The organism is Mycobacterium kubicae (assembly GCF_015689175.1).
Lineage (GTDB): Bacteria > Actinomycetota > Actinomycetes > Mycobacteriales > Mycobacteriaceae > Mycobacterium > Mycobacterium kubicae.
This window is the reverse complement of sequence record NZ_CP065047.1, coordinates 4589790-4647168: the sequence shown is the minus strand read 5'-3', so window position 1 is coordinate 4647168 and position 57379 is coordinate 4589790. Positions and strand designations below refer to the sequence as shown.

Genomic DNA, 57379 nt, shown 5'->3' with positions numbered 1-57379 from the left:
CACCGCGCACTTGGAAGATGTCCGAGGCGACGGGTCATCGGCGGTGTTCTTCGACTACCCGCCGCATCCGCGCACCATCGGACACACCGTGCGCGGATTCGACGAGATGGCCCGATTGGGCGCTCAGATAACGATTTTCCGGCTGGGCAACGATCCCGGTCTGGCCCGGTTCATCGATCAGGTTGCGCGGCGGGTGGAGGGCCGCGTGGTCGAGCCCGATCTCGACGGGCTGGGCGCCGCGGTCGTGGGTGACTACCTACGTTCGCGGCGGCGGTAGCGGCTCAACGCATGCGCCGCCTAGCGGGCGTACTTGCCTGCTCGAGCTATGGCGTAGGACCGCCATAGCTGGCGTTCCATCGAGTCGAACACATGATTCGTGATGTCCTTGGCCAGCTCCAACTGGCTCTCGCGCAGCGGCGCCGGGGCGCTGATGGTGATGAAGCCCGAGTCGGTGCCGGTAGCCTCCGGCGGGTCGTGCCGGCCGGCAAGATAGTCCAGGCGCCCACCGGTTTCGGCTTCCGCGGCTAGCGCGAGTGGTCGCGTTTGAGTGAAGAATTCCTCACCTGTGGACTCCAGCGCTACCAGCATCCACCAACGCAATACCGGATCGGGATGGCGCAGCGCGATTTTGGCGAACTCGATCATGTTCTCGCGATGCAGATCCATGTCGGGGTCGAAGAAAAGCCACTCCAGCGCGCCGCTGGCCGTGTGGTCGAGCACGCTATCAAGCCCAAGCGCCTCCCAATCCGACAGGAACAGCCTGCTGTGTTGGGAGAGTCGCGACGCCCAAGCGTTGACCGCCTGCTCCTCGGCGCTGGCCGGCTCGGTGAAAGTCAGTGCGTACTTCGTCAGGTCGCGGTAGCCCAGAATGTCCATCACCCACATGGGGATGAACATCCGCAATTTTTCTGCGGGGCTGTGTTCAGCGCTGCGCAACCAGTCGTAGAACGGGTGGGCGCGCAGCCTCTCCTTGCGCTCCTCGATGTGCCGAAGCAGCTGGATGTCACCGTCGTCGCGCGGCTCGATCACCAGCGAGGGCGCGGTCCAATCGTCGCGGGCCACTGCGGGAAGTTGCGGGCGACTCGGGACGGTGCCGGTGTCGAGATAGGTGTTCGCGTAGTGCAGGAATCCGTCGAAGACGTCGTCGAAGATGCCGAACATCCGCTGGCACGCCTCACTCGCGCGCTCGCGGCGCCCGGGGTCGAGCACCACCGTCTCGAAGATGCCTTCGGTGTTGCCGACGTGTCCGGTTTCCAAGTTCAGGTGGTAGGGGCCGAAATAGCGGTATTCGATTCCGGTTCGCGCGGACAACTCGGCAGCGACTCGGGCGGTGTTGCTGAGCATGACGTGACCGGTGGCCTCACCGGCCTCGGAATGTCCGAACCGCACCAGCGCGTCGTCGCCGTCGTCGACTGCCAGCCGGATGAACTCAATTCCGCTGCGGCGGAACGTCTCCTGGTCCGGTGACAGGAACAGCCACCACAGCATGTCGCTGGTGCGCCACCCCAACCGAGTGTCCAGTTCGAGCTTGTGCCAATCCTCGAGGAATATCTTGGAGTGCTTCTCGTCCTCGAGGGTGCCGAGGTTGATGACCCATTCGTACTCCGAGCGCGGCTCGGGAAACCGCAGCACCCACCGGTTCATGTCCCGAAATTGCATGATGAACAGGGCACCGGCCGGTCCAATGGCCAGCCGATCTGCTGCCGGCACACGGTCGCTGGACAGCCAGTCGAAGAAAGCGTGTTTGCTCGCCGCTTCCTGGCCCGCGTCGCGCAGACGCATGACGTGTTGCATTGAAACGTCCTCCACTTCATCCGCCATCGCCGACTTGGTACTGATGTATGAGCATTTCGAAGGTGCGATCAGTGTAGCCGCAACCGTCCTGTATAAGCCCGACGCCTGACGCCGACGTGCCACATCCTTTGTGAAATTTGGGGTGAGTTCGGTTCATTGACCGCATCTTCGCCACTGTGCATGGGTAAATTGACGAATCACTGCCGATTGCTCTGGTCGATCGGCGAAACCGAGCCGTCATCGGAATGGAGGATCGCGACGACATGGGCGGTGAAGGCGACGTCGGCGGCCTGCTCGCGGAGGCCAGTCCTGACGCGGTGGTCGACGACGGCGCGATCGAGTCGATTCTCGCCGGGGGAGCCACTGGCCGTGACGCGGCATTACTGCGCGCGGTGTTCGCGCAGGCCGGTGTCGGCGTCGGCGTCTCCGACATCACCGGCAAGATCCTGTTGGTCAACGCCGCCTTCGCCCGCATGTTCGGCTATGAGACCGAAGAATTCATCAGGACCTTCAACGTCACCGACCTCACGCATCCCGACGACACCGCCGAAGTGTGGGATCAGTACGCGGCCTTGATGCGCGGTGACGTCGAGATGGTGAGTTTGGAGAAACCTCACCTGCATCGCGACGGCCACACCATTTGGAACACGGTCAACGTCTCACTGATCCGAGACGGCAATGGCGTACCCATCTACACCCTGGCCGTGTTCGGCGACGTGACCGACCGCCGCGAGCTGGAACAACAGTTGCGCCATCAGGCACTGCACGATCCGCTGACCGGGCTGCCCAATCGCATCCAGTTCTTCGACCGCCTCGGCGCGGAATTCGACGACCCGCAAGCCCGGGTCGGCATTTGCTATATCGACCTCGATGGTTTCAAGGACGTCAACGACACCCTCGGCCACGACATCGGCGACAAGCTTCTGGTGATGGTCGCCAACCGATTGGCGTTGTGCCTGCAGCGCCCGGATCAGCTCGTCGCGCGTCTGGGTGGTGATGAGTTCGTGTTTCTGATACCGCAACCCGGTAGCCCGGATGAGGTCACCGAACTCGCTGACTCGGTTCTGCGTGTGCTGGAGTCGCCGTTCGACATTGACGGGCAACCAATTACCGTGACCGCCAGCGTCGGCGTCATCGAACAAGCGGTTGCGGAGATGTCGCAGGTTGACCTGATGAAAGGGGCCGACGTAACGCTGGCGCGCGCCAAGCAGGCGGGCCGAAACCGGTGGGCACTCTACGACCGCACTCATGAGAACTCACCGATGCACCGGGCACTGGATCGCGGCGAATTCTTTCTGGTGTACCAGCCTATCGTGCGGCTGAGCGACGACTGCATTATCGGCGCCGAAGCTTTGCTGCGGTGGGCTCACCCCACGCTGGGCACGCTGCTGCCCAACCGGTTCATCAATCTCGCTGAGCGAAACGGCATGATCGTGCCGCTGACGACGTTCGTCATCGAAGAAGCGTGCCGGCAGGTGGAAAGGTGGCGCAGAAACCAGACCGCCGAACCGTTGCCCTTCGTCAGCGTGAACGTCTCGGTGCGAAACATCTGCGATCCAGGCTTCATCTCGGTGGTCAAGACCGCCCTTGCCCACTGCGGCCTGCCGCCGCACACGCTGCAACTCGAACTCACCGAAAACGCGGTGCTGGGCAAGGACGAAACGTCGGTGACCCGGCTGCAGCAACTGTCCGCGATGGGCCTGCCGATCGCCATCGACGATTTCGGGACCGGATTCTCCAGCTTGGCCTACCTACGCGACCTGCCGGTCGACGTGGTCAAACTCGCCGGCGAGTTCATCAAGAACCTTGGTGGCAACATCCAGGATCGGCTCGCGGACGAACAGATCACCCGAGCGATGATCGACCTGGCGCACACACTTGGCCTTACCGTCACCGCTGAGCAGGTCGAGACACCGAGCCAAGCGGCCCGGTTGCGCGCTCTTGGCTGCGACGCCGCACAGGGTTGGCACTTCGCCAAACCACTGCCGGCCGAGCTCTTCACCCCGTAGCGCGGGCGACACCGTTCGGCGGTCCTATAGCGCGTCCACGCTTCTGCCACCCGGAGATTCGTACAGATACGGGTAATGCACGCTCGGGTCGTTGCCCGGTCGCAGTTCGGGTGGGGGCGGCGCGGTGCGCCACGCGGCCGGCAGGTGACAGCCGGTGTCGTAGTTGTAGTCGATCAGGTTGCCGTGGTTGACCAGAGTGACCAGCGCGCCGTCATTGAGTTGCGAGTCGTTGGCACCGGCCGGTTCGGCAGGCCGAAAGCCCGCCTCCGAGAACACCGGTGCCAACTCGGCGACGATCTGCTGCCATTGTTGGTCGGTTGGTGCGGGCTCGCCGAAGAAGTGGTCGCTGCGCTCTTGACGACCGATGCTGCGGTGGAACGGATCTTGGCACCCGTTGGTTGGGTGGGTGACCTTGGTGCTGGAAAATCTGGTTGCTGGTGCGTATTTCGCGACGGCGGCGCGAACCGAGGTATCGAGGGCGGCGAGTTGCTGTTGCACCACTTCCAGATCAGGCCGGGCATTGACGATCTTCTGCAGCCGGTCCAGTTCGGTGCGACCCGGATTGGCGTACGGGTCCAACGATTTCAGGCAACCGGTGAGTAGTACGGCGGTCCCGACGAGCAGTGCGGTGAGGGCGCGCTTCATCGTTGTTGCCGCGGTGTCGCGATGAGGTCGTCGGGCAGCCCGGCCAACACCGCGGCCAGGTTGTATCCACTCGTGCGTAGTTGTCCATTGCTGCCCATGCGGGCGTATTCGGAATGGCCGTAAGCCCGTTCGTGTAGTTGGCCGTCGCCATGAGCCCCGCCGGGGGCAACTGCGGTAGCGGTCGACAACCGCGTCATGCCGGTGACGTCCTGCGGCGCGGCGCCGAACGCGCCGAAATGCGGGAGGAGTTCTGCGACATCATCGTTGACGCCGATCATGTAGTAGGCGTGCCCAGGTGGCACACCCAACTGCGCGGCGCTGGTCAGCTCGGTGCCCGGGGAACCGTAGAAGACGACGTCGCTCACCGGCGCGCCGTGCTGCAGCGCCAGGCTGGTGACCAGCGACCCGTACGAGTGGCCGAACGCGGCGATGTGTTGATCGGAGACGTTGGTGACCGCGGCCAGCCCGCGGTAGAAGCCGGTCAACGGTGTCGCGGCATCGCGGGCCAACCAGTCATGCGTTACATCCTTCACGCTGTCGGGTGCGTCATAGCCCAGCCATGCGATGGACGCCACCGCGTCATAGTTCGGCGTTCCGGCGTAGCGGCGTAGATCGCTGGCCTTGTCTCGCTGCGCTTGAGCTTCGCGCACCATGCCGCCGACGCTCGAGCTGACCCGCGTGTTCAGCCCGCCCACCGTGACACCGACGCGTTCGGCGTTGTCGACGTCACCAACCGCGAGCGCCGCCAACACTTTTCGCGGGTTTCCGGAGGTGTCCAGCAGAACGAGGCCGGCGTCGGGGTGCGCGCTGAGCGCGTCCTGCAGTGCCCGCAAGTCGTTGAGCTTGTCGGTGTCGGTGTGCCAGATCCCGCGACGGTCGTACCAACCTTGTTGCAGCCGGGCCAATTCGCGGTGCAGGGCCGCCACGTTGAGCTCGGTACGGATGTCGGTCGGGATGCCGTCGAGGTTGCGCAGCGCGTCACCGGACCACTCTTCGGCCCGGTCCTGCTGGCCCGGTGTCAACGCGTGCCACCACCTGCTCACCTGCTCGGGGTCGCTGCCCGGTGGCGGTGGCTGCGGCATCTGCGGCGGCCGGTGCGCGAGTTGGGTTTCGACCTGCTCACCGGACAGGTCACCGTCGGCGCCGCGCAGGGCGGCCGCCAGGTCCTCGTCGGCTTGCTCGGCGTCGGCCAGCAGGCGCTTGATGCTGTCGGAAAGCCGCACGGCCGCGTCGAAGATGCGTTGTTGTTCGCCGGGGGCATATGACGCGAAGTCGGGCGGGGGCAACGCCACACCGGTCGCGTCGTTGATCACCAGGTGGTGCTCGCGGGCGGTGTCGCGGATGGCGTGCAGCCGCGATCTGATGGCGGCGACTTCGTCGGCCGCCTGCTCGGCGGCTCGACCGACGGCTTGGCAGGCGTCGGCGTGGGCGTCGAGCACCAGCGTGGTGCGCTGTGCCGCCTCGTGCGCCGCGTCGGCGGTGTCGCCGCCGAAGTTGAGCAGCCGCATGGTCTCGGTCAGTGCCGCCGACGCGGTGCGGGTGCCGTGGGCACGTTGGATGGCGACGTCGAACACCGTCCTGATCGCTGCCGGATCCCAGCGTTCGATGTCGGCAAGCGTCACCGTCATCGCGTCGGCCCGGCGGAAGGCGACATCAGCGATGCGGCGTTGCGCTGATCCATTTCGGTGAGGCCGGTCGCCGCCAGATGCATGCCGCAGGCGTGTTCACCGAAGCGCCCGATGTGGGCGATGGCGGTCGCGCCCCACCGCTCCAGCAGTCCGGCTAAGGCGCCGGCCGACGAGCCGACCCAGCCGGGCCGCGCCGCATCGGCGGCCTCGCGGCAAAACCGCTGTAACGCCAGCAAGGTCTCACCGTGGTTGGCCAGTTGAACACCCACCTGGGACAGCACGTCCGGGGCCGCCCGCAACTCTTCTGCCATAGCGCTCGCCTTCGCGCCGAGGAGGAACTTGCCGCGGAGCCTGGCACAACCCGCAGCGGCGGGCCACTCACACCGGTGCGCAGTTGTGGATTAAGGGCGGGATTTGCGCGCTTTGCGTTTGACCCCGACGCCCCCGAACAGTGAGAAGCCGCGGATCTTCACCTTGGGCGCACCTTGGGTGCCTTCGCCCACGACCTCGCGGTCGAACCCGCCCATCACGGCGCGACCGTTGATCTCCACGTTGACTTCGGGGGGCAACAGGATGGTCTGCGCGCCCATGATCGAGTAGGCGCGGATATCCACTTCGGTCGAGGTGAAGTCGGCGTAGCGCAGGTCCACCACGCCGTTGCCCCACAGGGTGAAGGTGGTGAGTTTCTTGGGCACGTTCCACCGGCCCCGGCGCTCGAAGCCGCTCATCAGCGCGAGCAGCAGTGTCGACGGCGCCGGGTTGCAGGTGCCGCCGCGGCGGGGGCTGACCGCGGTCCCGGGCAGGTCGGCCCGCAAGTCGTCCAGCTCCTGGTAGGTGGTGGCCGCGTAGGCCTTGGTCAGCCGGTCCTCGTACTCGTTGAGCTGCAGGCGACCCTGCTCCGCGGCGTAAGCCAGCAATTGCGCAATCTGGATGCGATCGGTGTCGGCCGCACGTGACGATGCGTCGCGTGTGTCCTTCGCGTCACGTTGCGCTGAATTGCTCATCACACACGAGCGTACGACTTAACAATTTTGCTGCAAGGGGCATTGTCTAAACTGCAACCTTCACGGTCGGCCCGCCGGTCCCGGTGCCCCGTATCAGGTCGACTAAACCCAGTTCGGCGGCCGTTTTTGTAAGAACGCCAGCATGCCTTCGCGGGCTTCGTCGGAGACGAACAGCCGCGCGGACTCCTCGGTCAGCCGCTCGGCGTCGCGGTCGAACTCGCGCAGCACGGCGGCGGTGGTCAGTGCTTTGGACGCGGCCAGGCCTTGCGGGGAGCCGCGACCCACGTCGGCGACGAGCCCGGCCACCGCGGCGTCGACGTCCTCGGCGGCCATGGTGATCAAACCGATCTCGGCGGCTTCGCTGGCGCCGAACGTCTCGCCGGTGAGGTAGTAGCGCGCCGCGGCGCGTGCCGAGAGCTTCGGCAGCAACGTCAGCGAGATGATCGCCGGCGCGACGCCGATCCGGGCCTCGGTCAGCGCGAAGGTGCTGCGCGGGCCGGCCACCACGATGTCGCAGGCGCCGACGAGGCCGAATCCGCCGGCGCGCACGTGACCGTTGATGGCACCGACCACCGGTCGCGGCGAGGAGACGATGGCGCGCAGCAGCGCGGTCATCTCCCGGGCCCGGGCCACCGCTAGGTCATATTGCGATGGTGGCGACCCGCTTCGCCCGGCTGCGCCGCCCTCGCGATCGCCACGGTCATATGGCGATGCTGGCGACCCGCTGCCGGCTTCGCTCAGGTCCGCGCCGGCACAGAAGGTGCCACCGGTATGGCCGAGAACCACCACCCGCACGGCCGGGTCGGTCGCGGCGTCGCGCAAGCCCTGGTGCAATTGCTCGACGAGCGCGGTGGACAGGGCGTTGCGGTTGTGCGGGGAGTTGAGGGTGAGGCGCGCCACCGGCCCGCCGGTCGCATCGGGGCCGGCGTACTCGACGAGTTTCTCCATCAGGATCAGTAACTGCGCGGCAGGCCGAGTGAGGTCTGCGCCACGAAGTTCAGCACCATCTCGCGGCTGACCGGTGCGATGCGCGCCAGTCGGGCCGAGGTCATCATCGCGGCCACGCCGTACTCCTTGGTCAGTCCGTTGCCGCCCATGGATTGCACGGCCTGGTCGACCGCGCGGGTGGACGCCTCGGCGGCCGCGTACTTGGCCATGTTCGCGGCCTCGGCGGCGCCCATGTCGTCGCCGTGGTCGTACAGGGTGGCGGCCTTCTGGGTCATCAGCTTGGCCAGCTCGACTTCGATGTGGCACTGCGCCAGCGGGTGCGACAGGCCTTGGTGCGCGCCGATCGGGGTGCCCCACACCTGGCGGGTCTTGGTGTAGTCGACGGCCTTGCGCAGCGCGAACCGGCCCATGCCGACCGCGCTGGCCGCGCCCATGATGCGCTCGGGATTCAGGCCCGCGAACAGCTGGGCGATCGCGGCGTCCTGCGCGCCGACGAGCGCGTCTGACGGCAGCCGGACGTCGTCGAGGAAGACCTGGAATTGGCGCTCGGGACTGATCAGCTCCATCTCGATCGCGGTGTAGTTGAAGCCGGGAGCGTCGGTAGGCACCACGAACAACGCCGGGCGCAGCTTGCCGGTTTTGGCCTCTTCGGTGCGGGCCACCACCAGCACTGCCTGCGCCTGGTCGACGCCGGAGATGTAGACCTTCTGGCCCTTGAGGATCCAGTCGTCACCGTCGCGGCGGGCGGTCGTGGTGATCTTGTGCGAATTCGATCCCGCGTCCGGTTCGGTGATGGCGAAGGCCATGGTCAAGGTGCCGTCCGCGATGCCGGGCAGCCAGCGCTTCTTCTGTTCTTCGGTGCCGAACTTGCTGATGATGGTGCCGTTGATGGCGGGGGAGACCACCATGAGCAGCAGCGCCGAACCCGCGGCCGCCATCTCCTCCATGACCAACGCCAGCTCGTACATGCCCGCGCCGCCGCCGCCGTACTCCTCGGGCAGGTTCACCCCGAGGAAGCCGAGCTTGCCTGCCTCCGACCACAATTCGGTGGTGTGCTCTTGGGCGCGAGCCTTTTTCAGGTAGTACTCGTGGCCGTAGCTGGACACCCACTCGGACACCGCTTTACGCAGCGCCTGGCGGTCCTCGCTTTCGATGAAGCTGGTGTCGGTCATGTCATTCTCCTTCTGGGGCTTCGACTCGGGCCAGGACAGCGCCGACTTCGACTTGCTGGCCGGCTTTGACGTTGAGCTGGGTCAGCACGCCGTCGTCCGGCGCGGTGATGGTGTGTTCCATCTTCATCGCCTCCAGCCAGATCAGCGGTTGACCGGCGGTCACGGTGTCGCCGACGTCGGCGCCGAGGCGAATGACGTTGCCCGGCATGGGGGCCACCAACGATCCCTGCTCGACGGCCGATCCGGGCTCGGGGAAGCGGGGCAGTGCAACCAGGTGCACGGGCCCGCGCGCGGAGTCGACGTAGATGTCGTGGCCGTAGCGGGCGACGGTGAAGCTGTGATCCACGCCGTCACCGTCGGCCAGCACCACCTGCTCGGCCGTCGCCGAGACCAACTGCACGGTTTCGTCGCCAGGAAGCGCCAATCCCGTTCTGGTGAAGCGATATTCGATGCGGTGTTCGGTGTCTGCGTCGTCGCGGTAGGTCTTGACCTGGTAGCCGGACGCCAAATTGCGCCAGCCGCTGGGCAGCGAGCCGAGCACCGTGGCGTGCGCCCGGTTGTGGGCGGCGTCGGCCAGCGCGGCGGCCAGCGCCGACAGGCGGACGGTCGCCGAGTCGGCCAGCGGCGCCGAGAGTTCCGTCAGGCCATGGGTGTCGAAGAACGCGGTGTCGGTGGCGCCGTCGAGGAACGCCGGATGCCGCAGCACGCGGACCAGCAGTTCGCGGTTGGTGCGCAGGCCGTGCAGGTGGGCGCGGGCCAGCGCGTCGGCGAGCACCAGCGCCGATTGCCGGCGGCTGGGCGCATACGAGATGACCTTGGCGAGCATCGGGTCGTAGTGGATCGACACCGTCGAGCCGTCTTGTATGCCGGAGTCCAAGCGGATACCGGTTCGGCGTTGCAGCGTCTCGAATTGCGCGCGCACCAACGGCACGTCGATGCGGTGCACGGTACCGGCTTGCGGCTGCCAACCCTGTGCCGGATCCTCGGCGTACAGGCGTGCCTCGATCGAATGTCCTTGAGCGGCGGGGGGTTCAGCGTCGAGGCGGCCACCGTCGGCGACCTCGAGTTGCAGTTCCACCAGGTCGAGTCCGGTGGTTTCCTCGGTGACCGGGTGCTCGACCTGCAGTCGGGTATTCATCTCCAGAAAGTAGAACTCGCCGTCGTCGTCGGCGAGGAATTCCACGGTGCCCGCACCGGTGTATCCGATGGCGCCGGCGGCCAGCCGGGCCGCGTCGAACAATCGATCGCGCATGCCCGGGATGCGTTCCACCAACGGCGAGGGAGCCTCTTCGATGATCTTCTGGTGGCGGCGCTGGATGCTGCACTCCCGCTCGCCGACCGCCCAGACGGTGCCATGGGTGTCGGCCATGACCTGCACCTCGACGTGGTGGCCGGTCGGCAGGTAGCGCTCGCAGAACACGGTGGGATCACCGAACGCAGACTGTGCTTCGCGGCGCGCGGCTTCGACTTCGCCTGCCAGCGCGGACAATTCGCGGACCACGCGCATGCCCCGGCCGCCGCCGCCGGCGGATGCTTTCACCAGCACCGGCAGTTGGGCTTCGGTGACGCTGTCGGGATCGAGTTCGTCCAGCACCGGCACTCCGGCGGCGGCCATCATCTTCTTGGCTTCGATCTTCGAACCCATCGCCCGGACCGCGTCCACCGGCGGGCCGACCCAGGTCAGTCCGGCGGACTGTACCGCGGCGGCGAATTCGGCGTTCTCGGATAGGAATCCGTAGCCGGGGTGGACGGCGTCGGCGCCGGCGGCGCGGGCGGCGGCGATGACGGCGTCGGCGTTGAGGTAGCCGTTGGTCTCGGCCAGCCGGACCCGGGCGTCGGCTTCGGCGACGTGCGGCGCGCCGGCGTCGGGGTCGGTGTAGACGGCGACGGTGCCCAAGCCCATCCGGCGACAGGTGGCGAAGACTCGCCGGGCGATCTCGCCGCGGTTGGCGACCAGGACTCGACTGATTCCCATGGGGCTCACATCCGGAAGACGCCGAAGTTCGACGTCCCCTTGATCGGGCCATTGGCGATGGCGGACAGACACATTCCCAGCACGGTGCGGGTGTCGCGCGGGTCGATCACCCCGTCGTCATAGAGCATTCCCGACAACACCAGCGGCAGCGATTCGGCTTCGATCTGGCCTTCGACGGCGGCGCGCATGGCGGCGTCGGCTTCCTCGTCGACTTGCTGACCGCGGGCTTGGGCGGCGGCACGAGCCACGATCGACAGCACACCGGAGAGCTGGGCGCCGCCCATCACCGCGGACTTGGCGCTGGGCCAAGCGAACAGGAAGCGGGGGTCGTAGGCGCGTCCACACATGCCGTAATGGCCGGCGCCGTAGGAGGCGCCGATCAGCAACGAGATGTGCGGCACGGTCGAGTTGGACACGGCGTTGATCATCATCGAGCCGTGCTTGATCATCCCGCCTTCTTCGTAGTCCTTACCCACCATGTAGCCGGTGGTGTTGTGCAAGAACAACAGTGGCGTGTTGGAGCGGTTGGCCAGCTGAATGAATTGGGTGGCTTTCTGCGACTCCTCGCTGAACAACACGCCGCGGGCATTGGCCAAGATGCCGATCGGGTAGCCATGCAGCTGCGCCCAACCGGTCACCAGGGACGAGCCGTACATCGGCTTGAACTCGTCGAAGTCGGAGCCGTCGACGATGCGGGCGATTACCTCGCGGGGGTCGAACGGGACCCGCAGATCCGACGGGACGATGCCGATCAGTTCCTCGGTGTCGAACAACGGCTCGGTCACCGGTCGTGGCGGTGGTCCCTGCTTGTGCCAGTTGAGCCGGGCGACAATGCGCCGCCCGATGCGGATGGCGTCGAGTTCGTCGACGGCGAAGTAGTCGGCCAAACCGCTGATGCGGGCGTGCATTTCGGCACCGCCCAGCGACTCGTCGTCGGATTCCTCACCGGTGGCCATCTTCACCAGCGGCGGACCGGCCAGGAACACCTTGGAGCGTTCCTTGATCATCACCACGTGATCGGACATGCCGGGCACGTAGGCCCCGCCGGCGGTGGAGTTGCCGAAGACCAACGCGATGGTGGGAATTCCGGCCGCCGAGAGGCGGGTCAGGTCGCGGAACATCCGCCCGCCGGGGATGAAGACTTCCTTCTGGGTGGGCAGATCGGCGCCGCCCGACTCCACCAGGGAGATCACCGGCAGCCGGTTTTCAAAGGCGATCTGGTTGGCCCGCAGAATCTTTCGCAGCGTCCACGGGTTGCTGGTCCCGCCTTTGACCGTGGGGTCATTGGCCACCACCATGCATTCCACCCCGGCCACCGAGCCGATACCGGTCACCAGGCTGGCGCCGACTTGAAAGCTGCTGCCCCAGGCGGCCAAGGGGCACAGTTCGAGGAACGGGGAGTCAGGGTCGACCAGCAACTCGATCCGTTCGCGGGGAGTCAGCTTGCCGCGGGCGTGATGACGGTCCACATATTTGGGTCCGCCGCCGGCCAGGGCTTTGGCGAGTTCGGCGTTGATCTCGTCGAGCCGCGAGGTCGCCACCGCCGCGGCGTCGGAGAAGGCGTCGGCATCGGGGTCAAGGGTGGACTGCAGGACGGTCATGATTGGAATCCCAGGAGTTTGGCGGCCAGCGCGGTCAGGATCTCGGTCGTCCCGCCGCCGATGCCGATGATCCTCATATCCCGGTATTGGCGTTCGATTTCCGATTCGGCCATATAGCCCATGCCGCCGAACAATTGGACACCCTGGTTGGCCACCCATTCGCCGGCCTCGACAGCGGTGTTCTTGGCGAAACAGACCTCGGCGATCAGGTTGGTCTCGCCGGCCAGTTGACGTTCCACCACGTGCCGGGAGTAGACGCGGGCCACGTCGATGCGTCGGGCCATCTCGGCCAGCGTGTTCTGCACCGCCTGCCGCGAGATCAGTGGGCGTCCGAACGTCTCCCGGTCGCGACACCACTGGACGGTGATGTCCAGGCACCGTTGCGCGCTCGAATACGCTTGCGCGGCAAGGCCGATCCGCTCGGAGACGAAAGCCTGTGCGATCTGGGCGAAGCCGCTGTTCTCCGCGCCTACCAGATTCGCCACGGGAACGCGTACGTCGGTGTAGGACAACTCGGCGGTGTCGGAGGACCGCCAGCCCATCTTGTCGAGTTTGCGGGTGACCTCGAAGCCCGGTGTGCCCTTCTCGACCACCACCAGCGAAACACCCGCGGCCCCAGGCCCGCCGGTGCGCACGGCGGTGACCACATAGTCGGCGCGCACCCCGGAGGTGATGTAGGTCTTGGCGCCGTTGATCACGTAGTGGTCGCCGTCTCGGACCGCGCTGGTCCGCAGATGCCCGACGTCCGAACCGCCGCCGGGTTCGGTGATGGCCAGCGAGCCGATCTTCTCGCCGGCCAGCGTCGGACGTACGAACTCCTCGATCAGCCGTTCGTCGCCCGATGCGATCATGTGCGGCACCGCAATACCGCAGGTGAACAGCGACGCGAACACCCCACCGGGCGCACCGGCCTGGTGCATCTCCTCGCAGATGATCACCGCGTCGGCGCCGTCGCCGCCGCCACCACCGACCGACTCAGGGAAGTTCGCGCCCAGCAGGCCCGCGTCACCGGCACGGCGGTGCAGGTCGCGGGGCAGCTCGCCGCTGCGTTCCCACTCGTCGATGTGCGGCAGAATCTCACGTTCGGCGAAGGAACGCACCGTCTTTCGCAGCTGTTCGCGCTCCGGTGTATCCCAGAGGTTCATAGCAGCCTTTCCGGAATGTCGACGTGGCGGCTGCGCAACCATTCGCCCAGCCCCTTGGCTTGCGGGTCGAAACGCGCCTGATAGGCGACGCCTTGACCGAGGATGCCCTCGATGACGAAGTTCACCGCCCGCAGGTTGGGCAGCACGTGGCGGGTGACTTCCAACCCGGCTGCCTCCGGCAGCAGTTCCTTGAGCAGCTCGACGGTCAAAGTGTTGGCCAGCCAACGCCACTGCTCGTCGGTGCGCACCCAGAGCCCCACGTTGGCGGCTCCGCCTTTGTCTCCGCTGCGCGCGCCCGCGATGAGGCCCAGCGGCGCACGCTGGGTAGGGCCGGCGGGCAGCGGTTCGGGCAGCGCCGTCGAGTCAGCGGGCGCGAGTTCCAATGTGTCTGTGGCGCATGGGATATCGGTGCGGGTGCCGTCGGCGTGTACAGCGATGTGCGGGACTTCACGGGCGTCGACGTAGCCCGGCGTGAAGACGCCGTACACCTGCCCCTCACCGGGTGGGGCGGTGACGGTGAAACCCGGGTAGCTTGCCAGCGCTAATTCGACTACGGCCGAAGAAAACTGACGTCCCACGTTGGCCGGGTCGGGATCGCGCACCACGCAGCGCAGCAGGGCGCTGGCGGCCTCTTCGGTGTCGGCGTCGACGTGGTCGGTGCGGGCCAGCGTCCACTCCAGTTCGGCGGGCTTGACGGTCAGGCTGGATTCCAGTTGCCGGCGCACCAAGTCGGCTTTGGCCTCGATGTCCAATCCGGTCAGCACGAAGGTCATGGTGTTGCGGAATCCGCCGATGCTGTTCAGCGACACCTTCAGGGTGGGCGGGGGCGGCTCGCCACGCACACCGCTGATGCGTACCCGGTCGGGTCCGTCGCTGGACAACTCGATGGTGTCCATCCGGGCCGTCACATCCGGGTTGGCGTACCGGGCGCCGGTGATCTCATAAAGCAACTGCGCGGTGACGGTGTCGACGCTGACCAGACCGCCGGTGCCGGGATGCTTGGTGATCACCGAGGAGCCGTCGGCGTGGACTTCGGCCAGCGGGAAACCGGCATAGGTCAGGTCAGGCACTTCGGTGAAGAAGGAGTAGTTGCCGCCGGTGGCTTGAACGCCACATTCGATGACGTGCCCGGCCACCACCGCCCCGGCGAGTTGGTCGTAGTCGGTGCGGCCCCAGCCGAAATGCGCGGCAGCCGACCCGACGATCACCGAGGCGTCGGTGACCCGCCCGGTGACGACCACGTCGGCGCCGGCGTTGAGGCACTCGGCGATACCCCAGCCGCCCAGATAGGCGTTGGCGGTCAGGGGCGAGCCCAAGCCCAACTCCGCCGCTCGGGGCTGCAGGTCGTCGCCTTCCACATGGGCGACGCGTGCTGGGATGCCCAGCTTCTCGGCCAGGGCGCGGACCGCGTCGGCCAGCCCGGCGGGGTTGAGTCCACCGGCGTTGGCGACGATGCGCACCCCACGGTCGTGTGCCTCACCCAGGCAGTCCTCGAGCTGGGTCAAGAAGGTCTTGGCATAGCCGCGGTCCGGGTTCTTCATCCGGTCGCGGCCCAGAATCAGCATGGTCAGTTCGGCGAGATAGTCACCGGTGAGGTAGTCGACGTCACCGCCGGTGAGCATCTCGCGCATGGCTGAGAGCCGGTCACCATAAAAACCGGAGCAGTTGGCGATACGCACGGCACCAGAAGCAGGAGCCAATGCGTCCTCCCTTCATTGGGATCACCGGTGGCCGGCAACCGACCAACCAACCGGTAGGTCAGCATAGCCGCAGCAGTGCAGTGGCGTGATACCAGCCTGCATCGGACGGGCCCAGGAGGTCGAGCGTTGAGCCGGTCATTTTGGCGACCAGCAGGTCACCGACTATCGTTGAAGCCATTCGTCGCCGTTCGGCCTCCCGGCCACGCCGCGCGACACGCCCGAACGAAACCCCAACTGAGGAGTAGGCCCGACCATGGCCGTACCAAAGCGCAGGATGTCGCGCGCGAACACCCGGAAGCGACGCTCGCAGTGGAAGGCCACCGAGACCGGCCTCGTGGGCGTCAACGTGGCGGGCCAGAAGCACAAAGTGCCGCGTCGGCTGCTGAAAGCCGCCCGCCTCGGCCTCATCGATCTCGACAAGCGCTAGGTCGCACCACACAATTTGCCCGCCTCACAGCGACAACACCGTCTGTCGCTCGGAGGCGGGCAAAAACAGCACCCGATCCCGGCGGGGCCGGTGAGGCGGATGTGGCAGACAACGGCGCGTCTCTCAGGCCTGTCTCAGGCGTTCATACGACACTGGTCTGCGTGCGCATACTTGTCGTCGACGATGATCGCGCCGTGCGCGAATCGCTGCGCCGGTCGCTTTCCTTCAATGGCTACTCCGTCGATCTGGCCCACGACGGGCTCGAGGCGCTCGACATGATCGCCAGCGACCGGCCGGACGCCCTGGTGCTGGACGTCATGATGCCGCGACTGGACGGCCTCGAGGTTTGCCGCCAGCTTCGTAGCACGGGCGACGACCTGCCGATCCTGGTCCTGACCGCCCGAGACTCGGTCTCCGAACGGGTCGCCGGCCTGGACGCCGGAGCCGACGATTACCTGCCCAAGCCGTTCGCCCTGGAAGAGTTGCTGGCCCGGATGCGGGCGTTACTGCGCCGCACCAAACCCGACGACACCGCCGAGTCGGTCGCGATGAACTTCTCCGACCTGAGCCTGGACCCGGTCACCCGCGAAGTGACCCGCGGACAACGTCGGATCAGCCTGACCCGCACCGAGTTCGCGTTGTTGGAAATGCTGATCGCCAACCCGCGACGGGTGTTGACCCGCAGCCGCATCCTGGAAGAGGTGTGGGGATTCGACTTTCCCACCTCCGGCAACGCGCTGGAGGTCTACGTCGGGTACCTGCGCCGCAAGACCGAGGCCGACGGCGAGCCGCGGCTGATCCACACCGTGCGCGGGGTGGGTTACGTGCTACGCGAAACACCGCCCTGATGATTCGGCTCCACCGACGACATCGCGCGCCGCTGCGGGCCACGAGCTCGTTGTCGCTGCGGTGGCGGGTGATGCTGCTGGCGATGTCCATGGTGGCGATGGTCGTCGTCCTGATGTCGGTGGCCGTCTACGCGGTGATTTCGGCCGCCTTGTACAGCGACATCGACAACCAGCTGCAAAGCCGCGCCCAATTGCTCATCGCCAGCGGCTCGTTGGCCGCCGACCCGGGCAAAGCCATTGAGGGCACGGCATATTCGGACGTCAACGCGATGCTGGTGAATCCGGGCCACTCGATCTACACGGCCAACCAGCCCGGCCAGCACCTGCCGGTGGGCACACCGGAGAAGGACGTGATTCGCGGCGAGCTGTTCATGTCGCGGCGCACCGTGTCCGATCAGCGGGTGCTGGCGATCCACTTGCCCAACGGCAGTTCCCTGCTGATCTCCAAGAGTCTGCGGCCCACCGAAGCGGTGATGAGCAAGTTGCGCTTCGTGCTGCTGATGGTTGGTGGCATCGGTGTGGCGGTCGCCGCGGTGGCCGGCGGAATGGTCACGCGGGCGGGACTGCGCCCGGTCGCTCGGCTGACCGCCGCGGCCGAGCGGGTGGCCCGAACCGATGACCTGAGACCCATTCCCGTCTTCGGTAGCGACGAGTTGGCAAGGCTGACAGAGTCTTTCAACCTGATGTTGCGGGCGCTGGCGGAGTCGCGGGAGCGTCAGGCCCGGCTGGTCACCGACGCCGGACACGAATTGCGGACCCCGCTGACCTCGCTGCGCACCAATGTCGAGTTGCTGATGGCGTCGATGGCGCCGGGGGCGCCGCGATTGCCCGAGCAGGAGATGGTCGACCTGCGCGCCGACGTCCTGGCCCAGATCGAGGAATTGTCCACTCTGGTAGGCGACCTGGTGGACCTCACTCGCGGTGATGCGGGGGCGGTGGTGCACGAGCCGGTCGACATGGCCGAGGTCGTTGACCGCAGCCTGGAGCGAGTTCGTCGGCGCCGCAACGACATTCGCTTTGATGTCGAGGTGATTCCTTGGCAGGTCTACGGCGATCCGGCGATGTTGACGCGCGCCACGCTGAACTTGATGGACAACGCGGCGAAATGGAGCCCGCCGGGCGGCCACGTGGGTGTGCGGTTGACCCAGCTCGACCATTCACATGCGGAGTTGGTCGTGTCCGACCACGGACCGGGCATACCCGCGCAGGAACGCCGCCTGGTTTTCGAGCGGTTCTACCGCTCGACGTCGGCACGGGCGATGCCCGGTTCGGGCCTGGGCTTGGCCATCGTCAAACAGGTGGTCCTCAACCACGGTGGCTCGCTGCGCGTCGACGACACGGTCCCGGGTGGCCAACCGCCGGGCACATCGATCTATGTGCTGCTGCCCGGCCGGCGACTGCCGACGGCCGACTACCCGTCGACCCCGTCGGAAACCGGCGGTGCACAGCCCGGTGCTGCACCCGCAGATCGCACCAGCGAGAATGCTGACTCACGGGGTTCGGAGAACGTTATCTCAGTGGATTCTTAGTCCGCGCGCGCAAGGTGGTTGTGCAGTTAGTGTTGAAAACCAAGCCATGCAAGCCGCCGCGCATGCCACGTCAAGTAGAGAAGAGCGACTAGCGACATGACGAATCACCCGAGGTATTCGCCACCGCCGCAGCAGCCGGGATATTCCGCGTCCAATCAGCCCGTGCCCCCTGCTTACTCCCAGGGGCACCAGAACTACAACCAGCAGTTCGATTGGCGCTACCAACAGCCGCCAACCCAGCAGTACCGCCAGCCCTTCGAGTCGTTCAGTGGTACCGGGGCCGGGCCGATACCCGGTAGCACCGGGGCCGGTCCGATTCCCGGTGGAACCGGTGCACACCCGATCCCCGGCGCAACCGGACCAGGCCCCATTCCCGGCATGCTGCCGCCGATGGGACCGCCCCCGCAGGTTCGTCAAAGGCGGTCGCGGGCAGGCTTGTTGACGGTGGGCGCGCTGGCCATCGCGGTGGTGTCCGCGGGCATCGGTGGCGCGGCGGCGACGGTGATCGAGATGGGTCATCAGGGTGGCGTCGGTCATGGCACGAGCGTCGCGTCGGGCGGCGCGCCGAGCGTTCCGGCGGCCAACATGCCGCCCGGCTCCGTCGAGCAGGTCGCGGCCAAGGTGGTGCCCAGTGTGGTGATGCTGGAAACCGACCTCGGCCGCCAGTCCGAAGAAGGCTCGGGCGTCATCCTCTCGGCCGACGGGCTGATTCTGAGCAACAACCACGTCGTCGCCGCGGCGGCCAAACCGCCGGCCGGCGCGCCGCCGCCCAAGACGACAGTGACCTTCTTCGACGGCCGTACCGCGCCGTTCACCGTCGTTGCGGCCGACCCGACCAGCGATATCGCGGTGGTGAAGGTGCAAGGCGTCTCCGGGCTCACCCCGATCGCGTTGGGCTCGTCATCGGACTTGCGTGTGGGGCAACCGGTGTTGGCGATCGGCTCACCGCTGGGTTTGGCGGGCACCGTGACCACCGGGATCGTCAGCGCGCTCAACCGACCGGTCTCCACGACCGGGGAGGCGGGCAATCAGAACACCGTGCTCGACGCGATCCAGACCGACGCCGCCATCAACCCGGGTAATTCGGGCGGAGCGCTGGTGAACATGAATGGCCAACTGATCGGGATCAACTCGGCCATCGCGACGCTGGGCGCTGACTCCGGGGACGCGCAGAGCGGCTCGATCGGCCTGGGCTTCGCCATTCCGGTCGACCAGGCCAAACGCATCGCCGACGAACTGATCAGCACCGGCAAGGCAAGCCACGCCTCGCTGGGTGTGCAGGTAACGACCGACAAGGGCATCCCGGGTGCCAAGGTGGTCGAACTGGTCCCGAACGGCGCGGCGGCCAACGCCGGTGTGCCCAAGGGTGTTGTGGTCACCAAGGTCGACGAACGGCCAATCAACAGTGCCGACGCCCTGGTCGCAGCCGTGCGATCCAAGGCGCCGGGCGACAAGGTAGCGCTGACCTTCCTGGATCCGGCGGGCGGTAGCCGGACGGTGCAGGTCACGCTAGGTAAGGCGGAGCAGTGAACAAGGCCGACGCACAACTGTCGGAGCTCGGATATACGGTGGCACCCATGGATCAGGGTGCGGAGTTGGTAGTCGGCCGGGCACTGGTCGTCGTCGTCGATGACCGCACCGCGCACGGGGACGAGGACCACAGTGGACCGTTGGTCACCGAGTTGCTCACCGAGGCGGGTTTCGTCGTCGACGGTGTGGTCGCGGTCGAGGCCGACGAGGTCGAGATCCGAAACGCGTTGAACACCGCGGTGATTGGCGGGGTCGACTTGGTGGTCTCGGTCGGCGGCACCGGGGTGACTCCCCGCGACGTCACCCCCGAAGCCACCCGCGACATCCTCGACCGGGAGATCCTGGGTATTGCCGAAGCCATCCGCGCCTCGGGGCTATCCGCCGGAATCACCGACGCCGGATTGTCGCGCGGGCTGGCGGGAGTGTCCGGAAGCACGCTGGTGGTGAACCTGGCCGGTTCCCGCTACGCCGTGCGCGACGGCATGGCGACGCTGAACCCGTTGGCCGCCCACATCATCGGGCAGCTGTCCAGCCTCGAGATCTAGGCGACTTAGGTCTCCGCGCGGGGACCGTAGTTGGGCGGCGGGCTGACCGGAACAGTTTCCGCGGCCTCGTGCTTACCGGACGAGTCGCCGTTGGTCTGCGCCAGCAGGTCGCGGATTTCGGTGAGCAGCACGGTCTGCGCGTCGTCGGCCTGCTCCACCTCACCCTTCTTGCGCAGCCTGCTGTAGGGCATGACGACCAGGAAGTACACCACCGCCGCGATGAGGATGAAGTTGATCGCGGCGGACAAGACGTTGTTCAGGTCGATGGTCTGACCGCCGCCGATGCCGATCTTCAAGATGCCGACATTGGAATGCTGGTTGACGCCGACCCGGTTGACCAACGGCTTGATGATGCTGTCAGTGAATTGCGTGACCAGTGCGGTGAAGGCCGTACCGATGACCACGGCGACCGACAGGTCGACGATATTGCCCCGCGAGAGAAACTCTTTGAACCCTTTGAGCATGGAATGCCCTTTCCTGGACGGAACAGCGTTCGCTGTCGATCGCGCAGAAAGGGCGGCCAGGGACTCAGTGCAAGGTGAGGGTCACCGCCTGACCCAGCGCCGAACCCGCCACCGTGTTCGCCACGCGGGCCGGCAGCGCAACCAAGATTACGCGCTCGGCGTCGGCGGCCGAGGCCTTCTGTTTGGCCGACACCAGGATCACGACGGCGTCGGTCGCGATGACCTTCGCGACCGCCTGGCCGCCCGGTTGCGCGTCGCTGCTCGGGGCGGCCAGCACGTCGACGACATCACCGACCCGAACCAGGTCGATCAGCGCGTCATCGGCCAGATGCAGCGGCACGATCCGGGCTCCGGCTCCGACCGCTGCCTCGGCCAGCCGACTGCTCAACAACCGGACATCGGTCAGGACCTCACCGCGGCGCGTCGGGCTGGCCAACGTCGCGCCGACGACCATGCCTACGTCGGTCCGTGACCCGTCGGGAAGCGTTGCAGGCAAACGCTTTTCCAGTTTCACATCCTCGGCGCTCAACGCCGTGCCGGGGCTGAGGTCCCGCGCGGCCACCACCACGTCGGCGCGGTCGTCGTCGGGATCCGAGCGCAGCCCCGCCACGCCGGCCAGCACGACCAGCCCGCCCGCGGCTATCCGCCGGGCCAGCACGGTACGCGTCCAGTCCGGGCGCAGTGCCGTAGCTAGCCGGCTGAGCAGTGTCGGGTTGAGCGATTCGCCCACGCGGCAACCGTAGGCGCGCGGCGGCGCCGGTGCCGTCCGGTAGCGAGCGGGTTGTGGATAACCGCTAGCTGGCGGCGGGCGTCTTGGACGGTGTGGAAGACGGGGTGGAGGAGGTGGCGCTGGATTTTTCGCTCGACGTCGACTTCTTGTCGGACTTCTCGCTCGACCCGTTGCTGGACCCGGAGTCGCTGCTCGCCGAACCGTTGGCCGGCGTCGTCTCTTTCTTGGCTGCCTCGCGGCTGTCGGTGCGGTAGAAGCCGCTGCCCTTAAACACGACGCCGACCGAGTTGAACAGCTTGCGCAGCCGACCGGAGCACTTCTCGCACGTGGTCAACGCATCGTCGGTGAAGGCCTGCACAATGTCGAAGCGGTCGCCGCACTCCGTGCACTGGTAGCTGTAAGTCGGCACAAAAACCTCCGGATGGTCTCAACCTGAATTAGCACTCTACCGTCTCAAGTGCTAGAACCGCCACGACTAGATGTAGTGCCCAGGGTCGTTGGTTGAGATGTGACGACACGCTGTAGCGGTCGTTGATGGGTGAAGGTCTCCTGTCGTGGAGTGGAGCTGCTACCACTGCACCCACAACGAACAGGAGACCTTCGTGGTCCACGCTAACGCTGTTTTGACGCCTCGGGGTCGGTTGATGCTGGCTCGTCGTGTCGTTGATGAGGGATGGCCGATCGTGCGGGCCGCTGAACATTTCCATGTGTCGTGGCCGACCGCTAAACGTTGGGCGGTGCGGTATGCGGCGATGGGCGAGGCCGGGATGACCGATCGCTCTAGCCGACCCCATCACAGCCCTAACCGCACACCGCCGCCGGTCGTGCGCCGCATCGTGGAGCTGCGGTGGCGACATCGCCTCTCACCGCTGGCGATCGCGTCGCGGTTGTCGATGCCGGCCTCCACAGTGCACGCCGTTCTGGTGCGGTGCCGACTGAATCGCCTGTCGTACATCGATCTTCGCACTGGAGAGGTCATTCGTCGCTATGAACACGATCGCCCCGGTGCGCTCCTCCACGTCGATGTGAAGAAATTGGGCAACATCCCCGACGGCGGCGGCTGGCGATTTGTGGGACGAGCGCAAGGATGGCAGAACCGACGTTCGATGCCCGACACCAAACGCAGTCGTTACCGCAACGAATTGATGGGGCATGGCTTCGTGCACACCGTAATCGATGACCACTCGCGGGTGGCCTACGCCGAAATCCACGACGACGAAACTGCGGCCACCGCGATCGCGGTGTTGCGCCGCGCTGTGGGCTGGTTCGCCGTGCGCGGAGTGACGGTGCAACGTGTGCTCTCCGACAATGGCTCGTGCTACCGCTCCCATGCCTGGCGCCACGCCTGTGCTGAGCTGCACATCGTGCCTAAACGGACCCGCCCCTACCGGCCTCAGACCAACGGCAAAATCGAGCGCTTTCACCGCACCATGACCGCCGAATGGGCCTTCGCCCGTCACTACCCCAACGAACGCACCCGCCGCTCAGCTCTACCGGCGTGGCTACACACCTACAATCACCACCGGCAACACTCCGCAATCGGCAAGACCCCACCCATCACACGGTTGACCAACCTGCCTGAGCAGTACAACTGATATGTAGGCACTGTTTGTCAATAGGCAGGTGAAAGCCGCCCCGGTATGGGCCGGGGCGGCTTTCGTTTGATCGGGGTCAGTCGGGCGTCGCGGCGGTCGTTGGTCAACGACGGTGGTGTCAGACTGATATACGCGGGTTGGGTACCGCAAGACGATGGTTCGGCGCGAACGGTGGCTGCTTTCTAGGGGCGGGCGTCACATCAGCATTGGTCGAATGCTGTTGTTGCTCATAGCTGTAACGCAGGTCCAGTTCGCCTACCTCACCGCCGACCGGCTGACTCCGATCAAGCTTCGGGCGGCTGCGCTTATGTCAGCGTGGCCAGCGACCAACACCAACCGGCCAGTTGACGAGCGACCGCGACGTTGGCCACGACGTGGGGCTTCTTGCGCTCATTGAACCGGCACCACTGCTGATGTAAACGGCGGTTTCCGGCGTGCCCGCGGTCCTTGAGCGCTGGGTCGACCTTGGCCCATCGGGCCCGCATCGTCGGACCGGGGGTGCGGTAGCCGGCGCGGTGGTGCCAGGCCGATTCGATCAGCAGTCTGCGGACGTGGGCGTTGCCAGCCTTGGTGATCGAACCCTGGACCCGTGAAGTCCCCGAGGAGTACTCGGTGGGCACCAGACCGACGTAGGCGCCGATCGAGGCACCGGTGAATCGGGTCCAGTCCCCGATTTCTACGGCTAAGGCCAGACCAGTCAACGCCGAGATCCCGCGTAGGCAGCCCAGCCGGTTGACCGGATCGGCCCAGCGCGGTGAGGCCGCGACCATGACGATCTGCTCGTCGAGACGGTTCCTGGCCGCGGTAGCGGTGAGCACCGCGTCAAAGTGATGATCAAACGCCGCCGCGGTGTGGACATCGTCGAATCGTTGGCGCCTAAGCCACGTTTCGTGCACTCCGGTCCAGGCCTGACCACCTGAGTAGACCCGGCCTTGGCGCAGCAACAGCTTCGACAACCGGTGCCGAACACGCATCAGATCCGCACGGGCGTCCTCGCGAGCACGAACCAAATCTCGCACCGCCTCGACCTCAACGTCGGGCACCGTAACCGCAGTGATCTCATCCAACCGCAGCAACCTGGTCAGATGCGCAGCATCACGAGCATCGGTCTTGACCCGATCCCCGGCCGGGCGGATCAGCTTCGATGGCGCGGCGACCACGCAGTCGATCTGGGCATCCGCTAGAGCTCGTGCCAGACCAAACCCCGTTGGCCCGGCCTCATAGGCCACTCGCACCGGGCCTCGCAACCGGTGCAACCAATCCAAGATCTCACCGTGATCAGGACACAACCGCGCCCGTTCGACTCGACCCGTCTGTCGACGGCATGAGCAACCACCGAAAGCGCGTGCACGTCCAACCCGACACTCGTACCGTTGAAACTCACCGGAGGCCTCCTGATCTGCAACTGTGGCTCTACCCGTGCGAGTGTTCACCCGACACCGGCAACCCACGTCCGATTGCAGCCCGAGGCCTTCGGCCTCGAGTCAGCCTCCATACCGTCTAGACGGTCATTCCCCGCTCAGCAGCCCAATAAGTCCACGGTTCGGTGTGAGCGCATGGGATACCAGTACATCGTGCGGTTCCGACGGCAGTTCGTCCACCACTTCCTCATCGCGCACGATCGCCACCAGAGGCGCGTCCGGATTGCGGTGCGTCAGAGAGCGGTCGTAGAAGCCGCGGCCTCGGCCCAGGCGCACGCCGCGGCGGTCGACCGCGAGCGCGGGCAGCAGCACCAGGTTCGCCTCGGCAAGGGCCGACTCCGGCAGCCAGGGCTGCGCCGGCTCCAGGAGTCCCCAGCGCGCGGTGACCAGCCGGCCGCTTTGGTACTCGCCCCACCGCAACGGCAACGCGGTGTTGTCCGCTCCGGTGCGGGCTACCGGCAACAGCACCCGTCCCGCACGCTGCAGCAACACGTCGAGCATGTCCAGCGATCCGGGCTCGGCTCCCACCGGCACGTAGGCGCAGACGGTGTCGCCGCTGTTGGCCAGCCGATCCAAGTGACCGCAGAGCAGCGACGCCTCGGCGGCCCGCACGTCGTCAGCAACGCGACGGCGGGCCGCTTGCAGCGTCTCGCGCAATGCGGACTTGCTCGTCGTTGCCACGCCCTCAACCATGACAGCCCCGGCTTTCCCGCCGCCACCGCAACTCAAGTGATTCCTAAGGCTATGGTGTGAACGATGTCGCGGCCCCTAGTTCCCATCCCTCGCACGGCGATCGTCCCCGCCGCGGGGCTGGGTACGCGCTTCCTGCCCGCGACCAAAACGGTGCCCAAAGAGCTGCTGCCCGTCGTTGACACTCCGGGCATTGAACTGGTCGCCGCCGAAGCGGCCAGCGCCGGCGCCGAACGCCTGGTGATCGTCACCTCCGAAGGCAAGGACGGCGTCGTCGCGCACTTCGTCGAAGACCTGGTCCTCGAGGGCACGCTGGAGGCGCGGGGCAAGAAGGCGATGCTGGCCAAGGTGCGCCGCGCCCCGGAGCTGATCAAGGTCGAGTCGGTGGTGCAGGCCGAGCCGCTGGGCCTCGGACATGCGATCGGCTGTGTCGAGCCCACCCTGTCCGACGACGAGGACGCCGTGTCGGTGTTGCTGCCCGACGACCTGGTCCTGCCGACCGGAGTACTGGAGACGATGTCGCGGGTGCGGGCGAGCCTGGGTGGGTCGGTGCTGTGCGCCATCGAGGTCACGCCGGAAGAGATCAGCGCTTACGGCGTCTTCGACGTCGAGCCGGTCCCCGACACTGACATTCCCGACGTGCTGAAGGTCAACGGCATGGTCGAGAAACCCAAGCCCGAAGACGCCCCGTCGCTGTTCGCGGCGGCCGGTCGCTACGTCCTGGACCGGGCCATATTCAACGCGTTGCGCCGCATCGACCGCGGCGCCGGCGGGGAAGTGCAGCTGACCGATGCCATCGCGCTGCTGATCTCCGAGGGCCACCCGGTGCATGTCGTCGTACATCGCGGATCCCGACACGACTTGGGAAATCCCGGCGGCTACCTCAAGGCTGCGGTTGACTTTGCATTGGATCGTGACGACTACGGCCCGGAATTGCGGCGGTGGTTGGTGGCGCGATTGGGCCTGACCGAGCGGTAGCCGGAGGTACGACCGGCCCAGTTCGCTCCACATGGCTCGACGGAAAGGCGCGCTGTGCGTTCTGTGGAGGAACAGCAAGCCCGGATATCGGCAGCCGCGGTAGCCCCGAGGCCGATACGTGTTGCCATCGCCGAGGCGCAGGGATTGCTGTGCGCCGAAGAGGTGGTGACCGAGCGTCCGCTGCCCGGTTTCGACCAGGCCGCCATCGACGGCTACGCGGTGCGCAGCGTCGATGTCCTCGGGGTCGGTGACCACAACGGCGCCGAGGTGTTCGGTGACGAGAGCGCCTTCGAGGGCCGTGACGTGGTCACCCTTCCGGTCATGGGCACCATCGACGCCGGTGCCCGCACCCCCAGCAGGCTGCAGCCACGCCAGGCCGCCCGCGTCCAGACCGGCGCCCCGCTGCCGACGCTGGCCGATGCAGTGCTGCCGTTGCGCTGGACCGACGGCGGCATGAACCGGGTGCGGATTCTGCGCGGCGCGCCCTCGGGCGCCTATGTGCGGCGCGTCGGTGACGACGTGCAGCCCGGTGACGTCGCGGTGCGCGCCGGCACCATCATCGGCGCCGCCCAGGTCGGGCTGCTGGCGGCGGTGGGCCGGGAACGGGTTTTGGTGCATCCGCGGCCGCGGCTGTCGGTGATGGCCGTCGGCGGTGAACTGGTCGACATCTCGCGCACCCCCGGCAACGGGCAGGTCTACGACGTCAACTCCTACGCCCTGGCCGCCGCGGGCCGCGATGCGGGCGCCGAGGTGAACCGGGTCGGCATCGTGCCGAACAACCCCACGGAGCTCGGCGAGATCGTGGAAGGTCAGCTGAACCGGGCCGAGGTGGTGGTGATCGCCGGTGGGGTCGGCGGGGCCGCGGCCGAGGCGGTGCGGTCGGTGCTCTCCGAGCTGGGCGACATGGAGGTGGTGCGCGTCGCCATGCACCCCGGGTCCGTGCAGGGGTTCGGGCAGCTGGGCCGCGACCGGGTTCCGACGTTTCTGTTGCCCGCCAATCCGGTGAGCGCGCTGGTGGTGTTCGAGGTCATGGTGCGGCCGTTGATCCGGCTGGCGCTGGGTAAGCGACAGCCGATGCGCCGAATCGTGCAGGCCCGCACGCTGTCGCCGATCACCTCGGTGGCCGGGCGCAAGGGCTATCTGCGCGGTCAGCTGATGCGCGATCAGGAAAGCGGCGAGTACCTGGTGCAGGCGCTCGGGGGAGCGCCCGGGGCGTCGTCGCATCTGCTGGCCACCCTCGCCGAGGCGAACTGTCTGGTGGTCATTCCCAGTGGAGCCGAGCAGATCCGCACCGGTGAAATCGTCGACGTGGCCTTCCTGGCTCAGCACGGTTGAGCGCGACGACAGTTGAACCTGCTGCGCTCCAATGCCCGCCATCCGGGCTGGCCGATGAGTGTCGGGTCGCTGCGAGTGGCGGCCGGGGTGGTGCGCCTGCGTGCGGTGCGGATGCGCGACGGCACGCAGTGGAGCCGGATCCGGCTGGCCGACCGCAAGCACCTGGAGCCCTGGGAGCCCAGCACCGACGGTGACTGGACGATGCGCCACTCGGTGGCCGCCTGGCCGGCGCTGTGTTCGGGGTTGCGGTCCGAAGCGCGCAAGGGCCGCATGCTGCCGTATGTCATCGAGCTCAACGGACAGTTCTGCGGCCAGTTGACCATCGGCAACGTCGTGCACGGGGCGCTGCGCTCGGCATGGATCGGCTATTGGGTGCCCAGTTCGGCCACCGGCCGCGGGGTGGCGACCGCGGCCTTGGCGTTGGGGCTGGACCACTGCTTCGGTCCGGTCATGCTGCATCGCGTCGAGGCGACCGTGCGACCGGAGAACAAGGCCAGCCGCGCGGTGCTGGCAAAGGTCGGCTTCCGCGAAGAGGGGCTGCTGCGCCGCTACCTCGAGGTCGACAAGGCCTGGCGCGACCACCTGTTGGTGGCCCTGACGGTCGAAGAGGTCTACGGGTCGGTGGCCTCGACGCTGGTCCGCGCGGGGCGCGCGCGCTGGCCGTGAGTTCGCGGGTTCGTTTGGCCGGCGAGATTGCCGCTGGGGCTGTGCGGGGCGCCCCAACCGCGACCATGACGGCAATTTCGGCGTTTTGGCGGGGCTTTGGTGGGTCCGTTGGCGGGTCCCTGCGGGCCACCACCACGCCCGGTCGTGAGAAAACCGCAATAAAAGTGTGGCTACCGTGACATATGTGGCGTGTGATGCTTGAACTAGGCAAATTACAGGTGTGTAATTGCGCTGGTCAATATGACCCGGCCGCGCTGGCCCAGGGTGTGCCTCGCGGGGAAAGGAGCAGGTCATGCCAAGCATCCCGCAGTCATTGTTATGGATCTCGCTCGTGGTGCTCTGGCTGTTCGTGCTGGTGCCCATGCTGATCAGCAAACGAGAAGCGGTCCGGCGCACCAGCGATGTGGCGTTGGCGACCCGGGTTCTCAACGGGGAAGCCGGGGCCCGCCTGCTCAAGCGCAGTCGTCCCGCGGCCGGTCATCGCAGCGACCCGGACTGGCAGCCCGACGAGGAGTGGGAGCGCGACGAACCGGTCGACGGTGCCTACGCCGACGCGGACGAAGACCACGAGAACGCCGAGGCGGACACCGACGCGGTGCCGGCCGCCCGTCCCGTGGTCATGGCAATGGCCAAGGTGGACAAGGCGACTGAAGCTGACGAACCCGATTATCTGGACGTCGACGTCATCGAAGACGCCGGTGCGCTGCCTGCTGGGGCCAGTGCCCGGGCCGCCGAGCCCGCGCTGCTCGCCGTCCAGGACACAGAGGCCGACGGCGAGACCGACGCCGAGCCCGTCACCGAGGTTGAGCCCGAGCTCGCCGACGACGAATATGAGTACGTCGAGGACGACTCCGGGCTGGAGCCCGGCGAAGACGAAGACGACGAGCCCGTGCGCTACGCCACCGGGGTCAACCGGCGCAAACGTTTCGACAGCAAGAAGGCGGCGGCAATCAGCGCCCGCAAATACGCCTACCGCAAGAAGGTGCTGTTGGCGATGGCGGTCGTCCTGATCGGCTCGGCTGTCACCGCGTTCGAAGTGACGCCGCTGGCCTGGTGGCTGTGCGGGGCCGCCACCACGGTGACGGTGCTCTACCTGGCGTACCTGCGCCGGCAGACCCGGATCGAGGAGAAGGTGCGTCGGCGCCGGATGCATCGCATGGCGCGGGCGCAGCTGGGCGTGGAGAACGCCCACGACCACGAGTACGACGTGGTGCCGTCGCGGTTGCGGCGGCCGGGCGCGGTGGTGCTGGAGATCGACGACGAGGACCCCATCTTCGAGCACCTCGACGACGCGGCGTCGATGCGCAACTACGGGTGGTCACGCGACTTGGCGCGCGCTGTGGGTCAGTAGGGCGCGCAGTTCGGCCATCGGTGCCGCGACTGGTAGCCTGCTAGCGGTCAGGGGCTATGGCGCAGTTGGTAGCGCGACTCGTTCGCATCGAGTAGGTCAGGGGTTCGAATCCCCTTAGCTCCACAGAGTTTGAGCAGGCCAGGATGTTTATTTGTTCCTACTCTCCGCTATACGTCAAGACTCGCGTCAAGACCGCGGGTAATGTGTGGCTGTGGCAAGCATTCGAGTCCGGCAGCGTAGAGACGGCAGTACCTACACCGCGGTGCTTTATGTGCTTAACGGCAAGCAGACTTCCTCGTCGTTCAACGATCACTCGGAGGCTCTGAGGTTTCAAGAATTGGCCAATCGGACCAGTCCCGCCAAGGCGCTCGAAGTCTGGGCCATCCAGGCGGAAGGTGCCTGCGGGTTCACTGTGGCTACCTGGTGTACGCACTACGTGGACCACCTGACGGGAGTCAACGATGCCACCAGATTGCGGTACCGGCGGTACATAGTTAACGACGTTGCCATCAGCGAGATCGGCTCGCTTCCGCTGTCGGCCTTGACCAACATGGACGTCGCCCGGTGGCTTAATAGCCTCACTGGGGCGGCCAAGACGAAAGCAAATAAGCACGGCTTCCTTGCCGGTGCCCTTAATGCTGCAGTGAGGGCTCGGCACCTGACCGCCAATCCCTGTGATGGCAACAGACTCCCCCGCGAGGAGCCTGCCGAAATGACTTTTCTCACGCACGACGAGTTCAGTCTCTTGAACTCTTGTGTCGGACGGCATTGGCAGCCTCTTGTCGAGTTTCTGGTGGCCAGCGGTGCCCGCTTCGGTGAAGCCACAGCGCTTAAGCCGGGTGATATCGATACGGCCGAAAGTACGGTCCGAATTCAGCGTGCCTGGCGCTATGTGCCCGGCCAGGGTTACCAGCTGGGTCCGCCGAAAACGAGGCGCAGCGTCCGCACAATTGACGTCGCACCCAGTACCCTTTCTAAGCTCAATCTCGACGGAGAATGGCTGTTCACCAATTCAGGAAGGGGCTGGCGCGGGTCGCCTGCTGACCCGGTGCGACCGCAGAACTTCCACACCAACTGCTGGACCCCCGCGTTGGTCAGGGCCGGGAACGCAGGTCTGACGAAGCGTCCCAGACCCCATGACCTGAGGCACACCAACGCCTCCTGGCTGATTCAGGCTGGGGTTCCCCTGACAACCATTCAGCGGCACCTAGGGCACGAATCAATCCAGACTACTTCCGATCGATACGGGCACCTAGATCGTAGTTCATCAAGGGTCGTGGCGGACGTGATTGGCAACGCACTCAAACCGAGGGAATCAAATGAGGCAGAAGAGAAGGGTGCCACGGGCTAACCCCCGTTCAGTCTTCATCTTCGCCCTCGATATATAAGCATTACGCCATTGAGCCGGTAACCTCGCGTTGCTCATTGACTGATGGGTCGCGGGCCCATGTTCCTCTGGCGGGCCCTGGTCAGTGGTGGCGCGGCGCAAAAACCCACTTACGCGAGGAGTGCCATTTCGCGGTGGGCGAACAAGAATTTTTCTGATTAGTTCGAACGGTGCTGACCAGGTCCTTTACTATTCGCGTCAATTTTCTGCCTAATCGGTGAAAAGTCTGTGTCAAGTAACTTTCAAGTGTGTGTCAAATGCTCCCACGTTCTTTCAAGAAATTGGGTTTACCATTTGATCATCTACGAAATTTTTGAACCCAGAGGACTGAGTAATGGAGCCCATGCTGAAAAACCTCCAACAGGCAGCCGCGGAAATACCATGCAGCCCGCGGTGGTTGGCTGATGGTTTGCGGTCTGGCCGGTTCCCTGGTCATAAGATCGGGCGGCGCTGGATGCTATCCGAAGTCGATATATCGACAATAATCGAAGCCTGTTCGGTAAGGCCCGCGGCAATCGTCAAAACCGACGCCACGGTTCGCGCTCCTTCATCTTTGTCGTCTATGACCCAAACCACGCGCCGCCACCTTAAAAAAACATACCACAGGTAAATCCAGTCTCTTGAAAGGGGGCAACACATGGCGACAACTGCAAATGGTTTCGGCAAAATTACTGGATAGATGGTCTCTATGAGGATGATAGAGGTTATTACCGATTCGATCGCCCAATCGATGCGGAAACATTCAGCGCCGCGATTTCAACCCTGGGGCGCAACAAAGGACCAGCGCTGCTATTGGATCTGCATTACGGCCGGACGCTCGATCTTAAAGCCTACCCGGGCGTAGTAGCGGAAGCCTGGTCGTCAGCTGAGTACCCCGAACGAGCTTTAATCCCCCGTAACATCTGGGTACACCTTTTCCGCACCGCGGGATATACCCACGATGGCAAACCGGCTATCCCGCCGGCGATCCAGACCCCCCGTACCAAGCGCAAGGCGCGTGGGGACCTTCTAGAAGAACCTTCACCATGCAGACTCCAAGCGAGTACGTCACCTTAAACTCCATCACAGATAACCCCGACATGGGTGATGAACGAAACTTTTTCCGTTTCAAGGCCGCTGATGACCCGAATGCGTATTTTTCCAATCGAATTAGAATTGCACCTGACCACCGCTACACGGCTGAAGTCTTTTTTGAGAATTCAGCTTCTCCGGGACTGGCTTCGGCGATCGACACACGGGTTCAAGTCCTTCTGCCGTCCACGGTGAAGGGTTCCGCTGCCGGGTCGGCATTCGTGCGAGCATCCAATGCTTCTCCACCGGCGGTCTGGCAGTCTTCGATACTGACACTCCCGGGACCCGACGACGCGGTTGCCATTCGTTTTGTACCTGGCACAGCAATCCTGCATTCCCAGGGAAAATCGAATGGTCGGCAAATCGACATAGGCGAACTGGTCAGTGATTCGGGCGCTCTGGTGGGATGCGATGAATTAGACGGGGTGGTGCCAAGCGAAAGTCGGTGCGAGGGGTGGTTGACTGTGGACTTTGTTACCGATCAACCGCGTTTCACGGTCGGGGCTTGGTTAGCCGCTGCGGGAAGCAGTGAATACGGAGGCAATCGAGACATCAAGCCGGGTGAAACAGTTACCGTAAAAATGACGTATGAAAACACCGGCACGGTCGAACAGGACAATGTGTTGATGACGTTGCTTTCACTTCCACGCTGCGCAACGGTGGTTCCAGGGACGACCTGGTTTGCTGCCGACACCACAGACGGAAAATGGCAGAGGAGCTCGGAAGATATTGGCCCAAATCATCCGCTGAATGTAGGAAATTATAATCCACACGCGAATGTCTATATTAAGTTTGACGTTCAGTTCTGCGACAAAGATCAACTGAGTCAGGAGTATAACCACGACTGGGCCAAAGGAGCCTTATGGACCGAGCCGTATCTCACCGTAGGTGTAAGCACCGAAAACGGATGGAAGACCGCGACCCCATTCGAATTGACTATCCTGGGTCCGAATCAGAAGTGAAAAGCTCATGAGGGAGTGTCGTGGTGATGTTGTTATGGAGTCTCCTCATCGCAAGCGGTGTAGGCGGAATCGTCCTGGTGGGAATCTGGTTGGTTTTCCGCCTCAGCGTGTCGCGGCTTCGCGGACGTACTGCTAAAACCACGACAGAAGAGAAATTGCAAGTCTATACTTTCTTATTGAGCGCAGCCCAATCAGTAATCGCAATCGCTGGAATTGTTATTGGCACATTCTTTGGGGTTTACATTCCTACAAAACTCGATCAAGATAATAGCAGGCGTCAAATGAGAGCAACATGTTTTGCGGCTATTATATCGCTACGCAAAACCATCACTATCGTGAAGCAGGGGTATACAATAGCGCCGCTTGATCGAGATCAACGCTTAGCAGACTGGGAGTCGCTACGAACCGAATTAGACAACGTGTCATTTGGGTGTCATGAAATCTCGTTGGGAGCGCCATCGGCGAACACGAGCCTTCAACAGCTTCGAAAAAGATTTACTGAAGCGGAAAAGGCATCCGAGAGCCCGAATCCTGACATGAGTTACATCAACGGTGTTGCTGATTGGTCACTCAATGCGCTGTCCGAGCTACAGGCAGACCGGTAGCATACAGCACTTCACACGCCAACACTCCGGCAAGGACCGATCGACGCATGGCATTGGCTAAGGTCATCGAATGAAAGACAGAAGCCGGTTAGACGTCGTCGAAGATTCCTTAGTGACCCATTTAGTTCCGCGGCAATAGTGCTTGGTTAGCGGCCACGAAGTGTGCGTCGAACAGCGCTTTGCGCCATGCCCATCAAATATCGGGCCATGCATCCAGAGACGGCGTCTCCAATCCGTCATCGACATCACTGAGCGCCAGCATAAAGCGCCATCCCTGACGCGTTCGAGAGCCCAAACTCGTTCGGCGCATCGAGTGGGGCCAGCATGAAGTCGATCCCGCCCTCGCGCGCTGACCGGCAGTTTTGAGTCGCTGCCTCGGTAGTAAACGGCCCAGGCCGGTCGCTCACCGTAGGTGACAGCGTCGTCGACCTCGTCGAGTTGGAATCCCACGCTGGTAAGCGTGGGGCCCATGACACGGTTCAGGTCGTCAATGGCAGCCACTACCGACCACCCTGATAGACCCACGCGTTTCCGATTCGGGTATATCCACACTTTGCGGCGTTCTCATTTAGATAGTTAATCTCAAGCGCCGAGAAAGATTCCCTTCGCACCCGGGCGACCTCGTCAACACTGCCGAATCTCTCCGGCAAGACGTACTCGATACGAGGAAAATGGTTCTCCATCTGGACGCGAAGGAATTGTTCATTGACTTGCCCACCAAGGTTCTTAATCATTCAGGCCATCAAAGACGAGGAGCCGAATATTCAACTGCCGCCTCTAATCAGCGGTCGGTACCAGGAGCCAATGCCGGAACCGACAGACGGGCAAGTGGAGGCTGACGATAACGCCAAGCACCGGATGCGGGGCACTGAGTCTCATTCGAGACACGCCCGAACCGAATTATTCCATCGACACTCGGACAAGGATGGAGAAGTACATCGCGTTGGCTAGTCCGCCACGGACGTTGCCGTCACGCAGAGGCTGACCGACGAGTTGTCCCGGTTCAGCAAGAAAGTCGGTGCCGACAACGCGGTCACCGTCGCCGTGTAATGTGAAGTTGCCTTCCAACCTCGCGCTATCGACAACATAACTCACTCGAAAAGGGCTGTCGGCTGTCATGTTCACGCCACCCCAGACCTGAATGGGAAACGCGTCGGGCGAGTAAATGAAGCCGTTAAAGGCGACTCTCCTACCCTTGCAGGATGGCAGCGAAATGCGTACGCGGGTGCCCGTCGCGACAGTTTGAGCGCTGTCCGCAGCGTTGTTGTGTATGTAGATCCGCACGACGTACGTCTTATTCGCCTCGACGCGAAGGTTGTTACTCCACAGCTGACTACTGTTGACTTCCCGGCCTCCGAACATATTTCGCTCGTCGCCGCCTAGTTCGGGGCTGAAGCGATTGGAGTTGAACCCCGCCCACGGCAGGAATGTGTCGCGGCCGACCATGGGTCTATCTGGTCCCCACCCAGCGATGTTGCTGGGGGAGTCCGAGCACTGGTCGGCTATGTCTGAGACGGGCTGACCTGGGGACCCGTTTACGGAAGGAAGCTTGGTGGCTGCTAGGGCACGTTCGTTGTCACTGTGATTGATCAGTAGGGCCGTGACAGCGACAACAACACTGATGATTGTGACCAGTGGGCCGAGGACAACACTCAGCCACCAGTGCCATTGCCGCGGTTCGAACTTGTCACGTTTCCCGCGCCCCTCTGATGGTGAAGTTTTGGATTCCCCAGGTGGTACGGAAGTCAAGGGGAATATCACCGGCGGATGACCGGAGGCCGACGCCTGCGGCACTTCATCTTGCAAATGCTCGCGCGCGTTCGACGGCGGTTCGCCGGTGACTAACTGGACTGTGTCCGGTCGGTCAGCGTCGCTTTGGTTGAGCATCCCCGGCTCGTCTTGGGAAGATTTCCACAGCTCTGACTGCGCGTCGCTCCTGTGGGTTTCGGATGGCTCGCTAACCGGCAGTTGGTCAGGATACTCAGCTGGCTTTTCATCACTGGGAGGCGGCTCCGTCATAGCAGAAACTTAACTGAACAGCGCGCTGTTACTGCACGACGAATCGCAGCGGTTACATCGAGTCGTTCAACTCGCACGCGCTCCCGACCGGCATAAATCGACCGTTCGAAACAGCGGGTGTTTTCGTGGGTACGTACATAGCCAATCACCGGCAGCGCCAGATGCCCGGCGGTCGAGGTCGACCCAGACGCTCCTAGATCACCGTCAACGACAGGTTCTCGGTCGTGGCTTCTCAAACGGGGGTAGGGCCTCAGCGGCGGCCGCGAGTTCGAGTTCGGGATCGCAGCTGCTGGTCGCGACTCGCGGCTACCGCCGTCTTGGACTGGTGAACCACACAGACATGGCAATACCAAGCGATCTCCGCGGTTTGATGCCACACGTCTGGCACGCTGCTATGGCCTTCGCCCAAGCCTCGCCGATCCCGGGCTCCCGCGTTTTCGAGCGTCCTCCAAAGAAAAGTGGTTGAACACCCCCACGAAGACCCGTCGGTCCAGGCGGCGATTACGGCACAATTTCTGAGACTCTCGAATGTCGTACCTGCCCATTGCGATTGATCGCTATAGTCCTGGGTTTCCTTCGGCGTCCGGATTCCCTTGGATTGCATGGTCGGCGTCGGCGTCCTCATCCGCCGATTCACCGTCCGGCCGGACGCTTCCTGTGTTCTGCGCCTTAAGGATCTCGCTCATCACGTTAGGGCCGTTGTATTGGGCGGCAATCCTTGTCATGAGGTCTGAGTTCTGCGCCTTAAGGATCTCGCTCATCACGTTAGGGCCGTTGTATTGGGCGGCAATCCTTGTCATGAGGTCTGAGTTCTGTGACTTAAGGATCTCGCTCATCACGTTAGGGCCGTTGTATTGGGCGGCAATCCTTGTCATGAGGTCTGAGTTCTGTGACTTAAGGATCTCGCTCATCACGTTAGGGCCGTTGTATTGGGCGGCAATCCTTGTCATGAGGTCTGCATTGAGCGCCTCAGCAGCGGCCGAGCCAAAACCAACATCCAGTTCTCTGCGTCTGGCGCGTCGCGCCCGCTCTGGATCGTCGGGAAGTGCTTCTGCGCCGTCCACAGTCATGTCCAGAATGGCACCCTCGGGTGATACCGCTACTCGCCCGATCATACGTAGGATTTTTGTGTGTTCGCCACCGAGCCAAGGCGCTCCGGCAATCTCGATGTCGACCTCGGTGTCTACCGCAAATTGTGCTGTCCATCCTTCGTCGCCCCTGCGGGCACCTTCGCTGAACGTCCATCCGTCCTGTTGTTCGTGGGCACCGATGATTTCACCGGCTAGCACCCCGGCAGGTAGCGCAGCTGCGAGAGGATCCAGATAGCGTCCAAGCGACAGGTACATCAGCTTGCCCGCCAATGTGGTCATGTCGATTGCCGCCACCAGTTGGTCGAGATCGGAATCGGCTATAGGGGCGAACTGCGATGCCAGATGTTGTTCCATAAGTTCAGCGCTAACGACGTAATGGACCCTATCGTCGAGTCCCTCGGCGTCGAGTTCGTCCATGAGGTCGTCGGCGAAGTGAATCGGACAGTCCTCTCTTCCTCCGGTGTTCGGTCCGGTCCAGTCGCCAGGCTTGGGCCCGAAGTCGGTGTGATTTTCGCTGATCAGCCAGACCGTGTCCCCTGGGTTTTCTTTGGCCACAGCCAGGACGGTCAACCAGATCAAGGTATCTCGGTATCCATCTTTAGTCTTCCCCTCTTTGTTTCTTGTGAATGGTGTGCGCCCGGCTGAAGCTCGACGTGCGATCTCCATGTGGTGGACGGCGGGCACCGGCTGTATCTCAATGCCTAACTCTTCCAAACGCGCCAGCAACCATTCCTCGTAGCCGTCCGATTCTTGGTTGATGACGGCCACCATCGCGGCTTGTGCATCGGCCAGTCCAAATTGTCCGAGTGGGAGACGGACGAGCCGGTCAATCTCTGCGTGCCAACGTCGCCGAACCACATTTACGGTTTCCATCACGACGACTTCTGGCACGACGATTCGGGTTGCCCAGTCTCCCGCGTTTCTGATCATCGACGACCAGGCGACGCTGTTCAGTCTCGGGGAACTAGCGATGATGTTCGTATCGACGATAAGTATTGTCGTCACAACCGGTATTTTCCTCGCCTGCGCAAGTAATTTTGGTCGATGCAAAGGTGGCGTTGGTGGGCCCGTGCAGGAAGAAGTTTGGCGAACTCCGTGGAGAGGGACGACCCCCGCATCGAGTCAAAGCTGCATCCAGCCGGATCCTTTCGGGGAGAGCACAAACGCCCGCCCTTGCGGGTCTTTACATGCGGTGGTTCGGGCGTCGTCGACGCCGCAGATCACCCCGTCGACGGTGATGGAGTGAAAAGGCGGCAACGTCTTGAATGGGGGTCCATTTGCAGATGCGATTGGTGTGTTGGTCTGTCTCAAGCCGATATCGGTCCTGATCGAGTTGACACCGTTAATTCCGGCGGATGGGTTTGTGGTCGCCGGTGAGATCCCGGGGAAGTTGTTGCCCGTGCAGCCTGCGGCGGGTGGGTCACTGCTGAATTTGCAGGAAATAGCGTCGGGGGTGAGGAAGTAGAACATCGGAATCGGATCGTGCCCTGGCGTCGTGAAGGGAATCTCGTAGTCCTGGATGTTTACTGGCGTGTATGCGCTGAGGTCAGGAAAGTTGAGTGAGTTCGCATGAGAGGCCGGTCGGCATCCTCCAGCGAATAGGCCTGCAAATGCAGCGATGACGCCTACTGTCTCCCGCAAAGCGGTCATTGTCCCCTTCGCCCCTTCCCGATCGCCCGGCGATAATGAACCAAGCACGCCTTGGGTTACCGATTGGCGTTAACCGCGAATTCCTGAACGTTGTACGTCCCGGGCCCAGTCGGAAGTCCGTCAGGGCCCGTAGGGACGTACCATTGGCTGACCAAGACGCGCATGTCGTCGAGAGTGGATCCGGGCACGATGTAGCCACCATAGTTCTGGGGCAAGAAGTTTGGGGCATTCGAGATTCCCGCCTGTGCAACAACTGTCTTCGGAACGCCTGCATCGAAGATCTTCGTCGGGTCGTTCGCGACCCGTATCTCCACGGCCCCGTCTGGGCCGTGGTTGGCGTTGAATCCGGACAATACTGCTCTGCCGTCCACTTCGCGGAAGCTTAGCTCGCCGAACGGGGTGTCGCTAAGAACGGTGCCAGTTTGTCCGGGTGCGCCCCAACTTCCGCTCCCGCTGGGGTTTTGCACATATGGTTGCCAAGTCGAGCGGTCGGTGAAGGTGTCGGGGTCGGCGCGGTAGAGGGTGACGCCGTGGGTGCGGTCGAAGGAGTCGGCCGCGATGTAGACCTTGCCGTCTTTGCCTTGGTAGCCGCTGATTTGGGATTGTCCGCCGTTGGCATAGTTGCCGGGTTGGTATGAGTGGGGGATTTCCGTCCAGCCGATTTCGCCGGGTTTGGCTTCGACGAACCACGTACCGCCAGTCGGTTTGAGGGCGGTGGTGCCAGCGACCATCACATAGGTCTTGCCGTTGACCTGGATGGTGCCTGCGGGCAATGTGTCACCCCTTCCTGGGTATTGGGCGAATAGTTCCTTTCCGCTACCCTCACCGAGGCCGAGTAACTGGGAAAGCTGAACAGGACCCAGCTGCCCCAGCGATTCTGGGCTAGGAACCATCCCCACCGACGGGTAATGATCGGGAACGCCCAGATCTCCCAGCCAGCCTCCTTTCCACCCATCACCACCGATCGCGACCGCTGTGCCGTCTGGAAGCACGATGATCTCTCCTAGATCGACCGCACCGACACCGATCCGGCCGGTGCCTGAGCCGGTACCGGCGATCGGGCCGAGGTTGCGTACCTCCCCGGGTTTCAGGGCGAATGCTCTTCTGACGTTGTAGAGCGCTGCCCCGAAGTTGAGGTCTTTACTGACTGCACTTTCTGCGTCCCGAATCTGGGCGGCGACGTCGTTTTCAGCGGCCCACCATTTGTTCGCTTCGGCTTTGAGTTCGGCCTCGGCCGCTGCGACGGTCTTGGCGTTGGCATCGGCGGTTTCCTTGCTAGTACCTTCGGGTGCGGTGTAGGTGATTGACAAGTCTGCGTTGACTGTGACGCCTGGGTGCGACTCGGCATTGGTGATGATCTGCTTGGCGTTGGCTAACGGCGGCATCAAGTTCGATGCGACCGCCTGACGAATTTGGGCGGCACGGGCATCAACGGTGTCACGGGTGGCCGTGATCGCTCGAAAATCCTGGGCGGCTCGGTTTCGTGCGGCGTCGGCGGTTGCCCCGTCCCATAAGGAACCACCGGGACGATCGACGAGTCGGGTGTAGGTCTCGGCCTGCTGTTCGAGCACGTCTCCAGTGCGGGTCCATCCGTCGATCAGTTCGAGCACCTTGTTCGGATCGGTGTTGAGGACCAACTGCTTAGTTGGTGTCACCGCTGCCCACTACCTGCCAGGTGGTAGAGGCTGCAAAGTGGGGACCTTATTCAGTACCTCTAGCAGCTGGTTGTCGGCGGTGAGGAATCCCGAGCGTGCATAGTCGATCATCTCGGCCATCTTCATGAAACGACCCGCGACCGCCAGTCTCACGATCGGTAATGCCCGGGTCGACATCTCCTGGGCGGCGGCCAGCGACGGCACTGCCCCGGCGTCCACCACTCCGCCAGCCGGAATCTCCTCGGCCACACCGGCCTTGACTTCACCGGCCAACTCGTCGAGTTGCGGCTTCAAGCGACCCAAGGCATCCAGATCGGCTTGCAGGATCTGATCCGTCACACCGATTCCTTCACGAACAGAGTCCTCATAACCTAGCCAGTTTACCGGTCGATATCGCACAAAAATACGGAAACATGCTGGCCGGCCGCCCACAGACGCCGTTAGCCACAGTTACTCTTACCGGGCGGGAATTTTTGGTCGTAAGGCGGCGCGTCAGCGCTTACAGAGAGCGACTGAAGAACCTTTTATGGTGCCTACTTTCAGCGCCCCGCGAGATTGCACACCCTGGGTTATCGGCGGTCTCCGGCCCGCCGAAATGTCACGCAGCAATGCCGAAACCAAAACGCTCGCAACAGTCTTCGGGAAGATCTGCAAACGGATAGCCGCGTCAGCGAACGATGACCTGAGGGCTATCGGCCGCACCGGAATGGTCTATTCGGCGCGTCGCAGGGCCGAAGCCAAGATCATTGACAAAAGCCCACGCGCTGGCGGTGCGCCGCGTCCAATCACGTTGCGTCACTTGCATCGGACGACATACCTGTGGCCGTGGGTTCGATCCCTAGCTTCACCAAGCAGGTCAGCCTCGCCTAGACCGCGGCGTCGAAGCACGCGCACTCCCGCCCGGCCCTATCCGCACGCCAATTCCAGGCGTTCGAGCCGGCGCACGAGCAGGCTCGGTAACCACCGCCCGACGTCGACGGCCTCGATCTGCGAAGTGCGCTCGAGCAGTTGACCGATCACGACCTGCGCCTCCAACCGGGCCAGCGCGGCTCCGACGCAAAAGTGGGCGCCCTTGCCGAAGGTGATATGCCCCTTGCCGCCACGACGGTTCAGTCGAAACTCGTCGGGATCGTCGAAGTGCGACGGATCGCGATTGGCCGCGCCCCACAACAGCAACAGCCGCGAGCCTGCTTCCAGGTCCACCCCGAACAGTGTGGTGTCGCTGACGACGTGCCGGTAATGTCCCCGAAAGGGCGGCTCGAAGCGCAGCACCTCCTCGAGGAATGCCCCGAACAGCTCCGGCTGGTTGCGGACCTGCTGCTGAACCTCGGGCCGGGACGCCAAAAGGTAAGCGGCAGAACCGATCAATGATGCGGTGGACTCGCCACCCGCGCTGAACAGGATGATCATCATCGCCTGAGCGGTTTGTTCGTCCAGCTCGCCCGACGCGCAGGCAGTGGCCAGGTCGCCGAGCAAGTTGTCCTGCGGGTCGCGCGCCGCTTGTTGAAACTGATCGGTGATGTAGGCGGCCAGTTCCATGACGGCCATGCCCGCCGCGTTGAGTTGGTCTTGGCTGACCAGTCCCTCGACCACTTGGGTCGCTGCGTACCCCCATTGCACGAGCCTGTCGATGTCCCTATCCGGGACGCCGATGATCCGCCCGACGATCATCATCGGCAATCGGTTCGCCATGCCGCTCATCCATTCGATGCGCCCGTGCTTCAGCTGCTCGTTCCACAGGCGATCGGCGGTGTCAGCGATGAACGGCTCGAACGCCCGGATCCGCTTGGCTGCCAATTGCGGGAGTATGGCTTTGCGGTGCACCGCATGGGCGGGATCGTCGGCGGTGGCCAGCACGTGGCTCTTTCCACCGAGCCCTTCCATCTCGAATGCGCCCACGGTGCCGCCGGGCTGATACGTCATGGTCGCGGTCAGGTTCGAGGAGAAGTCATGCGGTCGAGCTATGGCATCGCTTACCGCGTCCCAGCTGCACACCGCATAAAACCCCGAATCAGCAATCTGATGCACCGGTGCGGTGTCCAACATCCGCCGGTACAGGGGATAGGGGTCTTGTATGTGCGCATCGTCGAATAACTCGCTGCCAAGGTGCCCAGTGCGCGACGTCACGGGTCCACGCTGAGCGGCGCTGACACGCGCGTCAACCGGTTCGGAAGAAGTTGAAACGCGCACCCTGCCCGTACACCGCCGGCCATCTCATTCCCGCCACGCCCACGTGCAATATCCCTGAAATTTGTTAGTGCTTTTGTCTCACAACTGAGACAAGATGAGCCGTAGATTTGAGAGGAATCGATGGCTCGAGACGATTGGCTGCTGGGTGGCGAGCGGCGGACCGCGGCCGCCGAACGCATCTACGAGGCCGCAACCGATCTCGTCGTGCGCGACGGTCTAGACGCCCTCGACATGGACGCCTTGGCGGCACGAGTGCACTGTTCGCGCGCGACTGTCTACCGTTACGCCGGGGGCAAAGCCCAGATCCGTGACGCGGTTCTGCTGCGCCTGGCGGCGCGCATCGTTGCCTCGGTTCGACGCGCGGTGAGCGACCTCAGCGGCGCGGACCGAGTGGTCAAGGCGATAACGGTGGCGCTGGAGCACATCCGATCGGACCCCATCCGCCGGATGATGATGGGGTTGAGCGCCGGTCGTGATCTGAGTCTGCTTCCGTCGTCCCCGGTACTGGGTCGTCTCGCCGCAGACCTCACCGGCATAACGGAGGACGATGCAGAGGCGGCCGAGTGGATCGTCCGCGTCGTCATGGCACTGGCCTTGTGGCCAATCGGCGACAGCCATAGTGAATACGAGCTGGTGCAGCGCTTTGTTGCACCGGCATTCACCTGACCCACGCCAGGATTCAAGGATGGGTGACCAGATACGTCTCGTTGTCCAACCCTGCGGTCAGTTCCTCGACGTCGAAGGGCCGGTCGAGGCGTGCGTGCAACGCCTTCGGGTCCACCAAGAGACTGATCTCGACCGTCTGACGAGCGAACAGCCGTCCGATGAGCGGATAGATGCGGCGCATGATCGCCCGTTCTGGCGACGTACAACGGGACGCGCAGTAGCCCACATGGCCGATCTCGTCGGTGAGTATTTCGCTGTAGAGCAGTGCGATGCGTGCGGCGACCTCGGGCTCGTCGGCGAACAATTCGCTACCGACCCGACGTAACTCGTCGAACATGATGCAGCCGGCCATCTCCGCGGCTCCGACGAACATGAAACTGAGCCGTTCGGGCAGGAACACGCCCGTCTTGACGAACTGGCGCATCACAAACGGTGGCGGAACCACTTGGAAGGTCAGGTCGAAGATGTCGAGCGCGTACGCCAAAAGCCTTGTGTGATAATGCTCTTCGAGTTCCAGGTACACGTTCTCCGGCGGCAGGTTCTCGTCGCTGTTGCGCCCGTAGGTCTCGCCCAGTCCGACACCGAACCGTTCGGCCTGATTGAGCTTGGCGGTGGCCAGCAGGAACAGCATCTTCTTGTCCAGCCAGGGTTCGGGCTTGCGGCGGCGCAGGTTCCGCAGGAACACCACCCGGTCGGCCGGATGAGCAGAGCGAACCGGGCTGGCTTCCAACTCGGAGAAAAACCGCTCACGGTTGGCCAGCCGGCGGTTGAGCAGATCGGCTTCACCGTCGCGCTGGGCCAGAAAGTCCCGGTAGCCCTCGATACCCGTGCGACTCATCGGATCTCCATTCCCTTGACAATTGTTGTCACATAACGGCTTAACAGCTCGGAATCGTGGGCCCCGGTGGCCAGCAACGCGAACAGGCCGGTCAGGAAGAAGACCGCAAGCTCGGCGGGGTCAGCGTGCGAGGGCACTTGCCCCGCGTCCTGCGCCCGGCTGATCACTCCCACTAAGAACCCGGCGAGCGGGTGCTGGGCCAGTTCGTCCTCGACCGGACGGGTCGAGGAGAAGTGCAATCCGAGCATGTCGCGGAACACCACTGCGCCCAGCCGACGTTCGGCGTCGAGCACGTGCTGTACCACTCGGGACAACACCGACGCCAAGTCGCCCGTGCTGTCGGCGATTTCGCTGATGATCCGGTTCTCTTCGTCCCGCTCCACCTCGACGAGCACGTGCTCCTTGGTCGGGAAGTGGAAGTAGAACGTCCCGCGCACCACGCCCGCCGCGGCAGCGATGGCGCTGACATCCGCGGCGCCGACGCCCCGCCGCGAGATTTCGGCCAGCGCGGCGTCCAACAAGCGTGCCCGCGTTTCCAGTCGCCGCGCCTCCCGCACGCCCCCGGTGGGCGCTGCGACGTGGGCTGACTCCATGCACGCACGGTACGCGCATTCATTGACGGTCGTCAATGACAGTCGTCAGCGACTTCTGCGACGGTTGGCGGACTACCCTGGAGTAGGCGCAACAAGAAAGGCACGCCATGCTCGCAGCTTTCGGATTCGAATCGCTCGGTGTGGTCGTCGGGGACATGTTCTTCGTCGACCCGAGCCCGCTGACCGGTCAGGAAACCCCGGAAAGGGGAGTCCGCCTGGAACTTCGGCTCGTCGATCGGGCCGCGCCCCAGGGGTCGATCTACGCCGGCATTCCGATCACCTTCGCCCGTCCCTGTGGCGGGTCGACCTGTTCGGCAACACGCAAAGCCCACCCGGGACGCTGGACCGCGCCCATCACCACCCCCGGTTCAACGGCTGGGAACCCGGGCCACGCCACTTCGTCGAGGAACTGTCCGCCGATCCGGTGGGCTGGCTGGCGCAGCAACTGGCCGACCCGGCCGCGGTACTGGCCCGAGCGGGCGTCGGTGCCGATGAGGTCACCAAAGCCGACGAGGCCGGACTCGCCGCCGCAGCCCCGGAAATCGTCGCCGCGGTCAAACGGATGCTCGACGGCGTGCGTGACGGCGAATTGGCGCCGGCACCCGCCGAGCCGGTCGCCGCCGCCCGCACCGGCTGGCTTTAATCCAAACCGCTACAGACGCGCGGCCAACGTCGGCTGGCCCGGCCCGGAAAGTTCGCCAAGCGCGGCCGGTCTTCCCGTTATCGCCATCATCAGCGCTTCCCCGGTGCCCTGAACTTCCGGGCCGTCGCCGTGCTGCCAGTCGAGGTCAGTCGCAACAAGCCGTAAGCCTTTGATGCGTCGGCCAGCCCCGAGCCGGGGGTTGCCCGGTAAGGACGGCAGTATTCGTCGCAGGCGTTCGACGGGAATCGTGCGCGGACGGCCGAGCGCGCGCCGGATGTCCTGGTGGTGGATGGTCCCGTCGACCAGGCCGATCATCCCGCCGAAGCCAGCGGTCAGTCCTTGCGGGCGAAGGTGCGCTCGCAGGAACGCGAGCAGGTCGTCAGGCGACAACGAGGCGAACTCCTTGACGCCAACCTCGTTGGCGCGCACCACCCGCCCCTTGGCGAACCGTTTGGCCAAGCCGAACACCCCGAGTTCGTCGTAGCTGACCACATGTGCCACAACGTCTTTCACCGTCCACCCCCGGCACAGGCTGGCGGCGTGCCAGTCCTGCGGCGAAAGTGCGGCAAGGAACTCCGCAAGGTCAGCCCGCTCGTCCTGTGCCAAGTCCAGCAACTCCGCGGTCATCACGACGCCTCCAACAATTCGACGTACCGACGCAGATACAACGGCCAACCCGCATCCCCGTCAACGCCTTTCGCAACGTTCTCCCAACCGCTGCCGTGTCGGTCGATGTGTCGGTGCTCCAACTCGACGCGGGTGGTCGTCTCGGATTCCGCGACGAAACGCACCTCAACCTCGCTCGTCTTGGCCGGATCGGGCTCCAACTGCCACGTCGGACCGATGTCCCAGGAGAACACCACCCGCACGGGTGGCTCGTAAAGCAGCACACGCGACCAGTCGCACCGACTGCCGTCCACACCTTGGTCGTAGATGTGCCCTCCGACGTACGGTTCGAAGACGGTCTTGGCGATCGGCGCCGGCAGCAGGTTGTGCTCGCGAGGCTTGATCGCGTCGAACCTGTCGATGAAGAGTTCGAACGCTCGCTCAACGGGAACGTTGACGGTAATCGTCTTCCGTATTGGTTCGACTCGTGGTGGCACTACCCTTCTCCCTCCTGATCGGCAATCGCCTGAAACGCGCCTAAAGCTCTGTCCCAGAACACATCCAGTTCCGCCCGCAAAGCCGCCAAGCCGTCCGGATCCACTTGGTAGACGCGGCGCGTGCCGGCCGCACGGTCTTGCACCAGGCCCGCGCACTTGAGGACTTTGAGGTGTTGAGAAACAGCGGGCCTACTCACCGGAAGCCCCTCGGCGAGTTCGCCGACCGCCATGGGCCCACCGGCGAGACGCTTGAAGATCGTTCGCCGCGTGCCGTCCGCCAGGGCGGCCCAGGGGTCCGCCGTTTCGTAAGTAGCCACTAACCGTAAGTCTAGACTTACAAAACTCGTCGGTCTAGGGCTCTTCAGTGGTTCGTCGACGGCTCACTGTCGAAGCGGTCAGCTGCCTGGGCGCCGATCGAGAACAACGACGGTGCCAGCGGTTTCGTGGCGTACGTTTTGCTACCGCACGACACCGTCAGCACAATGTCGGGTGCCTGGCCTTCGGCGCGTTCGATTCCATTGGCGAATCGGTGTGCATCCTGCAGCTTCGTGAGGAAGATGGCACTGCCGCCGGGCGGTATGTCGTAGGGAACCTCGTTGCCCTCGATGGGGTCGTCGACGGGCACCAGCGACGTCTTGCCGGGGTCAGCCCGCACCGCCCACCCGGCGATGTGCAACGGCGCTCGCGAGGGATTGACGACCTTGACGCCGACGATGAATTGACCTGGCGGCACCTCCTGCGCCGTCCCGAACAGCGCCTCATGGGTGTCGGTGCCGGCGTCGTTGGTCACCAGACCGTCGGGCGTCAGGAAACCGGCAACGGGTGTCAATCTCGGTCGCGGGCGCTGCCGCCAGAACGTGGCGACTTGCCACGTGAGCGACACCACGGCGAGGACGGTGCCGATGATGCCGAGGACCAAACCCGCGACACTCACCGCGGAACTGCCATGCGTTCGATCATGACCGAGACGGTACTGGTGAAATACTTCTCGAGTCGAAAATCCCTGGCAGGCAGGCACGCAGCTCGAGACGAGGTAGCCGGTGAGTGTTTGGATCGTCAGCAATGTGCCCGCGTGGCTGCTGCTGCTCGCGCTGATCGTCGTCATCGCCGGTGGTGCGGTGCTCATCCAACGGGCGGTCCGGCGCAGATTCCCCAAACTCGCCGACAGCACACACAACGACGTCACCCGTTTCGCCTACGGCGTGGTCGGGTTCGTGTACGCGTTCTTCATCGGGTTCGTCGTCTCGGCGATGTGGAGTCAGATCAACACCGAGGACGGCCAGGCGCGCAACGAGGCCGCCGCGGCGGTGCAACTGGCCAACGACGCCACCGTCTTCGACAAGGCAGACAACCAGCGGGTCCGGCAGGCCCTGCTCGACTACGAGCGCGCAGCCCTCGCGGAGTGGCCCGTCGCCGCCAATGGGCGCTCCTATCCCGACGCGGACAAAGCCATGCAACGTCTTTACGCCACCTACGAATCCATCCAGCCGCAGACCGAGACGCAGAAGACGTTCCTGAATAGGTCGTTCACCAACCTCGACAAGGTGAGTCAGGCGCGTACCGAACGGGTTCTGCAGGCGCAGACCGCCGTCGGTCCGTCCTGGTCGCTGTGGATGGTCATCATGCTCACCAGCGGGCTGGTGCTGGCCTGCTCGGTCATCTACGGCGTCGAGGAACCCCGCATGCACTACGCGATGGTCACCACCGTCGGCGTATTGGTCGCGGCCAACCTGTTTCTGGTCATGGAACTCTCGCATCCCTTCGTCGGTGAGTTGGCGACGACTCCCGAGCCGCTGCGCGACGTCGTCGAAGTTCTCTCCGCGCCCGCGACCTAGCCGGAACACGCTGCCAGCAAAGCCAATCCGGCGCGCAGGCTGATGAAGCGCCAAAAATCACCTGAACATTCGCTAAGACCTGCGCGGCGATGGCGAAACCGTTACCGGCGGCTCTTACTGTGCAGCACATGAGCACCAAGTACTACTTGCAGAAGTTCCCCGCCGAAGCCGTCCAACCGGGCTTCTCGCTGGCCATCCCGCACGACGGTGAATACCAACTCTTCCGGGTCGACTCCACGCAGATGTCGCAGCGCAGTGGCCGGCCGGTGATCATCACGCTCACCGAGGAATCCGCCGACGACGGCCGGGCGCGGGTGGTGGAGTACGAAGCGGGCACGCCGGTGGTGCGGCTGCTCGGCGTTTACCAGGCGGCCTCCTAACCGGTCATGGCTTGGCCGCGGTGACGAACTGCAGCGCGCGCTGGGTCTGCTGATCGATCTCGACCAAGCCTTGCGCAGCGAACAAGTCGACGAAGGCGTGCCGGTCGAACATGGTGAGCCCGATCGCGCGAGCCGTCAGGTTCAGCGCCGTTCGCACGGGCGGGGTTTGCCCGGAGTAACTGGTCAGGATTGCTATCCGGCCACCCGGTCGCAGCACGCGCAGCATTTCCCGGGCCACCCCGAACGGCTCGGGCATCAGATAGAGGGCGCCGAAGCAGCACACGGCATCGAAGGTCTGGTCTCCGAACGGCAACGCGCGCGCGTCGCCGCGGACATAGCAGGTACGTGGTGCACTGTTGTCCGCCACGGCGCGCACCAGCATCGGTTCGGAGATGTCGAACCCCACCGCCAACCCGTCGGCCGACAGCTGCGCGGCCAGCGGCTTGGTGAAATTGCCCGGCCCGCAGGCCACGTCGAGCAACCGGTGCGCGCCGTCCAGACGCAGCGCCGCGGCGGCACGGCGCTGTTCTGCGCCGGTGGTGACGCCGCTGGCCACATAAAAGGATGTCGGCCGCCACAACCGTTCGTAGACCGTCGCGACGAACGGACTGTTCATCGCGCGCTGCGCGAATGTCGGCACCGGCGCACTCGTCGACTCGCCCAACACGTCGAGAAAGCCGTGCCGCAGCACCGCGGGCTGGTTCAGCAGCGCGCGGGTCAGCTCGATCGGATCCGGTTCGGTAGCCATTGCGGCAGGTTAATGCCTGTCCTTGCCGGGGCAGCGGCCGACGCCATACCCTGAGGCGAATCAGACCGCGAACACATAACGGGGGCGGCGGGTCCATGCGAATGCCGGCAACGCGACTCCCAGCAAGGCCGCAGTGGCCGAACTGACCGGCGCACGAGTCGAAGAACTCGCGCGAATGGACATCTTCGCCGGCTGCCCCGTCGAAGACCTGCTGCCGCTGGCGGCCAGCGTCGCGCCGCTGCGGTCCACCGCGGGCCAGGTGCTCATGCAACAGGGTGAGCAGGCGGTGTCGTTCCTGCTCATCTCCTCGGGTCGCGCCGAGATCACGCACGTCGGCGAGGACGGCGTGGTGATCGTCGAGCAAGCCCTACCGGGCACGATCGTCGGAGAGATCGCGCTGCTGCGCAACATCCCGCGCACGGCGACGGTCACCACGATCGAGCCGCTGACCGGGTGGATCGGCGACAACGACGCTCTGGCCCGGATGGTGCACATCCCCGGCATCATGCATCGGCTGCTGCTCACGGTCCGTCAGCGGTTGGCCGCCTTCGTCACGCCGATTCCGGTTCGCCTGCGCGACGGCACCGAATTGACGCTGCGCCCGGTGCTGCCCGGCGACCGCGAACGCACCGTGCACGGGCACGTGCACTTCTCCAGCGAGACCCTCTACCGGCGGTTCATGTCGGCGCGGGTGCCCACCGAGCGGCTCATGCACTACCTCGCCGAGGTCGATTACGTCGACCACTTCGTGTGGGTGATGACCGACCGGGGAGACCCGGTGGCCGACGCGCGCTTCGTCCGCGACGAGGCCGACCCGACGGTGGCCGAGATCGCCTTCACCGTCGCCGACGCCTACCAGCACCGCGGCATCGGAACCTTCCTCATCGACGCCCTGGCCGTGGCCGCGCGCGTCGACGGCGTCGAACGGTTCTCCGCGCGGATGCTTTCGGACAACGCGCCGATGCGCGCCATCATGGATCGGCACGGCGCGGTCTGGCAGCGTGAGGACATCGGCGTGATCACCACCGTCATCGACGTGCCTCGGCAACTGAGCCTCAGTCGTCAGATGACCGACCAGATCCGGCATGCCGCGCGGCAGGTGATGGAGGCGGTCGGCTGACGCGCGGCCAGGGTCCCCGGCCCCGCGCCGGTGCCGTGTTATCAACACTGGGTGCGGCCGTTCTGGATGGCCTTGGTGGCCTTGCCGATCGCCGCATGCGCTCACCCACCCGCACCCGCCCCGGTGCCCACCACGACGTCGACCTCGGTTCGCACCACCACGGTCAGACCCGACAACATCAAACGGGTGTCGCGCGACCTGCCGCCCGGCTATGAGGTGACCAGGGGCATCCCCAGCGGCCTGACACCGCGGGCGGTGTGGAACCTGGACGCCGGCGCGGCGGTGGTCGGCGACAAGCCGCCGCAGTGCGCCACCCTGGCCGACCCGGGCGGCGGACGCGACCAGTCGGCGCAAGGCATCTCCGGCTCCGGCTCAGGCGGAATCGTCGACGCCGTGGTGGTCGCCGTGCCCTCTGGTCCGGTGACCTTGGACCACAAGGTGGTGGCCGACTGCGGCGAGTGGACCATGTCCGACGGACACACGACGGCCAAAGTGAGCCTTCTCGATGCCCCGCACATCGACGACGCGGACACCGTGGGCATGATCGCCGAGATTCGCACCAGCGTCGAATCCGGCGCCCAAATCGATTCGCGCACAGTCACCTTCGTGGCGTACCTGGGCGGCTACTACGCGTTCACCACGGTGACCACCGATCCGGGGTCCATGCTGCCGCCGCTGCCCCCGCAGTTCGCCGCCGACCTGCTGGTCAAAACGGTTGCCACGTTACGCAGCTGAGCACAGGTAGGGTTGCCACGGTGTTGAAGGCGGTGCTCGCGGTCGGATCTGTGTGCCTACTCCTCGGCTGCTCGTCGGGCGCCAAAAGTGCCTCCACCAACGCAGACATCGCCAAGGTCGTCGAGGTGAAGAACAGCTTCGGGCCGGAGTTCAAGGTTACCGACGTCGCGCCCCGGGCCATCGACCCGCAGTTCTTCGCCGCCCGCAAGCTGCCCGAGGGGCTGACCTTCGACCCACCGAACTGCGCCAAGACGGCGGTAGGGCCGGATATGCCCCCGGGCTTGCAGGGCAACATGTCCGCTGTCTCGGCCGAGGGCAACGGCAATCGGTTCGTCGTGATCGCGGTGGAGACTTCACAAGCGTTGCCGTTCAACGAGCCGGGCAAGGACTGCGAGAAGGTGGCGTTCGTCGGCGCCCAACTGCGCGGCGGTCTCGAGGTGATCGACGCCCCGCACATCGACGGCACCCAAACCCAGGGCGTGCACCGGGTGCTGCAGGCGCTCATGGACGGCTCGGCGCGCACCGGGGAGTTGTACGACTACTCCGCGCAATTCGGCGATTTCCAGGTGATCGTCATCGCCAATCCGCTGGTGGTCCCCAATCAGCCTCTGGCCAAAGTCGACACCCAACGCGCCCGCGACCTCCTGGTCAAGGCCGTCGCGGCAATCCGCACCTAACGCACGTCGCGCGGCCGGAACTGAATGCTGATGCGCGGTCCCGCGGATGTAGACGTCTTAGGCACCGAATGCTCCCAGGTGCGCTGGCACGAGCCGCCCATCACCAGCAGATCGCCGTGTGCCATCGGGAAACGCAACGACCGCCCGCCGCCGCGACGCCGCATGGCGAAGGTGCGAGTGGCGCCGAGGCTGACGATGGCCACCATGGTGTCGTGCGAGCTGCTGCGGCCGATGGTGTCGCCGTGCCAGGCGACGCTGTCGGAGCCGTCGCGATAACAGCACAGCCCGACGGTGGTGAACGGCTCGCCCAGCTCGCCGCCGTAGATGTCGTTGAGCCGGCGGCGCAGCCGCGCGATCTTCGGGTGCGGCGGTTCTTCGACGCTGAGGTCGTGGAAACTCACCAGCCGGGGCACGTCGACGACGCGGTCGTACATGTGCCGGCGTTCGGCCCGCCACGGCACGCAGGTCAACAGCTCGTCGAACAGGGTGTCGCAATCGGTCAGCCAGCCCGATCGGATGTCGATGAAGGCGCCGTCACCGAGCTCTCTGCGCTCGTTGTGCTCGAATAGCGAGCCCTGAACCGCTGTCGCCACGACACCCAGTTTATCGCACACCCGTTCGATGAAGCGGGTGCGTTTCAGGCAGCCGCTACGGTTTGAGCTGTGAGTCCTATCCGGTTGAGCACCGATTCCGAGGTGGGCACCTTACGGGTTGCCATCCTGCACCGCCCGGGTGCCGAGCTGCGCCGACTCACCCCTCGCAACAACGACCAGCTGCTGTTCGACGGGTTGCCGTGGGTCTCGCGCGCGCAGGACGAGCACGACCAGTTCGTCGAGCTGCTGCGGTTGCGCGGTGTGGAAGTGTTGCTGCTTTCTGATTTGCTCACCGAGGCGTTGCATCACAGTGGGGCGGCCCGCATGCAGGGCGTCGCGGCGGCGGTGGACGCTCGACGGCTGGGATTGCCGTTGGCGCAAGAGCTTTCGGCGTACCTGCGCGGGTTGGATCCGGTTCGGCTGGCGCAGGTGCTGACCGCGGGTATGACGTTCAACGAACTGCCGCCCGATATTCGCTCAGCGGTGTCGTTGGTGCTGCGCATGCATCACGGGGCCGACTTCGTCATCGAGCCGCTGCCCAACCTGGTGTTCACCCGGGACTCGTCGATCTGGATCGGGCCGCGGGTGGTGATTCCCTCGCTGGCGATGCGGGCGCGGGTGCGTGAGGCGTCGCTGAGTGACCTCATCTACGCCCATCACCCGCGGTTCACCGGAGTGCGGCGGGCCTACGAATCTCGTACGGCCCCGGTCGAGGGTGGTGATGTGTTGCTGCTGGCGCCCGGTGTGCTCGCGGTCGGGGTGGGGGAGCGGACCAGCCCAGCTGGCGCGGAAGCGTTGGCGCGCAGCCTCTTCGACGACAACCTGGCCCAGACCGTGCTGGCCGTGCCGATAGCGCAGCGCCGCGCGCAGATGCATCTGGACACGGTGTGCACGATGGTCGACACCGACACCGTGGTGATGTACGCCAACGTGGTGGAGACGTTGTCCGCGTTCACCATTGCGCGCACCCCGGACGGGGTGACCATCAGTGAAGAGACGCCGTTCCTGGAGGCGGCCGCGCAGGCGATGGGAATCGACAAGCTGCGCGTCATCCATACCGGGCTGGATCCCGTTGTGGCAGAACGCGAACAGTGGGACGACGGGAACAATACGTTGGCCTTGGCGCCCGGTGTGGTCGTGGCGTATGAACGCAACACCCAGACCAATGCGCGACTGCAGGATGCGGGCATCGAAGTACTCACCATCTCCGGGTCTGAGTTGGGGACGGGTCGCGGCGGCCCGCGCTGCATGTCGTGCCCGGTGGCGCGTGATCCGCTGCCCTGACGCCGAGATCGCCGTGGGGGTTGTGCGCCGGAGCTGGTTTACGGCCGTGGCGGCAATCTCGGCGCGCTGCGGCGAGCCAGTGCAGCGCGGGCGCGTTGGATGACGAACATCGGATGGTCTTCTTTGATCACTCTGATGACGTGCCAACCCTGCTGGGCAACCATGTCGCCGCGGCGCAGATCTTTGACATACTGCCGACGGTCGCTGCGATGCTGATCGCCGTCGTATTCCAGCGCCACCTTCGGTCCCTCCCACCCCATATCGAGGAACGCCACGAGATACCCGTCGGTGACTCTGATCTGGGTGACCGGACGCGGCAACCCGGCGTCGATGACGAGAAGCCGCAGCCAGGTCTCTTTCGGCGATTGGGCCCCGCCGTCCATCAGCGACAAGGCACGCCGACATCGCCGTACATTGCGGGCACCCCGGTGGCGCGCGACCACCCCTGCCACATCGCCGGCTGTCAGGCCGGTCGCGGCGGACAGCGCGTCGAGAGTGGCGACGGCCGAGCCGCGGGGAAGGTGACGTGCCAAGTCGAACGCCGTGCGGACCGGATTGGTGACGGGCAGTCCCCCCGAGGTCGACGATTTCTTGCTCGCTGATCCGCTCCCGTCGCACGATGACGCCTGGCGGTGGGTGATGGAACTGGCCGATCAACTCGATGGGGGTGAAGTCATCGACCCACTTCGCGCCGTGCAGTGCGGCGGCCGCGCGGCCCGCGATGACACCGCGCCGGCCCGACCACAACCATGCGGCGCAGACGTTGATCCATAGCGTCCGTGCGGCGTCCTTGGGTAGGTACACGTCGCGGTGGATGCGCCGGTAGTTCCAGCGCAATTGGCCGCGGGTCAGCGCGCCACTTGTCAGTGCTTCGCTCCCGAGGAACACCGTCACGCGCCGATGATGCTGCTAGTGGCGGCCGCTGTGCGTCCAGATTGCCGTGTGGGTTGTGGATAGCGCATCAGGCACAGCCATAGCGGCAATCTCGGCGCAAACGCCGACTCGTCAACGCCAGCTGGGCAACCAGATCTCCATGTTCCAGGTCTGCTGCGAGATCGGCAGCCCGGTGAGCACCGGGAACAACCACGCGAAATTGGTCACCACCAACGCCACGTAGCAGCTCACCAAAATCAGCCCCAGCGTGCGTCGCTCCCGGCCCTGCCGGGGCTGGTGCAAGATGTCGCCCAGGATCAGCGCGATGCCCATCACCAGGAAGGGCGCCATGGTCGCCGCGTAGAAGAAGTACATCTGCCGGTCGATCTCGGCGAACCACGGCAGCCAGCCGGCGCAGTACCCGACCAGCACCACCGCATAGCGCCAGTCGCGTCGCACGAACGCGCGCCATAGCGCATAGATCAACACGGGCACCGCGATCCACCACATCGCCGGGGTGCCCACCAGCATCTCGGCCTTGACGCACGACTGCGCGCCGCAGCCCGACACATTGTTCTGGTCGATCGCGTACAGCACCGGCCGCAACGACATCGGCCAACTCCACGGCTTGGACTCCCACGGGTGGTAGTTGCCGGCCGAGTTGGTCAGGCTCGCATGGAAGTGGAAGGCCTTGGCGGTGTAGTACCACAGCGAGCGGATGGCGTCGGGCAGCGGCACCACCGACTGCGGGCCGATGGTCTGGCCTACCTGGTGGCGGTCGATCGCCGTCTCGGACGCGAACCAGCCCGCATAGCTGGCCAGGTAAACGCCGAACGGGATCAGCATCAGCGCATACGCGGTGGGACCCAGGTCGCGGCGCACCACCCCCAGCCACGGTCGCGGCACCTGATACGCGCGGCGCGCCGCCACGTCGAAGGCCAACGACATGGCGCCGAAGAACACCACGAAATACAGTCCGGACCACTTGGTGCCGCAGGCCAGCCCGAGCAGCACTCCCGCGCCGAACCGCCACCACCGCACTCCCAGTCGCGGCCCCCACACCGTCTCGGCGATGCGGTTCTCCACCGCCGCGATGTGCATCCGCCGGCGAACCTGGTCACGGTCGACGATCAGCGCCCCGAACGCCGCAACGATGAAGAAGGTCAGGAACCCGTCCAACAGGGCCGTCCGCGCGGCCACGAAACTGACGCCGTCACAGATGATCAGCAGCCCGGCGATCGTGCCGACCAAGGTCGAGCGGCTGATCCGCCGCACAATCCGCATCACCAGGGCCACCAGGACCATGCCCAGCAGCGCCCCGGTGAATCGCCAGCCGATCCCGGTGTAGCCGAACAGCGCCTCGCCGGTGGCGATCAGTTGCTTGCCGATGGGTGGGTGCACCACCAGGCCGAACCCCGGGTTGTCTTCGATGCCGTGGTTGTTCAGGACCTGCCAGGCCTGCGGCGCGTAGTGCTTCTCGTCGAAAATCGGGGTGCCGTTGTCGGTCGGTGAGCCCAGATTCAAGAACCGGGTCACCGCGGCCAGCACCGTGATGACCGCTGTCGCGATCCAGCCGCGCAGCCGGTCGGTCGGCCCGAAGTCGGCGACGGGCAGCAGCGGTCCGGGGCTGACGACGGGTACCTCGCGCTGCTCGCCGAGTACGGCGGCTTCTCGAGGCGGGGCGGTCATCTCGTCGATCGTAGGCTGTCCCTCATGACTTCTGGGCGCCTGTTGCTCGCCGCGACCCCTTTGGGTCAGCCGTCGGACGCCTCGCCGCGCCTGCTCGACGCGCTCGCCCGCGCCGACGTGGTGGCCGCCGAGGACACCCGCCGGATCCGGAACCTGGCCAAGACGCTCGACGTCCCGATCGGGGGCCGGGTGGTCAGCCTTTTCGACCGGGTGGAGGCGCTGCGGGTGGGTTCGCTGGTCGAGGCGATATCAGCCGGTGCGACGGTGCTGGTGGTCAGCGATGCCGGCATGCCGGTGATCAGTGACCCGGGCTATCGGCTGGTGGCGGCGTGCGTAGAGGCCGGGCTGGCGGTGACGTGTCTACCCGGGCCCTCGGCAGTGACGACCGCGCTGGTGCTCTCTGGGTTGCCGTCGGAGAAGTTCTGCTTCGAAGGGTTCGCGCCGCGCCGCGGATCGGCGCGCCGAAGCTGGCTGGCTTCGCTGGCCGACGAGCAGCGCACCTGCGTGTTCTTCGAATCGCCGCGTCGCTTGGCGGCATGCCTGCGCGACGCCGTGGCGGAACTCGGCGGCCAACGCCGGGCCGCCGTCTGCCGCGAGTTGACCAAGGTCCACGAAGAAGTGCGGCGCGGGTCGCTCGAGGAACTGTCGGACTGGGCGTCCGGCGGGGTGCTCGGGGAGATCACCGTGGTGCTGGCCGGGGCCATCCCACAAGCCGACGTGCCCTCGCTGGTCGGCGAGGTGGAGAAGCTGGTCGCCGCCGGGATCCGCGTCAAGGACGCCTGCAGCGAGGTGGCGGCGGCCAACGACGGGGTGCGCTCGCGCCAGCTCTACGACGCGGTGTTGCTGGCCCGCCGAGAGGCGGAACTCCCCGCTCCCTGACGGATCAGGTCAGGGGGTGCAGATGGGGATGACCGATCCCGGCAGGCACAGGTGCGGCGCCGGCGGCAGCGGCGGGGGAGCCGGCAGCGCCGGCAACGGCGGCAGACCCGCCGGTAGCGGCGGCAGACCCGCCGGCAGGCTTGTCGGTATGCCGGCTGCGGCCGCCATCGCGGCCACCGTGGCGGGATCGATCCCGGGCAGCGGCGGCAGCCCCGCCGGAACACCGCCGGGCAGCGGCGGCAGCCCCGCCGGAACTCCGCCGGCCAGTGCGGGCAGCACCGCGGCGACGGCGGCGGGATCAACCCCCGGCAGCGCCGGCAGGCCTCCCGGTACACCGCCGGCCAACGCGGGCAGCAACGCCGC

54 protein-coding genes, 1 tRNA gene and 5 pseudogenes (2 of these 60 only partly in view) are annotated in these 57379 nt (G+C 65.0%); 26 read left to right on the top strand and 34 right to left on the bottom strand.

Going from position 1 to position 57379, the window contains the following annotated elements; all coding sequences use genetic code 11:
• Window positions 1-277: the 3' portion of a vWA domain-containing protein gene (locus I2456_RS21650; RefSeq protein WP_085073054.1), read on the top strand. 1706 nt of this gene lie to the left of the window's left edge; 277 of the gene's 1983 nt are visible here — the last part of the coding sequence; its start codon lies beyond the left edge, outside the window; its stop codon occupies window positions 275-277.
• A 20-nt stretch (window positions 278-297) separates the two neighbouring features.
• Here the strand turns inward: I2456_RS21650 and I2456_RS21645 are convergent, their stop codons facing one another.
• Window positions 298-1821, bottom strand: a complete 1524-nt coding sequence (locus I2456_RS21645; protein ID WP_085073055.1) for a hypothetical protein — start codon at window positions 1819-1821, stop codon at window positions 298-300.
• A gap of 218 nt (window positions 1822-2039) precedes the next feature.
• Here I2456_RS21645 and I2456_RS29225 point away from each other — a divergent pair.
• Window positions 2040-2966 (top strand): annotated as a pseudogene (locus tag I2456_RS29225) (diguanylate cyclase domain-containing protein); the annotation flags it as partial.
• A complete protein-coding gene (locus I2456_RS21640) occupies window positions 2949-3803 on the top strand; it encodes a putative bifunctional diguanylate cyclase/phosphodiesterase (protein ID WP_390639633.1) in 855 nt (284 codons plus the stop codon). The pseudogene I2456_RS29225 and the gene I2456_RS21640, both read left to right, overlap by 18 nt.
• Before the next feature lie 24 nt (window positions 3804-3827).
• On the opposite strand, the gene I2456_RS21635 is transcribed toward I2456_RS21640, so the two are convergent.
• The 10 genes from I2456_RS21635 to I2456_RS21590 form a co-directional block, all read right to left on the bottom strand.
• Window positions 3828-4448, bottom strand: coding sequence for an LppA family lipoprotein (locus I2456_RS21635; RefSeq protein ID WP_085073056.1), 621 nt, complete (start codon window positions 4446-4448; stop codon window positions 3828-3830).
• On the bottom strand, window positions 4445-6076 hold the full coding sequence (locus I2456_RS21630) for an alpha/beta hydrolase (protein ID WP_186246573.1): 1632 nt from the start codon (window positions 6074-6076) through the stop codon (window positions 4445-4447). The genes I2456_RS21635 and I2456_RS21630 overlap by 4 nt, the downstream gene beginning before the upstream one ends.
• Entirely contained in the window at window positions 6073-6387 is a 315-nt protein-coding gene (locus tag I2456_RS21625; RefSeq protein WP_241007784.1) for a hypothetical protein, read from the bottom strand. Before I2456_RS21625 ends, I2456_RS21630 begins: the two co-directional genes overlap by 4 nt.
• 90 nt (window positions 6388-6477) lie before the next feature.
• Window positions 6478-7080, bottom strand: coding sequence for a DUF1707 SHOCT-like domain-containing protein (locus I2456_RS21620; RefSeq protein WP_085073058.1), 603 nt, complete (start codon window positions 7078-7080; stop codon window positions 6478-6480).
• Between the two features lie 102 nt (window positions 7081-7182).
• Window positions 7183-8028 (bottom strand): enoyl-CoA hydratase family protein, encoded by an 846-nt coding sequence (locus tag I2456_RS21615; protein WP_085073059.1) that lies wholly within the window; start codon window positions 8026-8028, stop codon window positions 7183-7185.
• A gap of 5 nt (window positions 8029-8033) precedes the next feature.
• Entirely contained in the window at window positions 8034-9200 is a 1167-nt protein-coding gene (locus I2456_RS21610; RefSeq protein ID WP_068028679.1) for an acyl-CoA dehydrogenase family protein, read from the bottom strand.
• Window position 9201: 1 nt separating this feature from the next.
• The gene (locus I2456_RS21605; RefSeq protein ID WP_085073060.1) at window positions 9202-11175 is read right to left on the bottom strand and encodes an acetyl/propionyl/methylcrotonyl-CoA carboxylase subunit alpha; all 1974 of its coding nucleotides are present in this window, start codon (window positions 11173-11175) and stop codon (window positions 9202-9204) included.
• A gap of 5 nt (window positions 11176-11180) precedes the next feature.
• Complete coding sequence (locus I2456_RS21600; protein WP_068028673.1) at window positions 11181-12776, bottom strand: acyl-CoA carboxylase subunit beta; 1596 nt, start codon at window positions 12774-12776, stop codon at window positions 11181-11183.
• Complete coding sequence (locus tag I2456_RS21595) at window positions 12773-13921, bottom strand: acyl-CoA dehydrogenase family protein (RefSeq protein ID WP_068028670.1); 1149 nt, start codon at window positions 13919-13921, stop codon at window positions 12773-12775. Before I2456_RS21595 ends, I2456_RS21600 begins: the two co-directional genes overlap by 4 nt.
• Entirely contained in the window at window positions 13918-15600 is a 1683-nt protein-coding gene (locus I2456_RS21590) for an acyclic terpene utilization AtuA family protein (RefSeq protein WP_139823036.1), read from the bottom strand. The genes I2456_RS21595 and I2456_RS21590 overlap by 4 nt, the downstream gene beginning before the upstream one ends.
• A gap of 274 nt (window positions 15601-15874) precedes the next feature.
• Here I2456_RS21590 and rpmF point away from each other — a divergent pair, with 274 nt between their 5' ends.
• The 5 genes from rpmF (at window position 15875) to I2456_RS21565 (ending at window position 20500) form a co-directional block, all read left to right on the top strand.
• A complete protein-coding gene (gene rpmF / locus I2456_RS21585) occupies window positions 15875-16048 on the top strand; it encodes a 50S ribosomal protein L32 (protein ID WP_068028665.1) in 174 nt (57 codons plus the stop codon).
• A 161-nt stretch (window positions 16049-16209) separates the two neighbouring features.
• Window positions 16210-16896: a two-component system response regulator MprA gene (mprA, locus tag I2456_RS21580; protein ID WP_068028662.1), complete on the top strand. Its 687-nt coding sequence runs from the start codon at window positions 16210-16212 to the stop codon at window positions 16894-16896.
• Window positions 16896-18425, top strand: coding sequence for a HAMP domain-containing sensor histidine kinase (locus tag I2456_RS21575; protein ID WP_085073062.1), 1530 nt, complete (start codon window positions 16896-16898; stop codon window positions 18423-18425). The genes mprA and I2456_RS21575 overlap by 1 nt, the downstream gene beginning before the upstream one ends.
• A gap of 96 nt (window positions 18426-18521) precedes the next feature.
• On the top strand, window positions 18522-19955 hold the full coding sequence (locus I2456_RS21570; RefSeq protein WP_085073063.1) for a S1C family serine protease: 1434 nt from the start codon (window positions 18522-18524) through the stop codon (window positions 19953-19955).
• Between the two features lie 47 nt (window positions 19956-20002).
• Window positions 20003-20500 carry a MogA/MoaB family molybdenum cofactor biosynthesis protein gene (locus tag I2456_RS21565; protein WP_068028908.1) on the top strand — a complete coding sequence of 166 codons (498 nt, stop codon included), beginning with the start codon at window positions 20003-20005 and terminating at the stop codon, window positions 20498-20500.
• Window positions 20501-20505: 5 nt separating this feature from the next.
• Here I2456_RS21565 and mscL read toward each other — a convergent pair whose 3' ends face one another.
• The 3 genes from mscL to I2456_RS21550 form a co-directional block, all read right to left on the bottom strand.
• The gene (gene mscL / locus I2456_RS21560) at window positions 20506-20964 is read right to left on the bottom strand and encodes a large-conductance mechanosensitive channel protein MscL (RefSeq protein ID WP_068028651.1); all 459 of its coding nucleotides are present in this window, start codon (window positions 20962-20964) and stop codon (window positions 20506-20508) included.
• Between the two features lie 64 nt (window positions 20965-21028).
• Complete coding sequence (locus I2456_RS21555; protein WP_085073064.1) at window positions 21029-21694, bottom strand: SAF domain-containing protein; 666 nt, start codon at window positions 21692-21694, stop codon at window positions 21029-21031.
• A 64-nt stretch (window positions 21695-21758) separates the two neighbouring features.
• The gene (locus I2456_RS21550) at window positions 21759-22103 is read right to left on the bottom strand and encodes an FmdB family zinc ribbon protein (protein ID WP_068028646.1); all 345 of its coding nucleotides are present in this window, start codon (window positions 22101-22103) and stop codon (window positions 21759-21761) included.
• A gap of 193 nt (window positions 22104-22296) precedes the next feature.
• On the opposite strand from I2456_RS21550, the gene I2456_RS21545 reads away from it, so the two are divergent.
• Window positions 22297-23289 carry an IS481 family transposase gene (locus I2456_RS21545; protein WP_163703962.1) on the top strand — a complete coding sequence of 331 codons (993 nt, stop codon included), beginning with the start codon at window positions 22297-22299 and terminating at the stop codon, window positions 23287-23289.
• A gap of 305 nt (window positions 23290-23594) precedes the next feature.
• Here I2456_RS21545 and I2456_RS21540 read toward each other — a convergent pair.
• Window positions 23595-24673: pseudogene (locus tag I2456_RS21540) on the bottom strand (IS110 family RNA-guided transposase).
• 124 nt (window positions 24674-24797) lie between these two features.
• On the bottom strand, window positions 24798-25391 hold the full coding sequence (locus tag I2456_RS21535; protein WP_085075157.1) for a 5-formyltetrahydrofolate cyclo-ligase: 594 nt from the start codon (window positions 25389-25391) through the stop codon (window positions 24798-24800).
• 75 nt (window positions 25392-25466) lie between these two features.
• On the opposite strand from I2456_RS21535, the gene I2456_RS21530 reads away from it, so the two are divergent.
• From I2456_RS21530 to I2456_RS21490, 8 genes are all read left to right on the top strand, one after another.
• Window positions 25467-26378: a UTP--glucose-1-phosphate uridylyltransferase gene (locus tag I2456_RS21530; protein ID WP_068028643.1), complete on the top strand. Its 912-nt coding sequence runs from the start codon at window positions 25467-25469 to the stop codon at window positions 26376-26378.
• 54 nt (window positions 26379-26432) lie between these two features.
• On the top strand, window positions 26433-27713 hold the full coding sequence (glp, locus tag I2456_RS21525) for a molybdotransferase-like divisome protein Glp (protein ID WP_068028640.1): 1281 nt from the start codon (window positions 26433-26435) through the stop codon (window positions 27711-27713).
• Between the two features lie 12 nt (window positions 27714-27725).
• Window positions 27726-28379 carry a GNAT family N-acetyltransferase gene (locus I2456_RS21520; RefSeq protein ID WP_068028637.1) on the top strand — a complete coding sequence of 218 codons (654 nt, stop codon included), beginning with the start codon at window positions 27726-27728 and terminating at the stop codon, window positions 28377-28379.
• A 292-nt stretch (window positions 28380-28671) separates the two neighbouring features.
• Window positions 28672-29730 (top strand): divisome protein SepX/GlpR, encoded by a 1059-nt coding sequence (gene sepX / locus I2456_RS21515; RefSeq protein ID WP_085075105.1) that lies wholly within the window; start codon window positions 28672-28674, stop codon window positions 29728-29730.
• A 50-nt stretch (window positions 29731-29780) separates the two neighbouring features.
• Window positions 29781-29853: transfer RNA gene (locus tag I2456_RS21510), tRNA-Ala, on the top strand.
• An 88-nt stretch (window positions 29854-29941) separates the two neighbouring features.
• Entirely contained in the window at window positions 29942-31081 is a 1140-nt protein-coding gene (locus I2456_RS21505) for a tyrosine-type recombinase/integrase (protein ID WP_085075106.1), read from the top strand.
• Window positions 31082-32142: 1061 nt separating this feature from the next.
• On the top strand, window positions 32143-33150 hold the full coding sequence (locus I2456_RS21495; protein ID WP_139823273.1) for a DUF4397 domain-containing protein: 1008 nt from the start codon (window positions 32143-32145) through the stop codon (window positions 33148-33150).
• A 20-nt stretch (window positions 33151-33170) separates the two neighbouring features.
• Window positions 33171-33755 (top strand): hypothetical protein, encoded by a 585-nt coding sequence (locus I2456_RS21490; RefSeq protein WP_139823274.1) that lies wholly within the window; start codon window positions 33171-33173, stop codon window positions 33753-33755.
• A gap of 900 nt (window positions 33756-34655) precedes the next feature.
• Here I2456_RS21490 and I2456_RS21485 read toward each other — a convergent pair.
• The 7 genes and pseudogenes from I2456_RS21485 to I2456_RS21460 form a co-directional block, all read right to left on the bottom strand.
• Window positions 34656-35774 carry a hypothetical protein gene (locus I2456_RS21485; protein ID WP_139823275.1) on the bottom strand — a complete coding sequence of 373 codons (1119 nt, stop codon included), beginning with the start codon at window positions 35772-35774 and terminating at the stop codon, window positions 34656-34658.
• 74 nt (window positions 35775-35848) lie between these two features.
• A pseudogene (locus I2456_RS29220) lies at window positions 35849-35938 on the bottom strand (hypothetical protein); the annotation flags it as partial.
• A gap of 393 nt (window positions 35939-36331) precedes the next feature.
• Window positions 36332-37870, bottom strand: coding sequence for a PIN domain-containing protein (locus I2456_RS21480; RefSeq protein ID WP_163703906.1), 1539 nt, complete (start codon window positions 37868-37870; stop codon window positions 36332-36334).
• A gap of 117 nt (window positions 37871-37987) precedes the next feature.
• Window positions 37988-38515, bottom strand: coding sequence for a hypothetical protein (locus tag I2456_RS21475; RefSeq protein WP_139823277.1), 528 nt, complete (start codon window positions 38513-38515; stop codon window positions 37988-37990).
• 56 nt (window positions 38516-38571) lie between these two features.
• Window positions 38572-40170, bottom strand: coding sequence for a DUF4185 domain-containing protein (locus tag I2456_RS21470; RefSeq protein ID WP_139823278.1), 1599 nt, complete (start codon window positions 40168-40170; stop codon window positions 38572-38574).
• A gap of 9 nt (window positions 40171-40179) precedes the next feature.
• A complete protein-coding gene (locus I2456_RS21465; protein ID WP_068028626.1) occupies window positions 40180-40509 on the bottom strand; it encodes a hypothetical protein in 330 nt (109 codons plus the stop codon).
• Window positions 40510-41076: 567 nt separating this feature from the next.
• Window positions 41077-42297: a cytochrome P450 gene (locus tag I2456_RS21460; protein WP_085075111.1), complete on the bottom strand. Its 1221-nt coding sequence runs from the start codon at window positions 42295-42297 to the stop codon at window positions 41077-41079.
• A 183-nt stretch (window positions 42298-42480) separates the two neighbouring features.
• On the opposite strand from I2456_RS21460, the gene I2456_RS21455 reads away from it, so the two are divergent.
• The gene (locus I2456_RS21455) at window positions 42481-43026 is read left to right on the top strand and encodes a TetR/AcrR family transcriptional regulator (RefSeq protein WP_085075112.1); all 546 of its coding nucleotides are present in this window, start codon (window positions 42481-42483) and stop codon (window positions 43024-43026) included.
• A gap of 13 nt (window positions 43027-43039) precedes the next feature.
• Here I2456_RS21455 and I2456_RS21450 read toward each other — a convergent pair whose 3' ends face one another.
• Complete coding sequence (locus I2456_RS21450) at window positions 43040-43864, bottom strand: hypothetical protein (RefSeq protein ID WP_085075113.1); 825 nt, start codon at window positions 43862-43864, stop codon at window positions 43040-43042.
• The gene (locus I2456_RS21445; protein WP_085075114.1) at window positions 43861-44457 is read right to left on the bottom strand and encodes a TetR/AcrR family transcriptional regulator; all 597 of its coding nucleotides are present in this window, start codon (window positions 44455-44457) and stop codon (window positions 43861-43863) included. The genes I2456_RS21450 and I2456_RS21445 overlap by 4 nt, the downstream gene beginning before the upstream one ends.
• A 107-nt stretch (window positions 44458-44564) precedes the next feature.
• Between I2456_RS21445 and I2456_RS29020 the strand changes: the two are divergent.
• A pseudogene (locus I2456_RS29020) lies at window positions 44565-45100 on the top strand (hypothetical protein).
• A 9-nt stretch (window positions 45101-45109) separates the two neighbouring features.
• Here I2456_RS29020 and I2456_RS21435 read toward each other — a convergent pair.
• From I2456_RS21435 to I2456_RS21420, 4 genes are read right to left on the bottom strand one after another with little or no spacing between them, the layout of a single operon-like run.
• On the bottom strand, window positions 45110-45727 hold the full coding sequence (locus I2456_RS21435) for a maleylpyruvate isomerase family mycothiol-dependent enzyme (protein ID WP_085075115.1): 618 nt from the start codon (window positions 45725-45727) through the stop codon (window positions 45110-45112).
• On the bottom strand, window positions 45727-46203 hold the full coding sequence (locus tag I2456_RS21430) for an SRPBCC family protein (protein WP_085075116.1): 477 nt from the start codon (window positions 46201-46203) through the stop codon (window positions 45727-45729). Before I2456_RS21430 ends, I2456_RS21435 begins: the two co-directional genes overlap by 1 nt.
• Complete coding sequence (locus tag I2456_RS21425) at window positions 46203-46520, bottom strand: ArsR/SmtB family transcription factor (protein WP_085075117.1); 318 nt, start codon at window positions 46518-46520, stop codon at window positions 46203-46205. The genes I2456_RS21430 and I2456_RS21425 overlap by 1 nt, the downstream gene beginning before the upstream one ends.
• Before the next feature lie 44 nt (window positions 46521-46564).
• Window positions 46565-47137 (bottom strand): hypothetical protein, encoded by a 573-nt coding sequence (locus I2456_RS21420; protein WP_085075118.1) that lies wholly within the window; start codon window positions 47135-47137, stop codon window positions 46565-46567.
• Between the two features lie 106 nt (window positions 47138-47243).
• Here I2456_RS21420 and I2456_RS21415 point away from each other — a divergent pair, with 106 nt between their 5' ends.
• Complete coding sequence (locus I2456_RS21415; RefSeq protein WP_068163465.1) at window positions 47244-48038, top strand: bestrophin-like domain; 795 nt, start codon at window positions 47244-47246, stop codon at window positions 48036-48038.
• A gap of 128 nt (window positions 48039-48166) precedes the next feature.
• Window positions 48167-48418, top strand: coding sequence for a hypothetical protein (locus I2456_RS21410; protein WP_085075119.1), 252 nt, complete (start codon window positions 48167-48169; stop codon window positions 48416-48418).
• 4 nt (window positions 48419-48422) lie between these two features.
• Here I2456_RS21410 and I2456_RS21405 read toward each other — a convergent pair whose 3' ends face one another.
• Window positions 48423-49166, bottom strand: coding sequence for a class I SAM-dependent methyltransferase (locus tag I2456_RS21405; protein ID WP_085075120.1), 744 nt, complete (start codon window positions 49164-49166; stop codon window positions 48423-48425).
• Window positions 49167-49341: 175 nt separating this feature from the next.
• On the opposite strand from I2456_RS21405, the gene I2456_RS21400 reads away from it, so the two are divergent.
• From I2456_RS21400 to I2456_RS21390, 3 genes are all read left to right on the top strand, one after another.
• On the top strand, window positions 49342-50286 hold the full coding sequence (locus I2456_RS21400; protein WP_139823282.1) for a GNAT family N-acetyltransferase: 945 nt from the start codon (window positions 49342-49344) through the stop codon (window positions 50284-50286).
• 66 nt (window positions 50287-50352) lie between these two features.
• Entirely contained in the window at window positions 50353-51021 is a 669-nt protein-coding gene (locus I2456_RS21395) for a DUF5642 family protein (RefSeq protein WP_139823283.1), read from the top strand.
• A 20-nt stretch (window positions 51022-51041) separates the two neighbouring features.
• Complete coding sequence (locus tag I2456_RS21390; RefSeq protein ID WP_085075122.1) at window positions 51042-51698, top strand: DUF5642 family protein; 657 nt, start codon at window positions 51042-51044, stop codon at window positions 51696-51698.
• Here I2456_RS21390 and I2456_RS21385 read toward each other — a convergent pair.
• On the bottom strand, window positions 51695-52291 hold the full coding sequence (locus I2456_RS21385) for an alpha-ketoglutarate-dependent dioxygenase AlkB (RefSeq protein WP_186246572.1): 597 nt from the start codon (window positions 52289-52291) through the stop codon (window positions 51695-51697). The two genes, I2456_RS21390 and I2456_RS21385, sit on opposite strands and share 4 nt — an antisense overlap.
• Window positions 52292-52369: 78 nt before the next feature.
• Here I2456_RS21385 and arcA point away from each other — a divergent pair, with 78 nt between their 5' ends.
• Window positions 52370-53575: an arginine deiminase gene (gene arcA / locus I2456_RS21380; protein ID WP_371869971.1), complete on the top strand. Its 1206-nt coding sequence runs from the start codon at window positions 52370-52372 to the stop codon at window positions 53573-53575.
• 38 nt (window positions 53576-53613) lie between these two features.
• Here arcA and I2456_RS21375 read toward each other — a convergent pair.
• A pseudogene (locus I2456_RS21375) lies at window positions 53614-54469 on the bottom strand (DUF559 domain-containing protein).
• A gap of 111 nt (window positions 54470-54580) precedes the next feature.
• Complete coding sequence (locus I2456_RS21370) at window positions 54581-56137, bottom strand: dolichyl-phosphate-mannose--protein mannosyltransferase (RefSeq protein ID WP_085075125.1); 1557 nt, start codon at window positions 56135-56137, stop codon at window positions 54581-54583.
• A gap of 24 nt (window positions 56138-56161) precedes the next feature.
• Here I2456_RS21370 and rsmI point away from each other — a divergent pair, with 24 nt between their 5' ends.
• Complete coding sequence (rsmI, locus tag I2456_RS21365) at window positions 56162-57016, top strand: 16S rRNA (cytidine(1402)-2'-O)-methyltransferase (RefSeq protein ID WP_085075126.1); 855 nt, start codon at window positions 56162-56164, stop codon at window positions 57014-57016.
• A gap of 9 nt (window positions 57017-57025) precedes the next feature.
• On the opposite strand, the gene I2456_RS21360 is transcribed toward rsmI, so the two are convergent.
• On the bottom strand, window positions 57026-57379 hold the 3' portion of the coding sequence (locus I2456_RS21360) for a hypothetical protein (RefSeq protein WP_241007782.1). 996 nt of this gene lie beyond the right edge of the window; the window shows 354 of its 1350 coding nt (coding positions 997-1350); its start codon lies off the right edge, out of view — the gene reads right to left on this strand; its stop codon occupies window positions 57026-57028.

Excerpts from the sequence above, each read along its gene's own strand:
- I2456_RS21645 (WP_085073055.1), bottom strand. The coding sequence starts at position 1,821 with ATGGCGGATGAAGTGGAGGACGTTTCAATGCAACACGTCATGCGTCTG.
- I2456_RS21640 (WP_390639633.1), top strand. The coding sequence starts at position 2,949 with ATGTCGCAGGTTGACCTGATGAAAGGGGCCGACGTAACGCTGGCGCGC.
- I2456_RS21635 (WP_085073056.1), bottom strand. The coding sequence starts at position 4,448 with ATGAAGCGCGCCCTCACCGCACTGCTCGTCGGGACCGCCGTACTACTC.
- I2456_RS21630 (WP_186246573.1), bottom strand. The coding sequence starts at position 6,076 with ATGACGGTGACGCTTGCCGACATCGAACGCTGGGATCCGGCAGCGATC.
- I2456_RS21625 (WP_241007784.1), bottom strand. The coding sequence starts at position 6,387 with ATGGCAGAAGAGTTGCGGGCGGCCCCGGACGTGCTGTCCCAGGTGGGT.
- I2456_RS21620 (WP_085073058.1), bottom strand. The coding sequence starts at position 7,080 with ATGAGCAATTCAGCGCAACGTGACGCGAAGGACACACGCGACGCATCG.
- I2456_RS21615 (WP_085073059.1), bottom strand. The coding sequence starts at position 8,028 with ATGGAGAAACTCGTCGAGTACGCCGGCCCCGATGCGACCGGCGGGCCG.
- I2456_RS21610 (WP_068028679.1), bottom strand. The coding sequence starts at position 9,200 with ATGACCGACACCAGCTTCATCGAAAGCGAGGACCGCCAGGCGCTGCGT.
- I2456_RS21605 (WP_085073060.1), bottom strand. The coding sequence starts at position 11,175 with ATGGGAATCAGTCGAGTCCTGGTCGCCAACCGCGGCGAGATCGCCCGG.
- I2456_RS21600 (WP_068028673.1), bottom strand. The coding sequence starts at position 12,776 with ATGACCGTCCTGCAGTCCACCCTTGACCCCGATGCCGACGCCTTCTCC.
- I2456_RS21595 (WP_068028670.1), bottom strand. The coding sequence starts at position 13,921 with ATGAACCTCTGGGATACACCGGAGCGCGAACAGCTGCGAAAGACGGTG.
- rpmF (WP_068028665.1), top strand. The coding sequence starts at position 15,875 with ATGGCCGTACCAAAGCGCAGGATGTCGCGCGCGAACACCCGGAAGCGA.
- I2456_RS21575 (WP_085073062.1), top strand. The coding sequence starts at position 16,896 with ATGATTCGGCTCCACCGACGACATCGCGCGCCGCTGCGGGCCACGAGC.
- I2456_RS21570 (WP_085073063.1), top strand. The coding sequence starts at position 18,522 with ATGACGAATCACCCGAGGTATTCGCCACCGCCGCAGCAGCCGGGATAT.
- I2456_RS21565 (WP_068028908.1), top strand. The coding sequence starts at position 20,003 with ATGGATCAGGGTGCGGAGTTGGTAGTCGGCCGGGCACTGGTCGTCGTC.
- mscL (WP_068028651.1), bottom strand. The coding sequence starts at position 20,964 with ATGCTCAAAGGGTTCAAAGAGTTTCTCTCGCGGGGCAATATCGTCGAC.
- I2456_RS21530 (WP_068028643.1), top strand. The coding sequence starts at position 25,467 with ATGTCGCGGCCCCTAGTTCCCATCCCTCGCACGGCGATCGTCCCCGCC.
- sepX (WP_085075105.1), top strand. The coding sequence starts at position 28,672 with ATGCCAAGCATCCCGCAGTCATTGTTATGGATCTCGCTCGTGGTGCTC.
- I2456_RS21495 (WP_139823273.1), top strand. The coding sequence starts at position 32,143 with ATGCAGACTCCAAGCGAGTACGTCACCTTAAACTCCATCACAGATAAC.
- I2456_RS21485 (WP_139823275.1), bottom strand. The coding sequence starts at position 35,774 with ATGACGGAGCCGCCTCCCAGTGATGAAAAGCCAGCTGAGTATCCTGAC.
- I2456_RS21475 (WP_139823277.1), bottom strand. The coding sequence starts at position 38,515 with ATGACCGCTTTGCGGGAGACAGTAGGCGTCATCGCTGCATTTGCAGGC.
- I2456_RS21455 (WP_085075112.1), top strand. The coding sequence starts at position 42,481 with ATGGCTCGAGACGATTGGCTGCTGGGTGGCGAGCGGCGGACCGCGGCC.
- I2456_RS21450 (WP_085075113.1), bottom strand. The coding sequence starts at position 43,864 with ATGAGTCGCACGGGTATCGAGGGCTACCGGGACTTTCTGGCCCAGCGC.
- I2456_RS21445 (WP_085075114.1), bottom strand. The coding sequence starts at position 44,457 with ATGGAGTCAGCCCACGTCGCAGCGCCCACCGGGGGCGTGCGGGAGGCG.
- I2456_RS21435 (WP_085075115.1), bottom strand. The coding sequence starts at position 45,727 with ATGACCGCGGAGTTGCTGGACTTGGCACAGGACGAGCGGGCTGACCTT.
- I2456_RS21410 (WP_085075119.1), top strand. The coding sequence starts at position 48,167 with ATGAGCACCAAGTACTACTTGCAGAAGTTCCCCGCCGAAGCCGTCCAA.
- I2456_RS21405 (WP_085075120.1), bottom strand. The coding sequence starts at position 49,166 with ATGGCTACCGAACCGGATCCGATCGAGCTGACCCGCGCGCTGCTGAAC.
- I2456_RS21400 (WP_139823282.1), top strand. The coding sequence starts at position 49,342 with ATGGACATCTTCGCCGGCTGCCCCGTCGAAGACCTGCTGCCGCTGGCG.
- I2456_RS21395 (WP_139823283.1), top strand. The coding sequence starts at position 50,353 with ATGGCCTTGGTGGCCTTGCCGATCGCCGCATGCGCTCACCCACCCGCA.
- I2456_RS21370 (WP_085075125.1), bottom strand. The coding sequence starts at position 56,137 with ATGACCGCCCCGCCTCGAGAAGCCGCCGTACTCGGCGAGCAGCGCGAG.
- rsmI (WP_085075126.1), top strand. The coding sequence starts at position 56,162 with ATGACTTCTGGGCGCCTGTTGCTCGCCGCGACCCCTTTGGGTCAGCCG.